The organism is Streptomyces argenteolus (assembly GCF_042902585.1).
Classification (GTDB): Bacteria; Actinomycetota; Actinomycetes; order Streptomycetales; family Streptomycetaceae; genus Streptomyces; species Streptomyces argenteolus.
Genome location: NZ_JBIBEG010000001.1, coordinates 836,095 through 891,057 on the forward strand (window position 1 = coordinate 836,095; position 54,963 = coordinate 891,057).

At 72.1% G+C, this 54,963-nt stretch carries 53 protein-coding genes (2 of these 53 cut by a window edge); 25 read left to right on the forward strand and 28 right to left on the reverse strand.

The window, feature by feature from the left end:
- A protein-coding gene (locus ACFY8O_RS03665) for a phosphoenolpyruvate carboxykinase (GTP) (RefSeq protein WP_387898463.1) crosses the window boundary here: on the reverse strand, positions 1-348 show its beginning. Its footprint begins 1,479 nt before the window's first position; 348 of the gene's 1,827 nt are visible here — the first part of the coding sequence; the start codon lies at positions 346-348; its stop codon lies beyond the left edge, outside the window.
- 207 nt (positions 349-555) lie between these two features.
- Between ACFY8O_RS03665 and trhA the strand changes: the two genes are divergently transcribed.
- The gene (gene trhA / locus ACFY8O_RS03670) at positions 556-1,236 is read left to right on the forward strand and encodes a PAQR family membrane homeostasis protein TrhA (protein ID WP_387898466.1); all 681 of its coding nucleotides are present in this window, start codon (positions 556-558) and stop codon (positions 1,234-1,236) included.
- Positions 1,237-1,295: 59 nt separating this feature from the next.
- On the opposite strand, the gene ACFY8O_RS03675 is transcribed toward trhA, so the two are convergent.
- Entirely contained in the window at positions 1,296-3,320 is a 2,025-nt protein-coding gene (locus tag ACFY8O_RS03675) for a thioredoxin domain-containing protein (protein WP_387898469.1), read from the reverse strand.
- 286 nt (positions 3,321-3,606) lie between these two features.
- On the opposite strand from ACFY8O_RS03675, the gene ACFY8O_RS03680 reads away from it, so the two are divergent.
- Positions 3,607-6,834 (forward strand): tetratricopeptide repeat protein, encoded by a 3,228-nt coding sequence (locus ACFY8O_RS03680; protein ID WP_387898472.1) that lies wholly within the window; start codon positions 3,607-3,609, stop codon positions 6,832-6,834.
- Positions 6,835-6,925: 91 nt separating this feature from the next.
- Here ACFY8O_RS03680 and ACFY8O_RS03685 read toward each other — a convergent pair whose 3' ends face one another.
- Entirely contained in the window at positions 6,926-7,192 is a 267-nt protein-coding gene (locus tag ACFY8O_RS03685) for a hypothetical protein (RefSeq protein WP_145803717.1), read from the reverse strand.
- A 1-nt stretch (position 7,193) separates the two neighbouring features.
- Positions 7,194-8,075: a mycothiol conjugate amidase Mca gene (gene mca, locus ACFY8O_RS03690; protein ID WP_145803719.1), complete on the reverse strand. Its 882-nt coding sequence runs from the start codon at positions 8,073-8,075 to the stop codon at positions 7,194-7,196.
- Between the two features lie 97 nt (positions 8,076-8,172).
- On the opposite strand from mca, the gene ACFY8O_RS03695 reads away from it, so the two are divergent.
- Together ACFY8O_RS03695 and greA are read left to right on the forward strand one after the other, a co-directional pair.
- Positions 8,173-8,577 carry a DUF4307 domain-containing protein gene (locus ACFY8O_RS03695; RefSeq protein ID WP_145803721.1) on the forward strand — a complete coding sequence of 135 codons (405 nt, stop codon included), beginning with the start codon at positions 8,173-8,175 and terminating at the stop codon, positions 8,575-8,577.
- A 190-nt stretch (positions 8,578-8,767) separates the two neighbouring features.
- Complete coding sequence (gene greA / locus ACFY8O_RS03700) at positions 8,768-9,265, forward strand: transcription elongation factor GreA (RefSeq protein ID WP_145803723.1); 498 nt, start codon at positions 8,768-8,770, stop codon at positions 9,263-9,265.
- A gap of 60 nt (positions 9,266-9,325) precedes the next feature.
- Here the strand turns inward: greA and ACFY8O_RS03705 are convergent, their stop codons facing one another.
- From ACFY8O_RS03705 to ilvA, 3 genes are all read right to left on the reverse strand, one after another.
- Positions 9,326-10,177 carry an ABC transporter permease gene (locus ACFY8O_RS03705; protein ID WP_145804805.1) on the reverse strand — a complete coding sequence of 284 codons (852 nt, stop codon included), beginning with the start codon at positions 10,175-10,177 and terminating at the stop codon, positions 9,326-9,328.
- Between the two features lie 5 nt (positions 10,178-10,182).
- Entirely contained in the window at positions 10,183-11,187 is a 1,005-nt protein-coding gene (locus ACFY8O_RS03710) for an ATP-binding cassette domain-containing protein (protein WP_145803725.1), read from the reverse strand.
- Between the two features lie 214 nt (positions 11,188-11,401).
- Entirely contained in the window at positions 11,402-12,631 is a 1,230-nt protein-coding gene (gene ilvA, locus ACFY8O_RS03715) for a threonine ammonia-lyase (RefSeq protein ID WP_145803727.1), read from the reverse strand.
- Positions 12,632-12,788: 157 nt separating this feature from the next.
- On the opposite strand from ilvA, the gene ACFY8O_RS03720 reads away from it, so the two are divergent.
- Both ACFY8O_RS03720 and ACFY8O_RS03725 read left to right on the forward strand, forming a co-directional pair.
- Complete coding sequence (locus tag ACFY8O_RS03720) at positions 12,789-13,319, forward strand: MarR family winged helix-turn-helix transcriptional regulator (protein ID WP_145803729.1); 531 nt, start codon at positions 12,789-12,791, stop codon at positions 13,317-13,319.
- A gap of 82 nt (positions 13,320-13,401) precedes the next feature.
- Complete coding sequence (locus ACFY8O_RS03725) at positions 13,402-13,593, forward strand: DUF1059 domain-containing protein (protein ID WP_145803731.1); 192 nt, start codon at positions 13,402-13,404, stop codon at positions 13,591-13,593.
- A 51-nt stretch (positions 13,594-13,644) separates the two neighbouring features.
- Here the strand turns inward: ACFY8O_RS03725 and ACFY8O_RS03730 are convergent, their stop codons facing one another.
- Positions 13,645-14,790 (reverse strand): cystathionine gamma-synthase, encoded by a 1,146-nt coding sequence (locus tag ACFY8O_RS03730; RefSeq protein ID WP_387898478.1) that lies wholly within the window; start codon positions 14,788-14,790, stop codon positions 13,645-13,647.
- A gap of 79 nt (positions 14,791-14,869) precedes the next feature.
- Between ACFY8O_RS03730 and ACFY8O_RS03735 the strand changes: the two genes are divergently transcribed.
- From ACFY8O_RS03735 to msrA, 3 genes are all read left to right on the forward strand, one after another.
- Positions 14,870-15,973, forward strand: a complete 1,104-nt coding sequence (locus tag ACFY8O_RS03735; protein ID WP_145803736.1) for a hypothetical protein — start codon at positions 14,870-14,872, stop codon at positions 15,971-15,973.
- Between the two features lie 41 nt (positions 15,974-16,014).
- Positions 16,015-16,197, forward strand: a complete 183-nt coding sequence (locus tag ACFY8O_RS03740; protein ID WP_387898480.1) for a hypothetical protein — start codon at positions 16,015-16,017, stop codon at positions 16,195-16,197.
- Positions 16,198-16,266: 69 nt separating this feature from the next.
- On the forward strand, positions 16,267-16,977 hold the full coding sequence (gene msrA, locus ACFY8O_RS03745; protein WP_387898483.1) for a peptide-methionine (S)-S-oxide reductase MsrA: 711 nt from the start codon (positions 16,267-16,269) through the stop codon (positions 16,975-16,977).
- 98 nt (positions 16,978-17,075) lie between these two features.
- Here msrA and ACFY8O_RS03750 read toward each other — a convergent pair whose 3' ends face one another.
- Together ACFY8O_RS03750 and ACFY8O_RS03755 are read right to left on the reverse strand one after the other, a co-directional pair.
- A complete protein-coding gene (locus tag ACFY8O_RS03750) occupies positions 17,076-17,441 on the reverse strand; it encodes a helix-turn-helix domain-containing protein (protein WP_145803742.1) in 366 nt (121 codons plus the stop codon).
- Positions 17,442-17,547: 106 nt separating this feature from the next.
- Positions 17,548-18,477, reverse strand: coding sequence for an NAD(P)-dependent oxidoreductase (locus ACFY8O_RS03755; RefSeq protein ID WP_145803744.1), 930 nt, complete (start codon positions 18,475-18,477; stop codon positions 17,548-17,550).
- Positions 18,478-18,559: 82 nt separating this feature from the next.
- On the opposite strand from ACFY8O_RS03755, the gene ACFY8O_RS03760 reads away from it, so the two are divergent.
- On the forward strand, positions 18,560-18,931 hold the full coding sequence (locus ACFY8O_RS03760) for a winged helix-turn-helix transcriptional regulator (protein WP_387898487.1): 372 nt from the start codon (positions 18,560-18,562) through the stop codon (positions 18,929-18,931).
- Between the two features lie 166 nt (positions 18,932-19,097).
- Here ACFY8O_RS03760 and ACFY8O_RS03765 read toward each other — a convergent pair whose 3' ends face one another.
- Both ACFY8O_RS03765 and ACFY8O_RS03770 read right to left on the reverse strand, forming a co-directional pair.
- Complete coding sequence (locus ACFY8O_RS03765; protein WP_387898489.1) at positions 19,098-20,555, reverse strand: RICIN domain-containing protein; 1,458 nt, start codon at positions 20,553-20,555, stop codon at positions 19,098-19,100.
- A gap of 46 nt (positions 20,556-20,601) precedes the next feature.
- Positions 20,602-22,035 (reverse strand): pectinesterase family protein, encoded by a 1,434-nt coding sequence (locus ACFY8O_RS03770; RefSeq protein WP_387898491.1) that lies wholly within the window; start codon positions 22,033-22,035, stop codon positions 20,602-20,604.
- A 290-nt stretch (positions 22,036-22,325) separates the two neighbouring features.
- Here ACFY8O_RS03770 and ACFY8O_RS03775 point away from each other — a divergent pair, with 290 nt between their 5' ends.
- Positions 22,326-24,482, forward strand: coding sequence for a sigma-70 family RNA polymerase sigma factor (locus tag ACFY8O_RS03775; RefSeq protein ID WP_387898494.1), 2,157 nt, complete (start codon positions 22,326-22,328; stop codon positions 24,480-24,482).
- Positions 24,483-24,524: 42 nt separating this feature from the next.
- Here the strand turns inward: ACFY8O_RS03775 and gdhA are convergent, their stop codons facing one another.
- From gdhA to ACFY8O_RS03800, 5 genes are all read right to left on the reverse strand, one after another.
- Entirely contained in the window at positions 24,525-25,910 is a 1,386-nt protein-coding gene (gene gdhA / locus ACFY8O_RS03780) for an NADP-specific glutamate dehydrogenase (RefSeq protein ID WP_145803752.1), read from the reverse strand.
- Between the two features lie 293 nt (positions 25,911-26,203).
- A complete protein-coding gene (locus tag ACFY8O_RS03785; protein WP_145803753.1) occupies positions 26,204-26,887 on the reverse strand; it encodes an ABC transporter ATP-binding protein in 684 nt (227 codons plus the stop codon).
- Positions 26,888-26,934: 47 nt separating this feature from the next.
- Positions 26,935-28,395 (reverse strand): ABC transporter permease, encoded by a 1,461-nt coding sequence (locus ACFY8O_RS03790; protein ID WP_387898498.1) that lies wholly within the window; start codon positions 28,393-28,395, stop codon positions 26,935-26,937.
- A gap of 138 nt (positions 28,396-28,533) precedes the next feature.
- Entirely contained in the window at positions 28,534-29,799 is a 1,266-nt protein-coding gene (locus tag ACFY8O_RS03795) for a L,D-transpeptidase (RefSeq protein ID WP_145803755.1), read from the reverse strand.
- Between the two features lie 181 nt (positions 29,800-29,980).
- Complete coding sequence (locus ACFY8O_RS03800) at positions 29,981-30,382, reverse strand: hypothetical protein (RefSeq protein WP_387898501.1); 402 nt, start codon at positions 30,380-30,382, stop codon at positions 29,981-29,983.
- 108 nt (positions 30,383-30,490) lie between these two features.
- On the opposite strand from ACFY8O_RS03800, the gene ACFY8O_RS03805 reads away from it, so the two are divergent.
- Positions 30,491-30,811, forward strand: a complete 321-nt coding sequence (locus ACFY8O_RS03805; protein ID WP_387898504.1) for a hypothetical protein — start codon at positions 30,491-30,493, stop codon at positions 30,809-30,811.
- Between the two features lie 56 nt (positions 30,812-30,867).
- Here the strand turns inward: ACFY8O_RS03805 and hutH are convergent, their stop codons facing one another.
- From hutH to ACFY8O_RS03830, 5 genes are all read right to left on the reverse strand, one after another.
- Complete coding sequence (hutH, locus tag ACFY8O_RS03810) at positions 30,868-32,442, reverse strand: histidine ammonia-lyase (protein WP_387899556.1); 1,575 nt, start codon at positions 32,440-32,442, stop codon at positions 30,868-30,870.
- A 64-nt stretch (positions 32,443-32,506) separates the two neighbouring features.
- Positions 32,507-33,673, reverse strand: coding sequence for a GGDEF domain-containing protein (locus ACFY8O_RS03815; RefSeq protein ID WP_387898507.1), 1,167 nt, complete (start codon positions 33,671-33,673; stop codon positions 32,507-32,509).
- Between the two features lie 64 nt (positions 33,674-33,737).
- Positions 33,738-34,550 carry an enoyl-CoA hydratase/isomerase family protein gene (locus tag ACFY8O_RS03820; protein WP_387898511.1) on the reverse strand — a complete coding sequence of 271 codons (813 nt, stop codon included), beginning with the start codon at positions 34,548-34,550 and terminating at the stop codon, positions 33,738-33,740.
- A gap of 209 nt (positions 34,551-34,759) precedes the next feature.
- Positions 34,760-35,959, reverse strand: a complete 1,200-nt coding sequence (locus ACFY8O_RS03825) for an adenylate/guanylate cyclase domain-containing protein (protein WP_145803761.1) — start codon at positions 35,957-35,959, stop codon at positions 34,760-34,762.
- Positions 35,960-36,114: 155 nt separating this feature from the next.
- Positions 36,115-36,984 carry a biotin--[acetyl-CoA-carboxylase] ligase gene (locus ACFY8O_RS03830; RefSeq protein ID WP_387898514.1) on the reverse strand — a complete coding sequence of 290 codons (870 nt, stop codon included), beginning with the start codon at positions 36,982-36,984 and terminating at the stop codon, positions 36,115-36,117.
- Between the two features lie 180 nt (positions 36,985-37,164).
- Between ACFY8O_RS03830 and ACFY8O_RS03835 the strand changes: the two genes are divergently transcribed.
- The 4 genes from ACFY8O_RS03835 (at position 37,165) to ACFY8O_RS03850 (ending at position 39,800) form a co-directional block, all read left to right on the forward strand.
- Positions 37,165-38,745 carry an acyl-CoA carboxylase subunit beta gene (locus ACFY8O_RS03835; RefSeq protein ID WP_387898517.1) on the forward strand — a complete coding sequence of 527 codons (1,581 nt, stop codon included), beginning with the start codon at positions 37,165-37,167 and terminating at the stop codon, positions 38,743-38,745.
- A 15-nt stretch (positions 38,746-38,760) separates the two neighbouring features.
- Entirely contained in the window at positions 38,761-38,967 is a 207-nt protein-coding gene (locus tag ACFY8O_RS03840) for an acyl-CoA carboxylase subunit epsilon (RefSeq protein WP_145803765.1), read from the forward strand.
- Positions 38,968-39,039: 72 nt separating this feature from the next.
- Complete coding sequence (mmpB, locus tag ACFY8O_RS03845) at positions 39,040-39,168, forward strand: morphogenic membrane protein MmpB (protein ID WP_387898520.1); 129 nt, start codon at positions 39,040-39,042, stop codon at positions 39,166-39,168.
- A 20-nt stretch (positions 39,169-39,188) separates the two neighbouring features.
- Entirely contained in the window at positions 39,189-39,800 is a 612-nt protein-coding gene (locus tag ACFY8O_RS03850) for a nucleoside triphosphate pyrophosphatase (protein ID WP_208765966.1), read from the forward strand.
- Between the two features lie 42 nt (positions 39,801-39,842).
- On the opposite strand, the gene ACFY8O_RS03855 is transcribed toward ACFY8O_RS03850, so the two are convergent.
- Positions 39,843-40,289: a hypothetical protein gene (locus ACFY8O_RS03855; RefSeq protein WP_387899559.1), complete on the reverse strand. Its 447-nt coding sequence runs from the start codon at positions 40,287-40,289 to the stop codon at positions 39,843-39,845.
- A 368-nt stretch (positions 40,290-40,657) separates the two neighbouring features.
- Here ACFY8O_RS03855 and ACFY8O_RS03860 point away from each other — a divergent pair, with 368 nt between their 5' ends.
- Positions 40,658-42,412, forward strand: coding sequence for an acetyl/propionyl/methylcrotonyl-CoA carboxylase subunit alpha (locus tag ACFY8O_RS03860; protein ID WP_387898524.1), 1,755 nt, complete (start codon positions 40,658-40,660; stop codon positions 42,410-42,412).
- Between the two features lie 89 nt (positions 42,413-42,501).
- Complete coding sequence (locus ACFY8O_RS03865; RefSeq protein WP_145803768.1) at positions 42,502-43,104, forward strand: TetR/AcrR family transcriptional regulator; 603 nt, start codon at positions 42,502-42,504, stop codon at positions 43,102-43,104.
- An 86-nt stretch (positions 43,105-43,190) separates the two neighbouring features.
- Here the strand turns inward: ACFY8O_RS03865 and ACFY8O_RS03870 are convergent, their stop codons facing one another.
- Positions 43,191-44,159: a DeoR/GlpR family DNA-binding transcription regulator gene (locus ACFY8O_RS03870; protein ID WP_145803769.1), complete on the reverse strand. Its 969-nt coding sequence runs from the start codon at positions 44,157-44,159 to the stop codon at positions 43,191-43,193.
- Between the two features lie 121 nt (positions 44,160-44,280).
- The gene (locus ACFY8O_RS03875; protein ID WP_145803771.1) at positions 44,281-45,720 is read right to left on the reverse strand and encodes an NAD(P)H-quinone dehydrogenase; all 1,440 of its coding nucleotides are present in this window, start codon (positions 45,718-45,720) and stop codon (positions 44,281-44,283) included.
- A gap of 254 nt (positions 45,721-45,974) precedes the next feature.
- On the opposite strand from ACFY8O_RS03875, the gene ACFY8O_RS03880 reads away from it, so the two are divergent.
- The 3 genes from ACFY8O_RS03880 to ACFY8O_RS03890 all read left to right on the forward strand — a co-directional run bounded on the left by ACFY8O_RS03880 (position 45,975) and on the right by ACFY8O_RS03890 (position 49,075).
- Positions 45,975-46,412, forward strand: coding sequence for a gamma-glutamylcyclotransferase (locus ACFY8O_RS03880; protein WP_073746014.1), 438 nt, complete (start codon positions 45,975-45,977; stop codon positions 46,410-46,412).
- A gap of 104 nt (positions 46,413-46,516) precedes the next feature.
- Positions 46,517-47,341, forward strand: coding sequence for a purine-nucleoside phosphorylase (locus ACFY8O_RS03885; RefSeq protein ID WP_145803772.1), 825 nt, complete (start codon positions 46,517-46,519; stop codon positions 47,339-47,341).
- 93 nt (positions 47,342-47,434) lie between these two features.
- The gene (locus ACFY8O_RS03890; protein WP_387898530.1) at positions 47,435-49,075 is read left to right on the forward strand and encodes a phospho-sugar mutase; all 1,641 of its coding nucleotides are present in this window, start codon (positions 47,435-47,437) and stop codon (positions 49,073-49,075) included.
- A 124-nt stretch (positions 49,076-49,199) separates the two neighbouring features.
- Here the strand turns inward: ACFY8O_RS03890 and ACFY8O_RS03895 are convergent, their stop codons facing one another.
- A complete protein-coding gene (locus ACFY8O_RS03895; RefSeq protein WP_145803774.1) occupies positions 49,200-49,838 on the reverse strand; it encodes a PH domain-containing protein in 639 nt (212 codons plus the stop codon).
- A gap of 124 nt (positions 49,839-49,962) precedes the next feature.
- Here ACFY8O_RS03895 and deoC point away from each other — a divergent pair, with 124 nt between their 5' ends.
- Genes deoC through ACFY8O_RS03910 form a run of 3 tightly spaced genes read left to right on the forward strand, consistent with a single transcriptional unit; the run spans position 49,963 to position 53,280 of the window.
- On the forward strand, positions 49,963-50,949 hold the full coding sequence (gene deoC / locus ACFY8O_RS03900; protein WP_387899562.1) for a deoxyribose-phosphate aldolase: 987 nt from the start codon (positions 49,963-49,965) through the stop codon (positions 50,947-50,949).
- Between the two features lie 5 nt (positions 50,950-50,954).
- On the forward strand, positions 50,955-52,391 hold the full coding sequence (locus ACFY8O_RS03905; protein WP_361582404.1) for an aldehyde dehydrogenase family protein: 1,437 nt from the start codon (positions 50,955-50,957) through the stop codon (positions 52,389-52,391).
- A complete protein-coding gene (locus tag ACFY8O_RS03910; protein WP_387898532.1) occupies positions 52,384-53,280 on the forward strand; it encodes an aldehyde dehydrogenase family protein in 897 nt (298 codons plus the stop codon). Before ACFY8O_RS03905 ends, ACFY8O_RS03910 begins: the two co-directional genes overlap by 8 nt.
- Positions 53,281-53,334: 54 nt before the next feature.
- Here the strand turns inward: ACFY8O_RS03910 and ACFY8O_RS03915 are convergent, their stop codons facing one another.
- Entirely contained in the window at positions 53,335-53,760 is a 426-nt protein-coding gene (locus ACFY8O_RS03915; protein WP_387898535.1) for a hypothetical protein, read from the reverse strand.
- Positions 53,761-53,823: 63 nt separating this feature from the next.
- On the opposite strand from ACFY8O_RS03915, the gene ACFY8O_RS03920 reads away from it, so the two are divergent.
- Entirely contained in the window at positions 53,824-54,528 is a 705-nt protein-coding gene (locus ACFY8O_RS03920) for a uridine kinase family protein (RefSeq protein ID WP_387898537.1), read from the forward strand.
- Between the two features lie 255 nt (positions 54,529-54,783).
- Here the strand turns inward: ACFY8O_RS03920 and ACFY8O_RS03925 are convergent, their stop codons facing one another.
- On the reverse strand, positions 54,784-54,963 hold the end of the coding sequence (locus tag ACFY8O_RS03925; protein ID WP_145803780.1) for a SigE family RNA polymerase sigma factor. It continues 567 nt past the right edge of the window; the window shows 180 of its 747 coding nt (coding positions 568-747); its start codon lies off the right edge, out of view — the gene reads right to left on this strand; its stop codon occupies positions 54,784-54,786.

Sequence of the window (54,963 nt, forward strand, 5' to 3'; positions counted from 1 at the left end):
GCCCTTCTCACCGGTGAAGATCTCCCGCATCTCGGCGGGGTCCTTCCAGTGGTTGGTCGGGCCCGCGTCCTGCTCCTTCTCGGAACAGATGTAGGTGCGGTCCTCGACGCGGGCGACATCGCTCGGGTCGGAGGCGGCGTAGTACGAGTGAGGGCGCTTGACCGGGTCGAGCTTCGTGAAGGTGCCCTTGGCGACGAGCTCCTCGCACAGGCGCTCGTACTCGGCCTCGGAACCGTCGCACCAGACCACGCGGTCCGGCTGGGTGAGAGCGGCGATCTCGTCCACCCAGGAGACGAGCTCCTGGTGCCGAGTGGGAACAGTGAGGGGAGCCGCGATGTCTCGCGCCACGATCGCTCCTTGTAGAGAGGGTGTGTTGTCAGGCCCCGTGGGGGCTGCGACCCGGATGCTTACCCCTTCAACTACCCCTGGCGCTCATCCGGTGCCGACCGCACTCATTTGATCATCCGACCATCGCGCCCATATGTCCAGAGGGCCGCACACGTGAGCATCGCCACTCGGACCGGGTACCTACGGAGGCGTAGGTACCATGCGGACATGACTTCTGCCGCCTCCGGACCCGTCGAACTCACCGACCCGGTCCCGGTCAAACCACGGATGCGCGGGTGGCTGCACGCCGGAATGTTCCCCGCGGTGGTCATAGCCGGCATCGTCCTGATCGTCCTGGCCGACAGCACGCGTGCGCGGGTCGCCTGCACCGTCTACGTACTCAGCGCCTGCCTGCTGTTCGGTGTGAGCGGCGTCTACCACCGGGGTACGTGGGGGCCGCGCGGCGAGGCGGTGCTCCGCAGACTCGACCACGCCAACATCTTCCTGATCATCGCGGGCACCTACACACCGCTCGCTCTCCTGCTGCTGCCCGAGTCCACCAGCCGCCCGCTCCTGTGGGCGATCTGGGGCGCCGCGGCGGCCGGTATCGCCTTCCGCGTCTTCTGGGTCGGCGCCCCCCGCTGGCTCTACACCCCCTGCTACATCGCCATGGGCTGGGCCGCGGTGTTCTTCCTGCCGGACTTCCTGCGCACCGGGGGCGTCGCGGTGCTGGTCCTCGTCGTCGTCGGTGGGCTCCTCTACAGCGCGGGGGGCGTCATCTACGGCCTGAAGCGCCCGAACCCGTCCCCGCAGTGGTTCGGCTTCCACGAGGTGTTCCACTCGCTGACGCTGGCGGCGTTCGTCGCGCACTACGTCGGCATCTCGCTGGTCGCCTACCAGCAGAACTGAACGGTCCCGTACGGCGAAGGGCCCGGCCGCCGGCCGGGCCCTTCGCCGTACGTCCCGCGTCAGCCGCCCAGCTTCACGGCGAGCTCCCCCGCGTCCGTCGTCGGCGCGTCGCACACGAAGTGGCGGCAGACGTACGCGGTCGGCGCACCGCCCACCAGCGGCCGGTCCACCAGCAGCGGGAACTCGGACCCCGCGTCCGGCCCCTCCCCCGCCGCGACCACGGCGCCGGGAGCCGGCCCCAGCAGCGCCGTGCGGTGCAGCTCCCCGGAGACCGGGCCCGCCACCGCCACCTCGCGCGGCCCGTCCAGCAGGGCTTCGGCGACCGCCAGCCCCCAGCCGATGAACCGTGGGGCCTTCGGGCCCAGCGCCGCGACGATCCCGAGCGCCCCCTCGGCCGCCGTGCGGTGCGCCTCGGAGCCTGTGTGGGCGGCGTACGAGAGCAGTGCGCCCGCCGCGGCGGTCCAGCCGGCCGGGGTGGCGCTGTCGGTGGGGTCCTGGGGGCGCCGGATCAGCTGTTCCGCGTCGTCGGCGGTGTCGAACAGCTCCCCCCGCTCGCCCCTGAAGTGCGCGAGGACGATGTCCAGCAGGAACCCCGCGAACTCCAGCCAGACCCCCTCGCCCGTGACCGAGGCGAGCGCGAGGAAGCCCTCGGCGACGTCGCCGTAGTCCTCCAGCACCCCGGCGTTGTCCCCGGCCCGGCCGTCCCTGGAGGTGCGGCAGAGCCGGGCGACGTCGCCCATGTGCACGCGCACCAGCAGGTCGGCGGCCTCGGTGGCCCGCTCCACGAGGTCCGGACGGTCGAAGTACGCCCCGGTCTCGGCCAGGGCCGCGATCGCCAGGCCGTTCCAGGCGGCCACGATCTTGTCGTCCCGCTCGGGCCGGGCGCGCAGCTCGCGCGCCGCCAGCAGACGGGCCCGCACATCGGCGACCCGCACCGGGTCGGCCTCCTCCTGCCCGTTCCGGGCGAGCCGCAGGACGGAGGACCCCTCCTCGAAGGTGCCCTCCTCGGTGACGCCGAAGTACGCGGCGGCGAAGGCCGCGTCCTCCTCTCCCAGCACCTCGCGCAGTTGCTCGGGGGTCCACACGTAGAACGCGCCCTCGACGTGCCGCCCCTGCGCGTCCTCGCTGTCGGCGTCCAGCGCGGAGGCGAAGCCGCCCTCGGCCGTCCGCAGCTCGCGCACCATGAAGTCGGCGGTCTCCAGGGCCACCCGGCGGGCGAGGTCCGATCCGGTGGCGCGCCACAGATGGGCGTAGACGCGGCACAGCAGGGCGTTGTCGTACAGCATCTTCTCGAAGTGCGGGACGACCCACTCGCGGTCCACCGAGTAGCGGGCGAAGCCGCCGCCGAGCTGGTCGTAGATCCCGCCGTGCGCCATGGCCGCACAGCTGTCGGCGGCCATCTGCAGGGCGCCCTCGGCCCCCGTACGGGCGTGGTGGCGCAGCAGGAACTCGATGACCATGGACGGGGGGAACTTGGGCGCGCCGCCGAAGCCGCCGTGCCTCTCGTCGTAGTCCCGGGTCAGCCGCAGCAGGGCCTGCGCCAGCTCCGGTTCGCCGGGCAGTTCCGTCCCTCCGGCGGTCAGGGAACGGCCGGCGAGATCCTGCACGATGCGCCCGGCCACCTCCGCGACCTCCTCGCGCCGGTCGGTCCAGGCGGCCACGACCCCCTCCAGCACCTGCTGGAAGGAGGGCATGCCGTGACGGGGCTCGGGCGGGAAGTAGGTGCCGAAGTAGAAGGGTTCGCCGTCGGCGGTCAGGAAGACGGTCATCGGCCAGCCGCCCTGACCGGTCGCGGCCTGCACGGCCTCCATGTACACGGCGTCGACGTCGGGCCGCTCCTCGCGGTCGACCTTGACCGGCACGAAGTGCGCGTTGAGGTAGTCGGCGACGGTGGCGTCCTCGAAGGACTCGTGGGCCATCACATGACACCAGTGGCAGCTGGCGTACCCGACGCTGAGCAGCACGGGCACGCCGCGTCGGCGGGCCTCCTCGAACGCCTCGGGCGACCACGGCCACCAGTCGACGGGATTGTCGGCGTGCTGGATGAGGTACGGGGAGGTGGTCTGCGCAAGTCGGTTGGCCATACCCCAATCCTTGCGCACCGAGGACGGCGGCGGGGGGACGGGCTCACCGTGGACGGAGGTCCGCCCTCCCCTCCCCGGCCCGGAACCGCGAAGGACCGGGGCCGGGACAGCAGGGGGAGGGCGCGCGCTGAGGGGTGACCGGGCGCTCGCGGTCCGGTGCCCCCGCACCCGCACACCCGTTCGGCGGGCAGTCTCGTGGGTTCCCTGTCGCCGGAGCCCCGGACCGGGGACACTGGACGGTCCACACAGGGTCCGGTCGAGGTCGGGCCGGGGACGAGGGGGACGCATGCGGGACAGCCATCGGGCGGATGCCGAACGGCTGTTGGTACGGGCCGTGGAGGAGGAAGCGCGGCGCACAGGTGGGCGGACGGACTCCGGCGCGCTGCTGGCGCGTGCGCGGGGCGCGCTCGACACGATGGCGGCGGGCGCGGCCGAGGAGTACGCCGCGTACACGCGGGCGCTGGACGCCGCCGGGGCCGGCCGGCAGCCGCTGGCGGAGCGGTTCAGCAGAGCGACCCTGGGAACACCCCTGCTGGTGACGGGAGTCGCGGCGGCTGCCGCCTTCGGCGCGGACCTGGCGCTCGGCACCGCGACGGGGCTGGCCCTGGGCGCGGGCGCCGTGGTCGCCGTGGCGGGGACCACGGCGACGGTGGCCCGGGTGACCGCCTCCCACTGGCCCGCGGCCCATCGCAGGGCGGGGGAGCTGAACCAGCCCGGCGGCCCCGAGCAGCTGCGGCTCCAGTGGCTGACGGCCCTGGAGGTACGGGGCATCCGCCCCTTCCTCGACCAGCAGCGCGTGCTGACCGCCGCGACCCGCACCCCCAAGAAGGCGAGCGCCTCCGTGGTGGCGCAGCTGCGCGGGGGCGACCGCAGCGCTGCTGCCCGCACCCGCTCGCTCCTGGAGCAGTCCTTCGGTCATCTGCCGTCGGCGGACGGCCCGTTCGCGGGCCGCAGGACCGAACTGGCACAGATCGCCCGGTGGGTGCACGCCGCCCGTGCCGCCACGGAGACCCTGCCGACCGTCGTCGTCCTGCACGGCGCCCCGGGCTCGGGGCGCACCGCGCTCGCCGTCCGGGCCGCGCACGCGCTCAAGGACCAGTTCCGGGGGGCGTGCGTGGTGGATCTGCGGGGCGACGTGGCGGGCGAGAGCCCGCTGCCGACCCGCGACGCGCTGCTGCACCTGCTGAACCGGCTGGGCGCACCGCGTGAGCAGCTCCTGTTCCGGGAGAGGTCCTCCGCGGAGCAGCAGGTGCGGCGGCTGAGCGAGCTCTACCACCAGCATCTGACGGGAACCCCCGTCACGATCGTCCTGGACGACGCGACCGACGCCGCGCAGGTCCGCACCCTGGTGCCCGAGCGTTCCGACAGTCTGGTGCTGGTCACGGCCCGCGAGCCGCTGGAGCTGCCCGAGGACGTCCCGGCGCGGGTGTACCACCTGCCCGTCGGCGGTCTCGACCCCGCGGGCGCCGAGGAGCTGCTGCGCGAGGCGGCGGAGGACGAGGAAGCCGGCCCGTACGACTACCCGTCGACCGAGGCGGTCGTCGAACTGTGCGGCGGGCTGCCGCTCGCCCTGCGGGTGGCGGGCTCCGCCCTCGGCGCGCGGACCCGCGCCGAACTGGCCACCGCCCTCGGCGCGTACGGTCCGGTGGGGCCCGTCGAGCGCGCCCTGTGGCTGCGCTACACCGACCAGCCCGAGCCGGCCAGGCGGCTGCTGAGGCGCCTCGCCCTGGCGGGGCGTGCGAGCCTGGGCGCCGCGGCGGCGGCGTCCTTGCTCTCCTCGGACGAGCAGGAGGCGGGCCGGCTCCTGGAGGCGCTGTCCCGGGCGGGGCTGCTGGTCCATGTGCGCGGTGCGCGCTACCGGCTGCACGATCTCGTACGGTCCTTCGCCCTGGCCAGGCTGGCCGACGAGGAGCCGGCGGCCGAGCGCACGGCCGCGCAGGAGCGCCTCGTCCAGAACTACGCGGAGCTCGCCGACGCGGTGATCCGCATGGTGGACGGCAAGATGTCCACCCGCGCGGGGCAGTTCGGCTCGCACGGCTTCAGCTCGCTGGACGCCGCACTGCGCTGGCTGGACGACGAGTCGAGTTTCATCACCTCGGCGCTCCGGCACGCCGAGGGCGTCGACCAGGCGGCGGTGCTCCACCTGCTGGGCGCCCTGTGCGACTACTGCCTGCTGCGCGGCGACCTCTACCGCCTGGGCGAGATCAGCGAGCTGACGCGCTCCGTCGACCAGGGGCTGCTGGAGCGGTCCGTCCAGTGGCGTACGGGTATCGCGGCCCGGCAGCTCGGCGAGCTCGACAAGGCCCGCACCACGCTCTCCTCCGTGGTCGGCCTGTACCGCGAGGCACAGAACGACGCGGGCGCCGCGCTGGCCCTCTGCTCGCTGGGCATCACCCTGCACCACCAGGGCAATCTGACCGAGGCGTCGGCGCGGCTGCGGGAGGCGATCGGCCTCCAGGCGTCACCGGAGCAGGCCGAGGACCGCGCCTGGTCGCTCCACGCCCTGGCCGCCGTCGAGCGTGACCGGGCCAATCTGGCCGAGGCGCTGACGCTGCTGGACACCGCGCTGGCCCTGCACCGCGAGGGCGAGTCGCTGCACGGCGAGGCGTGGACGCACTTCCAGCTGGGCCAGGTCTGCCTGCGGATGGGCGAGGTCGCCAGGGCCGAGGAGGAGCTGACCACCGCGCTGGAGCTGTACGGCCGCACCCGGGACGAGCGCGGGGAGGCCTGGGCCCTGACCCAGCTGGCCCGCGCACGGCTGGTGGACGGGAACGTCGGCGGCACCGCGCCCGCGGTGGAGCAGCTGCGCGGGGCCCTCGCCCGGCACCGGGCCAACGAGGACGCGCGGGGTGAGGCCTGGACGCGCTACTACCTGGGGCAGGCGCTGGAGGAGGACGGCGACACCGATCAGGCGGTACGGGAGCTGGAGCGGTCCCGCACGATGTTCTCCCGGATGCGGGACGTGTACGGGCTGGCGTGCGCCCGTCACCACTCGGGCCGGGTCACCCGCGACCAGCGCGCCACGCAGACCGGCAACCTGCGCAACTCAGGCTTCGCCCGTCAGCTCCTGGTGGACGCCCGGGCCGACTTCCGGCGGATCGGGGTGGCCCACGGGGAGGCGTGGACCTGCCTGGAACTGGCCCTGATCGACGGCGGCAACAACCGCGCCGCCCAGGCGCTGGAGCTGTGCGGCGAGGCGATCACCCTGTTCGCGTCGTACGGCGACGTCCGGGGCGGCGACTGGGCTGCGTTCCTGCGCTGCACCCTCCTGCCCTACGCCTCACCGGGCGGCAGCGAGGTGGGCACGGCGGTGGCCCAGCAGGAGCTCGCGGACCTGCTGGAGGCGGCCCACCCGCTCCGGGACCCCGCGCTGGAGGACTGCGCGGAGGCCTTCCGGGTCGTCCTGAACCGCGGTGTGGACCTGGACGAGGGCTGGCAGGCCTGGCGCCTCGGCCTGACCCCGTCCCGGCACGCCCGCGAGGTCATGGGGGTGCCCGTCGGCGTACGCCCCTGACGGGACCGGACCGGGGCCGTGGCGCGGCGGGCTGCCACGGGCCGCGCGGAGCGAGGCGGGCGGCCGGGGCGGCTCGCCCCGCCCCGCCGCGTCAGTCCTTGCCCGCCGGGCGCGCGGAGCTCGTGCCGGCCTGGCCGACGGAGGCCGCCGGTTCCTGGTCCGGCGTGGCCTCCGGGTCGGGGGCCTCCTCGAAGTTGACCTTGCCCATGTGGCGGTTCATCGACTTCATCAGCAGCCACACCCCGACGGCGAGCGCCGCGAAGACGAGGAAGCCGAGGACGCCGGGAGTCACCTTGTTCTTGTCGAGCTCATCGGCGGCGAGCGGGACGAGGTGCGTCAGTGCCTGGGTCGCGTACATATCAGGCATTGTCGCGGATGCCCGCGAAGAGGTCGCTCTCGGGGAGGGAGGTATCGACCAGGGACTTGGCGAGCTCGTACTCCTCGGTCGGCCAGACCTCCCGCTGGACGTCCATCGGGACGCGGAACCAGCCGCCGTCCGGATCGATCTGCGTGGCGTGCGCGATCAGCGCCTTGTCGCGGATCTCGAAGAAGTCGTCGCACGGGACGTGCGTGGTCAGCGTGCGTTCCGCGCGCTCGAACTCCTTCCAGCGCTCCAGCCACTCGCCGTACGGGGACTCCAGTCCGCGGGCGAGCAGCGCCTCGTGCAGGGCCACGGTGCGCGGCTTGTTGAAGCCCTGGTTGTAGTAGAGCTTCTGCGGCTGCCAGGCGGGACCGAACTCCGCCTCGGGGAACCTCTCGGTGTCCGCCGCCCCGTCGAAGGCGATCATCGAGATGGTGTGCGTCTTGATGTGGTCGGGGTGCGGGTAGCCGCCGTTCTCGTCGTAGGTGGTGATCACCTGCGGCCGGAAGGCACGCACCTTCGCGACGAGACGCCCCGCCGCCGTCTCGTCGTCCTCCAGGGCGAAGCAGCCCTCGGGCAGGGGCGGCAGCGGGTCGCCCTCGGGCAGACCCGAGTCGACGAAGCCGAGCCACTCCTGCTTGACGCCCAGGATCTCCCGGGCCTCGTCCATCTCCTTCTTGCGCACCTCGTGGATGTGCTCCTCGATGTACGCGTCCCCCTGGAGCTTCGGGTTGAGGATGGATCCCCGCTCGCCCCCTGTGCAGGTGACGACCAGGACGTCCACCCCCTCGGACACGTACTTGGCCATGGTGGCCGCGCCCTTGCTCGACTCGTCGTCGGGGTGGGCGTGCACGGCCATCAGTCTCAGCTGCTCGGTCAAGACTCGGTCCTCAGTCATCGGTCGCGTGGGTCGGCTTCTATAGTGACTGAACCGGGGGGTGGAAAATTCCACGATCCCCTGTACAGGAGGAACGATCATGGCGGCGGTGCGCGAGGCCTTGCCCGAGGAGCGCTACGGCCGGTCCCGGGACCTGCGCGCGGACCGCAAGCTGAAGATCATCGGTGCCGTGCTGGGCGTGGCCTTCCTCGGCATGATCGGCTGGTTCGGCTACTCCTACGTCACCGGCCAGGACATCAGCGCCGAGATCATCAAGTCCCGGATCGTCTCGGACACCAGGGCCGAGGCCCATCTGGAGGTCCGCAAGGACCGGGACGCCGACGGGCACTGCACCCTCCGCGCCCTGAGCGAGGACGGCGCCGAGGTGGGGCGCGCGGACTTCCGTTTCGAGGAGCCGTCCGGGCGGATCGACGAGCTCGTCTCCCTGCGCACCACCTCCCGGGCGACCGCGGTGGAGCTCGTCGCCTGCACCGCGGGCGCCTGACAGCACCGCGGGAGCGCGCCGTCACCGAGGCGCACGCTCCCGCCTCGAGCTGGTTAAACGCGCGTGTGACGTTTTACCTTCTCCCCCTTTTCGCGCGGAATTGTTAGGCTCGTTGTTTCGCCCACCCGTGGCAGCGCATGCTTGGGGTAGGGCGTTGCTTTGTATTCCCAGCACCGACGAGGAGCACCCTGTGACCCAGACCAGCGATAACGTCACCTGGCTCACGCCGGAGGCGTACAACCAGCTCAAGGCGGAGCTGGAGTACCTGTCTGGTCCCGCGCGCACGGAGATCTCCGTCAAGATCGCGGCGGCCCGTGAGGAGGGTGACCTCCGCGAGAACGGCGGGTACCACGCGGCCAAGGAGGAGCAGGGCAAGATGGAGCTCCGGGTCCGTCAGCTGACCCAGCTCCTGGAGCACGCGAAGGTCGGCGAGGCCCCCGCCGACGACGGCGTGGTCGAGCCCGGCATGGTCGTGACGATCGCCTTCGACGGCGACCCGGACGACACGGTCACCTTCCTGCTCGCCTCCCGCGAGTACGCGAGCACCGACATCGAGACGTACTCCCCCCAGTCCCCGCTCGGCACGGGCGTGAACGGCAAGCGGGTGGGCGACGACGCGGAGTACGAGCTGCCGAACGGCAAGAAGGCCACCGTGAAGATCATCTCCGCGAAGCCGTACCAGGGCTGATCCGCGGCGCACGACGGAGCCCCGGCCGCAGGTGCGGCCGGGGCTCCGTCGTGCGCGGGGTCAGGCGGTCGCCGAGCGGTACTTGCGGACCGCGAGCGTGCGGAAGACCACGAGGATGACCACGGACCAGATGACCGAGGCCAGGATCGGGTGCTGCATCGGCCAGGCGTCGGGGGTCACGAAGCCCGGCGGCAGGTTGCCGAACAGCTCACGGCAGGCCTGCACCGTGGCGCTGAAGGGGTTCCACTCCGCGATGACGCGCAGGAACGTAGGCATCTGGTTGGCGTCCACGAAGGCGTTCGAGATGAACGTCAGCGGGAAGAGCCAGATCAGTCCGCCGGAGGTGGCTGCCTCCGGGGTGCGGACGACGAGCCCGATCAGGGCGCCGATCCAGGAGAACGCGTAGCCGAGCAGGAGCAGCAGCAGGAAGCCGAGCAGGACCTTGCCCAGGTTCTCGTGGGTCCGCCAGCCGACGATGAGCGCGACGATCGCGAGCACGACGAGTGTGAGCGCGGTCTGCACGAGGTCGGCGATCGTGCGTCCCGTGAGGACGGCGCCCCGGGCCATCGGCAGCGACCTGAACCGGTCGATGAGTCCCTTGTGCATGTCGTCGGCGATGCCCGCGCCCGCACCGGCGGTGGCGAAGGTGACCGTCTGCGCGAAGATGCCCGCCATGAGGAACTCGCGGTAGGCCTGCGGCGAGGTGGAGTCACCCACCTTGATGGATCCGCCGAAGACGTAGGTGAACAGCACCACGAACATGATGGGCTGCACCAGGCCGAAGATCACCATCTCCGGGATCCTGGCCATCCGGATCAGATTGCGCTTGGCGACGACGAGGGAGTCGGCGACGGACTGGCTGATCGCCCCCCGGGACTTGAGCGGCGCCACGGCCGGCGTGTTCGGGACGATGGTGGTCACGCGCCGTCCTCCTTCCGGCCCTCAGCGGCCTCGGTCGATGGGTCCCCGCCGTTCCTCTCCAGCTCGGCGGCGTGGCCGGTGAGCGAGATGAAGACGTCGTCGAGGGTGGGGCGGCGCAGCCCGATGTCGTCGATCTCCACGCCGTGGGTGTCGAGGTCCCGGATGACCTCGGCGAGCAGTTTGGCCCCGCCGGTCACCGGGACGGTCAGCTTGCGGGTGTGCTCCGCCACGGAGATCTCGCCCTTGCCGTAGGTGGCGAGCACCGAGCGGGCGGGCTCGATCTGGTCGGGCTGGTGCACGACGACCTCGACGCGTTCGCCGCCGGTGCGGGCCTTGAGCGCGTCGGAGGTGCCGCGGGCGATCACCTTGCCGTGGTCGATGACGCAGATGTCGTGGGCGAGATGGTCGGCCTCCTCCAGGTACTGCGTGGTGAGCAGCAGCGTCGTACCGCCGGCGACGAGTTCCTGGATGACCTCCCACAGCTGCTGCCGGTTGCGCGGGTCGAGTCCGGTGGTGGGCTCGTCCATGAACATGACCGGCGGGGAGACGACGAGCGCCGCCGCCAGGTCGAGGCGGCGGCGCATGCCCCCGGAGTAGGTCTTCGCGGTGCGGTCGGCGGCGTCGGCGAGGTTGAACCTCTCCAGCAGCTCCCCCGCCCGCCTCTTCGCGTCGCGGGCGCCCATCTGGTAGAGCTGCCCGACCATCTGGAGGTTCTCGCGGCCGGTGAGGTATTCGTCGACGGCGGCGAACTGGCCGGAGAGGCCGATCGAGCGGCGCACCTCGTTGGGATTCTTCAGTACGTCGATGCCCGCCACCACGGCCCGGCCGCTGTCCGGCTGGAGCAGGGTGGTCAGGACACGCACGGCGGTCGTCTTGCCGGCGCCGTTGGGCCCCAGCAGGCCGAGGACGGTGCCTTCGGGTACGTCGAGATCGACGCCCCCCAGTGCTTGTACGTCGCCGAAGGTCTTCACCAGGCCTTCGGCGTAGATGGCGCCTGGCATACGGGATTCCCCCAGTTGGTTCTCGGGTGCGTCCTGAGCAGATCCTAGGATTCGCGGTGCCGTCGCGCCTGTCACGGACCACGGGGCGGCCCGGTCGTCGCGCCCCTCGCGACCCGCGCGGCTGCACGGACGTCGCGAACCGCACGGCGGTGCACGCTAGGGGGATACGGGGCGGCCCACAACCGGTTTTGCGCCCCGCCCGCCGTCCCTCCGCTCAGGCCCGCACCGTGTAACCGGCGTCCCGCAGCGCGGCGGCGACCTCCTCGCAGTGCTCCGGTCCCTTGGTCTCCAGGTGGAGTTCCACCTCCGCCTCGGTGAGCCCGAGCCGTGGGTCGGTCCGCACGTGCTGGATGTCGAGCACGTTGGCGTCGGCGACGGACAGGGTGGCGAGCATCGCGGCCAGCGCGCCCGGCCGGTCGGTGAGCCGGAGCCGCAGGCTGAGGTAGCGGCCCGCCGCGACCATGCCGTGCGTGAGGATGCGCTGTATCAGCAGGGGGTCCACGTTGCCGCCCGACAGCACGGCGACGACGGGCCCGCGGAACGCCCCCGGATCACTCAGCAGTGCCGCGACGGGGATCGCCCCGGCCGGCTCGACGACCATCTTGGCCCGCTCCAGGCACAGCAGCAGCGCGCTGGAGAGCTCGTCCTCGGAGACCGTGCGGACCTCGTCCACCAGCTCCTGGACCAGCGGGAACGTGAGATCGCCGGGCCGCCCCACCTTGATCCCGTCGGCCATGGTCTGCACCGAGTCCAGCGCCACGGGATGCCCGGCCGTCAGTGACGGGGGGAAGGCCGCCGCACCCGCCGCCTGGACGCCGACGATCCTGACGTCGGGTCGCAGCGCCTTCACCGCCACGGCGATGCCGGCGGCGAGCCCGCCCCCGCCGATGCCCACGACGATCGTGCGGACCTCGGGGCACTGTTCGAGGATCTCCAGGCCCACGGTGCCCTGGCCCGCGATGATGTCCGGGTGGTCGAAGGGGTGGATGAAGACGGCGCCGGTCTGCTCCGCGTACTCCTGGGCGGCGGCGAGCGTCTCGTCCACCACGTGCCCGTGCAGCCGCACCTCGGCCCCGTACTCGCGGGTGGCGGCGACCTTGGGCAAGGGCGCGCCGACCGGCATGAAGACCGTGGAACGTACGCCGAGCAGTGAGGAGGCCAGTGCTACACCCTGCGCATGGTTTCCGGCACTCGCGGCCACGACTCCGGCCGCCCGCTCGACGGGGCTGAGGCCCGAGATACGCACATATGCGCCACGCAGTTTGAAGGAGCCGGTGCGCTGGAGGTTCTCGCACTTGAGGTGGACCGGGGCCCCGACGAGTGAGCTCAGATGACGGCTGCCCTCCATCCCGGTCGTTCTGGCCACCCCGGACAACATCTTCTGTGCCCCCCGGACGTCGTCGAGGATGAGCGGAGGAAAGGGGCCTGACGTACGGAAGGTCATGACGGCAAGTCTTGCAGCTCGCAGGGGCCGGGACCGTCGCATCTCATGGCGGCCTGCGGTGGTGTCCATAGGTTTGTGCAGCGCTGGTACACGTTGCCCCGTGGCCGCGTACTCTGTCCCCCACCCATCCGACACCGCACGAAGAGAGCCCCCGGCCATGCCCCCTCAGGACATGACGACTGCCGCGTCTCCTTCCGGGGGCGCGACCCCCGGACATCCGGGAACGGACCACCTTCTCGACGCACTCCAGCACCAGGTGGCCGTCTTCGCCCGCCGTGCCGAGCAGACCCGCCTGGGCGGGGTCGGCCAGGTCCGCAACTCGATGGACCGCGCCGCCTACCTGCTGCTCAACCGGCTCGACGTGGAAGGGCCGATGGGCGTCAAGGCCCTGGCCGCCGGCATGGGGATCGACTCCTCCACGGTGACCCGCCAGGTGGCACCGCTCGTCGACACGGGACTGGTCAAGCGCACCTCCCACCCGGAGGACGGGCGTGCCGTGGTGCTCCAGCTGTCGCCGCGCGGTCAGGCCCGCCTGGAGGAGGTCCGCGCCTCACGCCGTGAGCTGATGTCCCAGGTGACGGGTGACTGGAGTGAGGAGGAGCGCGACACGTTCTGCGCCCTGCTCACCCGGTTCAACTCCTCCCTGGCCGCGCGGCAGGCCGCGCACCAGCCGGCGCAGGAGGGCTGAGACAGGTCCGTCCGGCCTGTCCGCCCGGCCGTTCGGATCTACCCTGGAAGGGCCTGCACTCGCCGATGCCGAGGAGGCCGCGATGACACGGAAGATCGCAGACTGCCGTAAGTATCCGAGCGTCTCCAACTGCTCACTCGCCATTTCGGGTGAGGAGGACGAGGTCGTCCGGGCCGCCGCGGAACACGCGGTCTCGGTCCACGAGCACACCGACAGCCCGGAACTGCGCGAGCAGATCCGGGGCATGCTGGAGGACGAGAAGGTCGCTGTCTGACCCACACGCCGTACGGCGGCCGGGACGGTCCGTCCCGGCCGCCGGGCCGTGTCAGCCGAGGGCCTGCGTGAGGTCGGCCAGCAGGTCGTCGGCGTTCTCGATGCCGACGGAGAGCCGGACGAGGTCGGCGGGCACCTCCAGCGGGGAACCCGCGGCGGAGGCGTGCGTCATGCGGCCCGGGTGCTCCAGGAGCGACTCGACGCCGCCCAGCGACTCCCCGAGGGTGAAGAGCTTCGCGCGGTTGCACACCTCGACCGCGGCCTCCTCGCCGCCCGCGACCCGGAACGACACCATGCCGCCGAACGCCTTCATCTGCTTGGCGGCGATCTCGTGGCCCGGGTGCTCCGGCAGCCCCGGGTAGAGGACCTGGGTCACCTTGGGGTGCCGGGTCAGCAGGTCGGCGACCTTCGTGGCGTTCTCGTCGTGCCGGTCCATGCGGACCGCGAGGGTCTTGATGCCGCGCAGCACCAGCCAGGCGTCGAACGGCCCGGCCACCGCGCCCATCGCGTTCTGGTGGTACGCCAGTTCCTCGGCGAGCTCCGGGTCGCTGACGACGAGCGCGCCGCCGACGACGTCCGAGTGGCCGCCCATGTACTTGGTGGTGGAGTGCACCACGACGTCGGCGCCGAGCGAGAGCGGCTGCTGGAGGTACGGGCTGGCGAAGGTGTTGTCGACGACCAGCCGGGCGCCCGCCTGCCGGGCCACGTCGGTGACGGCGGAGATGTCCGTGATGCCGAGCAGCGGGTTGGAGGGGGTCTCCACCCAGACCGCCTTGGTCCGGGGGGTGATGGCCGCCCGCACCGCGCTCACGTCGGAGGTGTCGGCGACCGAGAACTCGACGCCCCAGCGCGAGGCGACCTTCGCGAACAGCCGGAACGTGCCGCCGTAGGCGTCGTTCGGGATGACCACGTGGTCGCCGGGCGTCAGAAGCGTGCGCAGGAGGCAGTCCTCGGCCGCGAGGCCAGACGCGAAGGCGAGCCCGCGACGGCCGCCCTCCAGCGCCGCCAGGTTCTCCTCCAGGGCGGTACGGGTCGGGTTGGCGCTGCGGCTGTACTCGTAGCCGCCACGCAGTCCGCCGACGCCGTCCTGCTTGTACGTGGACACCTGGTAGATCGGCGGGACCACGGCGCCGGTGAGGGGATCCGCCGTGTTGCCGGCGTGGATCGCGAGGGTCTCGAAGCTGTGCTGGTCGCTCATGGGGCCCGAGCGTAGTTCGTCGGGAGGGGAGTTGAAGGCCACTCGCCGCCCGCCTGCCCGTCCGGGGACAATGGACCGCATGGAGATTCTGTGGTTCCTGCTCGCCCTGTGCATGCTCGCCGCTGTGGTCGGCCCGCTCATGCTGCGGCGCCGTGGCGGTATCCGCCAGGTCGCGCCCGGTTCGCCCGATGCCGCCGACCCGGACACCTACGGCTTCGCGCGCCAGGAGGAGCTGGACGTCCGGATGCCCGGCCCCGACCAGGACCTCCTGGACGTGCTGGACGTGGTCCAGGCCACCCAGAGCTGGAAGGCCGCCTCGCAGCTGCTCGCGGGGACGCCCGCGGAGAGCGAGGTCCGCTGGCAGCGGGTGCAGGCGTTCGCCGGTGCGGCGTCGCTGGAGCTGGCCCGGCAGCCCGGTACGGGCGGGGCGTGGCTGCGGGCGTGGCGGGCCGAGGCCCCGAAGGACGCCGGCGCGGCGGCGGTGCACGCGGAGTTCCTGGTGCAGCAGGCCTGGCGCACCGGCACCGTAGGCACCGACGACTTCCGGATCATCCTGGAGGAGGCCCGTACGGTCTGCGGCGAGGCCGCCCTGCTGGCCCCGGGCGACCCCGTCCCGTACCTCGTGGAGCTCGCCGTGGCCCGTGGGCTGGGGTACTCCCACGAGCAGTTCGACCAGCTCTGGGCGAAGATCATCGACCGTGCCCCGGCGCACATGGGCGCCCACATCGCCGCCCTGCACTTCTGGTGCGAGAAGTGGCACGGTTCGCGCGAGGAGGCCGAGCGCTTCGCGACCGCGGCCGCGGCCCGCGCCCCGCGGGGATCGCTGCTCGCCGCGCTGCCGCTGTTCGCCGTGTACGAGCACCTGCCCGAGGTCAATCTGGTGCAGGGCTTCTACCGCGGCGCCGTCGTGACGAAGGCGGTCGAGGGCGCCCTGTTCGCGGTGCACGCGGCCCGCGCGGACGATCCGATGCTCGCGCACGTGCGGCATCTGCTGGTGCTCTTCCTGGTCCGGATGGAGCGCTGGTCCGAAGCCATGCACCAGCTCGTCCACATCGACGGCCACGTGGGCGCGCTGCCCTGGACGCAGAACCCCGACCCGGCGGCCGAGTACACGGTCTACCGTGCGCTGGCCGTGGCGGGGTACGAGGCGAACGGTGGCAGTCCCGCGACGCTGCCCCACTGACCGGCACGTCCCGCACTCCTCCCGATTGGACCGGCCCACCCATGGCACGACTGATCCCGCTGATCCTGATAGCCCTCGCCGTCTTCTTCTGGCTGCGGGCACGCAGGAAGACCGCCGCCTACATGGCCTCCTACGAGAACCCGGCCGGCTCCCCCGGCACGCACCGCGAACCCCAGGCCGGTTCCCCCGGCGAGCGCCAGGATCCTCCCGCCCCCGCCGCCTGAGACCGTGGAATCCACGGCCCCCTCGCGGTGTTGTACCGAGCGAACCCCGACCTCCGGAGGAGCCACCGCATGTTCCTGACCAACCGCACCCCGCAGCTCCCCACCCCCGAGGAGGCCCTGCGAGGCCGCCCCACCCCCGAATTCACGGTGCCGTCCCGCCACACGGTCCTCGGCAACCCGCTGACCGGCCCGTATCCGCAGGGTCTGGAGGTCGCCGACTTCGCGCTGGGCTGTTTCTGGGGCGCCGAGCGCAAGTTCTGGCAGACCGAGGGCGTCTGGACGACGCTCGTGGGCTACCAGGGCGGCTACACGGAGAACCCCTCGTACGAGGAGACCTGCTCCGGCCTGACGGGCCACACGGAGGCGGTCCGCGTGGTGTTCGACCCGAAGACCGTGAGCTACGCGGAGCTGCTCAAGCTCTTCTGGGAGTCCCACAACCCGACCCAGGGCTTCCGGCAGGGCAACGACGTGGGCACGCAGTACCGCTCGGCGCTCTACACCCACTCCGCCGAGCAGGCCGAGGCGGCGCAGGCGTCCCGGGAGGCGTACCAGCAGGTGCTGACGGGCGCCGGCTACGGCACGATCACCACCGAGATCCTCCCGGCAGAAGGCCGCACGTTCTGGCCCGCGGAGGCGTACCACCAGCAGTATCTCGACAAGAACCCCGACGGCTACTGCGGCATCGGGGGCACGGGAGCCACCCTGGAGTCCCCCTCGGAGACGAACTGGGGCCGCGCCTGCCCGACGGGCATCGCCCCGGCTCCCGGCGTCTCCGAGTGACCTGCGGCCCGCGGCCTCCCGGGCCGCGGGCCGGCAAGAAGCGGGCCGGCCGCGAGATGCGGCCGGTGCCACCCCGCCCGTGGGGCCCGGACCGGGGCTCAGGCGGCCAGGCGCACCTCGCCCATCGAGGCACGGACCGGGGCGGCCTGGCTCCGGCGGGCGAGTTCGCCCTGCGCCAGGGACAGCACGTCCCCCAGCCCGAGCCCGAGTGAGCGGGCCGCCGCGGCGAGCACCTCGGACGAGGCCTCCTTGCGTCCGCGCTCGATCTCGGAGAGGTAGGGCACGGAGATCCGGGCGGCCTCGGACACGTCCTTGAGCGTCCGCTCCTGCGCGAGGCGCTCGCGGCGCAGGACGTCGCCGACGACGTCCCGCCAGAGGGGCTCCTTGGCGGGGGCGGGGCCCGGCGTCGCGGGGACGGGACGCAGAGGGATGACGCGTGCCCGGTTCGATGCGTGGCTGCTCATCACCCCAGCCTAGGAGCGGTGCGCCCGGCGTGGGTGGGGAAAGCGCTCCGCTCCGGGCGGATCTCCTGTCGGCAGAAAGGTCCTTCTCCTGGGTGCCGGGGGCGCGTCACGTGGCCCGGTCCGGTCGGCGCGGCGCTCGGATGCCGTCGATGATGCGCGTCCAGTTGTCGCCTCCGTGCCCGTCGTCGATCGCGCGCCGGTAGTGGGTCCGCACCGCCAGCGGGAGCGCGAGGTCCAGGCCGAGTGATCTGCTGGCCTCGACGATGTGGTCCGCCGTCGCACCCATCATGGTGACCGTGCTGAGGTCTCCGGGGTGCTCTCCCGCGTCCAGCGCGGCACCGGGGCTGTCCTCGCCGGCCCGCAGGATGTCGCCGGTCGAGTCGGCGGTGGAGAGCAACTCCGGCAGGACCTCCCGGGCCTTCATCCCTGCGGCCCCCAGCATGGCGGTCGCGTGCATCAGCCCGGACAGCGTGGTGAGGAACACGGTGAGCTGGGCCTGGTACATCAGCTGGGCGAGGCCCGGGTCCTCGCCCAGGTACCTGGGCGTGCCGAGCGCTGCCAGGGCCGCCTGATGGGTGCGCATCACCTCGCCGGGGCCGCTGTAGTAGACGTAGGCGGCTTCGGTCCCGACCATCGGTGCGGGGACCATGACGCCCCCGGTGAGGAAGGCGGCGCCGTGACCCGCCGCCCAGGCGGCGGCCTCGCGGGTGCGCTCGGGGGTGTCGGAGCTCAGGTTGACCAGGGTCCGGCCGGCGAGCGGTCCGGTGGCGCCGCCGAGGATGTCGTACATCGCCTGGTAGTCGGTGAGGCTGACGAGGACGAGGCCGCTCTCCGCGACCGCCTCGCCGGGTGTCGCCGCGAGCGTCGCGCCGTCCTCGACGACGCCGTCGGCCCGGGCGGCGGTGCGGTTCCAGACGGTGACCCGGTGTCCGGCGGCGAGAAGCGTGCGCGTCATCGCCCGGCCCATCGGGCCCAGTCCGATCACGGTGACGGCGTTGCCGTCCTGACTGGTGGTGAGGTTCTGTGGCTGGTTCACGCCTCCATGCTCGGCGAGCGTCACTAGGCTCGGAAGTACCCACTAAATACTGCGGTACTTACCTTTCGGTTAGGGGATCCCGATGGCCAAGGCGCCGAGACGCGGGCCTTACATCTGCGGCATCGACGCCGCGCTCGATGTGGTGAGCGGCAAGTGGAAGGGACTGATCCTCTGGGAACTCGACGCCCATCGCGTGCGCCGCTTCTCGGAGTTGCGCCGGGGCCTGCCGGGAGTGAGCGAGAAGATGCTCACGCAGCACCTGCGGGAGATGGAGGAGGACGGCCTCGTGCACCGCACGGTGTACGCCGAGGTGCCGCCGAGGGTCGAGTACTCCCTGACCGAGCACGGGCACACACTCAACCAGGCCCTCCGGCCCCTCGGGGTGTGGGGGACCGAGCGGACGCGTCGCGAACAGCTCGAAGCCGTCGATGTCGCCGTGACCTCACACGCCTGAGCCCGCCCGGCCGGCGTTCCCCCGGGGCACGCCGGAGGCCTCAGGACAGCCGGCGGCCAGGGCTCCGGCCGGGAGGACCCCCGGTGACCCGGCCACGGGCCCGGTACGGGACACGCTCTGTTCCGTACCGGGCCGGCCCGGCGGCGAGGCACCTGCCGCCGGTGGCTCAGTTCCCGATGGTGCCTTGCGGGCCGGCGTACTGCTTGAGCAGGGCGGGGACATCGGCGGCCGGGTCCAGGGTGTAGCCGTAGTGGTCACCCGGCTTGAACGTGGTCCCGTTGGTCTGCTGCTTGCCGGTGCAGGAGACGCAGATGCTGCCGGTCTGGGTGAGCGACGCGGCCGTGGTGTCGACGTAGTACGGGTTGGCGACGCTCTGGTAGTAGCTGTTCTCGATGACGGTCCTGGACGCGCCGCGCGAGAGGTTTCCGTACGAGGTCACGTTCTGCATGTAGTTGTTGTAGAGGTGGGCGTACGCGACGTTGTCGATGCTGGGGTTGCGCTGGTTGGTGTCGTGGATCCAGTTGTGGTGGATCGTCATCCGGGCGGTGACGTTCTCCGTCCAGCCGATGCCGAAGGCCTTGTTCTGCTCGCCCAGGACGTTCCAGGAGACGGTCAGGTAGCTGGTGTCCTTGCGGCTGTCGATGAGCCCGTCGTTCATCCGCTCGATCCGGTTGTGGTCGATCCAGATGTGGTCGGCGGTGTCCATCTGGATGCCGTCGTAGTCGTAGTCCTTGTCGTCGGGATCGTCCTCGGTCATCCGGGTGTCGCGGATGGTGAGGTTGCGGATGATGACGTTGTGGATGCCGGTGCCGAGGAAGAAGCCGCCACCGACGATCTGCCCGGAGGTGCCGACACCGATGATCGTCTTGTCGGACTTGACCGGTATCTCGTGGCCGTACGGGCTGACCGTGATCGCGGCGCCCACCTTGATCACGTAGGGCGCCGCGGCGGTGGCGTACTTCACCAGGTCCGCGTAGTTCGTGACGGTGACGGTCGAGCCGGCGGCGCCGCCCGTGGTGCCGCCCCCGGTGGAGGCGAAGCCGTCGGCCTTGTCGGACCAGGTGCGTCCGGAGACGGGCTTGAAGGCCCACTGCTTGTTGCTGTTGGCGGTGCACGTCTCCTGGATGATCGCCGCACCACTGGCCGTGGAGGCGTCCTTGAGACTCATGCACAGACCGCTGTTCACGTTGACGACCTGGAACGTGTCCGTACCACTCGCCGTCAGCGTCCACTGCTGGTTCGCCTGCGCCGCACACCCCCACTGCTGGAGCTGCACCCCACTGACCTTCGAACCGGAGGGCACATCCACGCACTTACCGCTGCTGCGGTTGGCCAGCCGGTACTTCCCCGAACCATCGGCCGTCAACGTGAACTGCTGCCACGCCGCACCCTCCGTACAACCCCACTGCTGCAACAGCGCGCCGTTCGCCGACGACGCCCCCGGAACGTCGACGCACTTGCCGCTCTTCTTCACCGCCAGCTGGTACACACCCCCCGCCACCGGCAACGACGCCGCCCCCGCCGGAGCCGCCAGCCCGCCGGCCAGGACTCCGCCGACGGCGAGGAGCAGTGCCGTCAGCATGGCTCCGAGCCGGACTTTCCGCCTGTTCCTGTGTTCGCTCATGTGTGTTCGTTCCTCTCTCGTACGGGTGCGGGTCGTGTGCGCCGGGTCAGCGCACGGGGTTCCAGCCGTCCGATCCGGCCAGGTACTTCTGCGGGGTGTAGTTCGCGGCCTGCGCGTCCGTCAGCTGCGGGCGGTTGCCGTTGACGGTGGCTCCGGCACCGGTGTTGCGGTACTCGGAGAACCTGGCGTTCTTCCAGGAGTTGGTGGACATGTCCGTCCACGGCTGAGCGGTGGCCAGCGCCGAGGAGAGCGAGGACTCCCGGTACAGCACCTGGGCGTCCGCCCGCCACGGGCGCCCGAGCTGGGTCGTGTTCGAAGCCGCTCCCGTGACCGTCGACCGGTAGAAGAGGAAGCCGTACGTCTTCTCGGCGGGGGTGCTGGCCGCGGTGATCGGGCCACCGGTGCTGCGCTTCTCGTGGATCGTGCAGGCGTGGAAGACGGCGGTCCCGCCGCCGTAGACGAAGTCCACGGTGCCTTCGACGTACGAGTCGACGATGTAGGCTCGCGCCTTGTTGTTGACCAGGAAGGTGTCCTGGTCACCGAGGAGCCGTACGTCGTCGAGGACCGCCCTGTCCGCGTCGAGGTAGAGGGCGAGGGCCTGGTCCCCGGTGTCGGAGCTGTTCTCGTCGAAGTCGTTGGACAGCGTGAGGTTGGTGGCGTCGAAGTCGTGGCCCAGGGCGACGAGGGTGGCGGATCCCGCCGTGCCGTAATCACCCGCGTTGCGGTTGTTGACGATCACGACGTCGTCCGGTGAGTCGCCGAGGCCCTTCAGGCTGATGAAGGGTTTGTCGGCGGGGACGGTGACCTGCTCACGGTAGGTGCCGGGCTTGACGGTGATGGTGACGCGGCTCGCGTTCCCGCTGCCGACGGCGTTCACCGCTGCCTGCACGGTCCGGTAGGTGCCGGTGCCGTCGGCGGCGACCGTGGCGGGTCCGGTGGTGCCGACGGGCTTGAAGGCCCACTGCTTGTTGCTGTTGGCGGTGCACGTCTCCTGGATGATCGCCGCACCACTCGCCGTGGAGGCGTCCTTGAGACTCATGCACAGACCACTGTTCACGTTGACGACCTGGAACGTGTCCGTCCCGCTCGCCACCAGCGTCCACTGCTGGTTCGTCTGACTCGCGCACCCCCACTGCTGGAGCCGCACCCCGCTCACCTTCGAACCGGAGGGCACATCCACGCACTTACCGCTGCTGCGGTTGGCCAGCCGGTACTTCCCCGAACCGTCGGCCGTCAACGTGAACTGCTGCCACGCCGCACCCTCCGTACAACCCCACTGCTGCAACAGCGCGCCGTTCGCCGACGACGCCCCCGGAACGTCGAGGCACTTGCCGCTCTTCTTCACCGCCAGCTGGTACACACCCCCCGCCACCGGCAACGACGCCGCCCCCGCCGGAGCCGCCAGCCCGCCGGCCAGGACACCCCCCAGCACGATCGCGACAGCCGGCGCACGCCGCCCTCTGTTCGGTTTCTCGGTCATCGTTCGCTCCTTCGGATGGGCCGGTGGGTGCGGTGCTGTGAGCCGCAGTGCCCAGGTAGATGCGTGGGGCGGGTGGGGATGACAGAAATCCCGAAGAAACTTTTCCGCGACGAGGATCCGGGGCCGGCGGGGCAGGTGGGGCGCAGGTGGCGGCGGTGGTGGAAGGGACAACTTCTTTACGGCTCCCGGCGCTTGTGCCACGATGCCTGCCTCTGGGCCCCGGGTCGGCAGGTCCACGTCAGCAGCGAACCCGGTGACCGGCCCCGAAGCGAGTGAGGAGCCGTGGCGGGATGAGGGACAGCGGGACCGGCCGAGCGGTGCGCGACATGCCGGGGCTGGTCGGTGCCGCCCGTGGGGGCGACACCCGCGCCCTGGAGGAGCTCCTCGCCGCGCACCTGCCGTTGGTATACGGAATCGTCGGGCGGGCGCTGAACGGTCACGCGGATGTGGACGATCTCGTGCAGGAGGTCATGCTGCGGATCGTCCGTGCACTGCCCTCCCTGCGCGAGCCGGAGCGGTTCCGTTCGTGGGCGGTGGCCATCGCCTACCGGGAGGTCCAGCAGTACCAGCGGCGTACGGCCCGCGACCGCTTCCACGGACACGAGGTGGAGAACGTCGCCGACCCGCTCACCGACTTCGCCGAGCGCACGGTGGCCGAGCTCGAACTCTCGGGCCAGCGGCGGGATCTGGCTCTCGCGGCCCGCTGGCTGGACGAGGACGACCGGCGGCTGCTCGCCCTGTGGTGGGAGGAGGAGGCGGGCCGCATCGCCCGTGCCGACGTCGCCCACGCCATCGGCCTGAACGCCCGGCACACCGCCGTGCGGGTACGGCGCATGAAGCTGCGGCTGGAGGAGGCCCGCACGGTGGTCCGGGCCCTGGCCGTCGCCCCCCGCTGTCCCGGGCTGGCCGATGCGACGCACGGCTGGGACGGCGGCACGGGCGCGCTCTGGCGCAAGCGGCTCACCCGCCATGTCCGCACATGCCCGAGGTGCGGGGCGCTGGGGACCGGCCTGGTCGCCCCGGAGAAGCTGCTGCCGGGGCTCGGCCTGCTGCCGGTTCCCGGCGGGCTGGCCGACGGCGTACGCCACACCGCGGAGACGGCCTCCCTGCTCGGGCAGACGGCCACGGGGCGGGTGCACGACCTGCTGCACCACCTCACGGCCAAGTCGCTCGCGGCGTCGGCCGCGGCGCTCGCCGTGGTCGCCGGGGCCCTGACCTATCCGGTGTGGCACTCCCCCGCCCCCGCACCGCGGGCGGCGCCGCCGGCGGTGAGCCGCCCCGCGCAGCCGGCGGCCACGCTCCCCGCGGAGCCCTCCCCGGCGCCCACCACCTCGGCCTCGCCGTCCGCCTCCCCGGTGGCGCGCGCGGAGCGCCGGACGGGCACCGCGCTTGGGGTGACCAGCGCCGACATCTATCTCGCGCCCGACGGTTCGGACGACGGGGACGGCAGCCGGGCCCGCCCCTTCGCCACGCTCTCCAAGGCGGCGTCCGTCGTTCGCCCCGGTCAGACGATCGCGTTGCGCGGCGGGACCTACCGGCCCACGCAGGCGACGTCCCTCACGACGGACGGCACACCGGAGCGGCGCATCACCCTCAGCAACTACCGGGGCGAGCGGCCCGTCATCGACGCCTCGGGGCTGCCGGCCTCCTCCTGGGCGATCACGCAGGAGGCGGACGACTGGACCGTGCAGGGCCTGGAGATCAAGGGGTCGGGGAGCCACGCGTACGTGTGCCGAAGCTGCCGGAACACCGTCTTCCGAGGTCTGTCCCTGCACCACAACGCGGAGTCCGGGCTCACCCTGCGCGACGCGGGTACCGAGAACAACACCGTGCTGGACAGCGACTTCCACGCCAACGGGCCCGGCCGGGCGGGCGGGGTCGGCCTCGCGGTCAAGTTCGGCTCGGGCGGCGGGAACACGGTGAGCGGCTGCCGGGCGTACGGCAACGGGGCCGACGGGATCGACCTGGGCGGATTCACGACCCCGGTGACGGTGCGCGGCAGCTGGTCCTACCGCAACGGCAACGGCTTCACCCTCGGCGGCGGCCACACCTCCGCCTCCGTCGCGCACGTGCTCGTCGACGACGCGGCCTGGGACAACTCCGGGCTGGGCTTCAACGACGAGGGGAACCCGGGCGCGCTCCGCCTCACCCGCACCACCGCTTTCCGCAACGGCACGAACTTCTACCTGCCGACCGCCGCCGCCGTGCTGAGCGCCAACGCGGCGGTGGACAGCGGCGAGGGGCCGGACACCGTGCTCGCGGATTCCGCCCGGTCGCAGGGCAACACCTGGGACGGGGACGGCGGGGGCGCGTCGATGTTCGCCACCACCGACCCGTCCACCGCCGAGGCCGCGCGTCCGGCCGACGCGTCCCTTCCCCGTACCGACTTCCTCACCCCGTCCGGCTCCGCGCCGGGTGCCCGGATGGAGCCCGTCGACGGCGCCTGAGCCGCGTCGGCGGGCGGGCGCCGGGCGCCGGTGGGGCGGGGCTCAGATCAGGCCCTGCGCCAGCATCGCGTCGGCGACGAGCTCGAAGCCCGCGATGTTCGCGCCCACCACGTAGTTGCCGGGGCTGCCGTACTTCTCGGCCGTCGTGTGGCAGGAGTCGTGGATGTGGCGCATGATCTCCGCCAGCCGCTCCTCGGTGTGGGCGAAGGTCCAGGAGTCACGAGAGGCGTTCTGCTGCATCTCCAGGGCGCTGGTGGCCACACCGCCCGCGTTGGCCGCCTTGCCGGGCGCGAAGGCGACGCCGGCCTTCTGGAGGACGTGGACGGCCTCGGGGGTGGTGGGCATGTTGGCCCCCTCGGCGACGGCCTTGACCCCGTTGCGTACGAGGGTGAGCGCGTCGGCCTCGTGGAGCTCGTTCTGCGTGGCGCAGGGCAGGGCGACGTCCACCGGGACGTTCCAGACGCCGGCGCCGGGGACGTAGCGCACGTGGTCGCCGCGGCGTTCGGCGTACTCGGAGATCCGGCCGCGGCCGGTCTCCTTGACCTCCTTGAGCAGGGCGAGGTCGATGCCCTTCTCGTCCACGACGTAACCGCCCGAGTCGGAGCAGGTCACGACGGTCGCGCCGAGCTGCTGGGCCTTCTCGATCGCGTAGATGGCCACGTTGCCGGAGCCCGAGACGGCGATGCGCTGGCCGTCGAGCGACTCGCCGCGCACGCGCAGCATCTCGGCGGTGAACAGCACACAGCCGTATCCGGTCGCCTCGGTGCGTGCCTGGGCGCCGCCCCAGCCGAGGCCCTTGCCGGTGAGCACGCCGGACTCGTAGCGGTTGGTGATCCGCTTGTACTGGCCGAAGAGGTAGCCGATCTCCCGGCCGCCGACGCCGATGTCACCGGCGGGCACATCCGTGTACTCGCCCAGGTGGCGGTGGAGTTCGGTCATGAACGACTGGCAGAAGCGCATGACCTCGGCGTCGGAGCGGCCCTTGGGGTCGAAGTCCGCGCCGCCCTTGCCGCCGCCGATCGGCATGCCGGTGAGGGCGTTCTTGAAGATCTGCTCGAAACCGAGGAACTTCACGATGCCGAGGTTGACGGAGGGGTGGAAGCGCAGCCCGCCCTTGTAGGGGCCGAGGGAGCTGGAGAACTCGACACGGAAGCCCCGGTTGACGTGGATGTCGCCGGCGTCGTCCGACCACGGCACCCGGAAGATGAGCTGGCGCTCGGGCTCGCAGATCCGCTCGATGATCCGGGCGTCCACGAACTCCGGCCGCTGCGCCAGCACGGGGCCGAGGGTCTCGAGGACCTCGCGCACCGCCTGGTGGAACTCGCCCTCGCCCTGGTTGCGCCGCAGGATCTCGGCGTAGAGCGGCTCGATGACGCGGCTCGCGGCGGTGTTCGGGGTGAGGGAGAGGGAGTCGGAACTGGCCGGCATGTGATCAAGACCTTCCGTGGGTGGGATGGTGCCGTTCGGCGCTCCCTGTCCCCGGAGGCGCCACCCGGTCCGCGCGGACCGTCGCACCCGGCAAGTCTCCCAGGACGGCCCGGCACGGTGCGGGCGACATCCGCGCAGTGGACGCGCGTGTTCCCGGCGTCCCGGCGTGTTTCCGCGCCGTTCGCCCTCTCCCGCCGGGGCGGACGGCCGCACCGAGCCCGTGCGGGCGGGCCGGCCGGGTGGCGAACCTCACAGCCGGGGATGGAGGGCCGTGAGGTCCGCGCCGTCCTCGTTCAGGCCGCCGCGTTCTCCGTGACGGTGACCTTCCCCTTGCGGATGGTCGCCACCCTCGGGGCCTTGCGGGCGAGTGAGCTGTCGTGGGTGACCATCACGAAGGTGAGGCCGTGCTCCTTCCACAGCCCGTCGAGGAGTTCCATGATCTCGTCGCGCATGGACTCGTCGAGGTTGCCGGTCGGCTCGTCGGCGAGCAGCACCTTCGGCCGCTTCACCAGGGCCCTGGCGATCGCGACGCGCTGCTGCTGGCCGCCGGACATCTCGCTCGGCAGGTGGGTGGGGCGGTCACCGAGGCCGACCGACTCCAGGGCCTCGGCGGCACGTTCCCTGCGGGCCTTCGCCCCGATGCCGAGCGGGACGAGCGCGGTCTCGACGTTCTCCTGCGCGGTGAGCGTCGGGATCAGGTTGAAGCTCTGGAAGACGAAGCCGATGGACTCGGCCCGGACCTTGGTGAGCCGGGACTCGGGCAGCCTGGCCAGGTCGACGCCGTCGAGCTCGATGGTGCCGGAGGTGGGCCGGTCCAGTCCGCCGAGCATCTGCAGGAGCGTGGACTTGCCCCCGCCGGTGGGGCCCTGGATGACGAGCCGTCCGCCGTCCTCGATGGTCAGGTCGACGCCGGCGAGCGCGTCGACGGGGGTCTTGCCGCGCAGGTAGCGCTTGGTGACGCCCTTGAGCTGGTACACGTGTGGACTCCTGCTGTACGTACGGAGGGGGAGGGGCGGGGCGGGTGTCACGCGACGCGGCGCAGCGCGTCGGCCGGCCGCAGCCGGGAGGCCCGCCAGCCGCCGAAGGCTCCCGCGATCAGTCCGCCCGCGACGGCCAGGCCGACGGCGACGAGGATCGTGCCGAGGGAGACCGGCGCGGTCAGGGCGATGTCGAGGGTCTTGGCCGCGGTCTGGCGGCCGGGGCCGCCGCCCATCGGGCCGCCGCCGCCCATGCCGCCGCCCGCGCCGGTGGAGCCGAGCTGTGCGGTGAGGGTGGGGCTGATGGCGGTCACGGCGTAGGCGCCCGCGAGGCCGACGGCGATGCCGAGGACGCCGCCCATCAGTCCGTTGACGAGGGCCTCGCCGACGACCTGGCGGGTGACGCGTCCGCTCTTCCAGCCGAGGGCCTTGAGGGTGCCGAACTCGCGGACCCGGCGGCTGACCGCGGAGGAGGTCAGCAGGCCGGCGACGAGGAACGCGGCGACCAGGACGGCGACGGAGAGCCACCTGCCGACACTGGAGGCCAGGCCGGAGGCAGTGGAGAGCGAGCCGGAGACCGTGTCGGCCAGGTCGGCCGAGGTGGTGACCGTCGTGCCGGAGATGTTCTTCTGGATGGCGGCCTTGACGGTGTCGATCTGCTGCGAGTCGGCGGCCTGGACGTAGACCGTGGTGACCTTGTCCTTCGAGTCCGCGACGGTCTGCGCCTGCTTCAGCGGGATGTAGACGTCGGCCGCCGCGTCACCGCTGTCCGCGGTGGAGACGCCGACGATCTCGTACGTGGTGCCGGAGACGGTGACGGTCTTGCCGACCGCGAGTTCCTTCTCCGCGGCGTAGGCCGAGTCGACGACCGCCACCTTCGCGTCGGTCTCGGAGGCCTTGAACGTCCGGCCCTTGGTGATCTTGGAGGAGGTCAGCGGGCCGAGGCCCTGCTGGGTGACGTCGGTGCCGTACACGGTGAACGAGTTGACGTCGAAGGACGCGCCGCCGCCCCGGACCTCACCCTGCGGCTGGCCCCCGCCCTGGCCGCCGCCGGGTCCGCCGCCCTGCCCCGCGCTCCCGTCCTGCTCGAACTGGCCTCGGGTGAACTGCCCGTCGACCTTCATGACGGTCAGACTGAGCCCGCCGACCGCGTCGGCGACGCCGGACTGCTCGCCCACCTTGTCGACGGTGCTGGAGGCCAGCGTCTGGAAGCCCTGGACCATGACCCGGTCGGTGCTCTGGGTCTCGTCCTCGTCGTCCTGGGCGTCGAACTCGAAGCGGGGCCGCTCGGTGCCGACGGCGCCCGGGGCGGCTGCGGCCTTGGTCACCGTCATGTCCGTGCCCAGGCCGTACAGCGACTGGAGGACCTTGTCCTGGGCCGTGCTCATGCCCGAGGAGACGGAGCTGACGATGATGACCAGCGCGATGCCGAGGGCGAGCCCCGAGGCGACGACGAGCGACGCCTTTCTGCGGCGGCGCAGCTCGCGCCTGAGGTAGGTGAAGAACATGGCGCGAAGATATGGACCGGGCGTGATGAGGAGATAAGTGCCTGATGAGAGCCGTATGAGAAGGCGAACGCCGAAGGCGGCGGCACCCTTTCGTGAGGGCACCGCCGCCTTCGGGCGGGGAGGGGACTGGCTACGGGATCAGGAGCCGGCCGTCCACTCCGCCCAGCTCATGTTCCAGCCGTTGAGGCCGTTGTCCGGGGCGATGGTCTTGTCCGGGGAGTTCTTGACGATGACCACGTCGCCGATCATGGAGTTGTCGTACAGCCAGGCGGCGGGCGTGTTGGGGTCGTCCGCGCCCTGGGTGTCGGAGAGACCGACACAGCCGTGGCTGGTGTTCGCGCTGCCGAAGATCGACTTGGCGCCCCAGTAGTTGCCGTGGATGAAGGTGCCCGACGTGGACAGCCGCATGGCGTGCGGCACGTCCTTGATGTCGTACTCGCCCTTGCCGTCGTCGTCCGTGAAGCCGACGGTCGCACCGTCCATACGGGTCTCCTTGAACTTCTCGGAGATCACCATCTGGCCGTTGTACGTCGGGTTCTCGGAGGATCCGGCGGAGATCGGAATGGTCTTGACCGTCTTGCCGTCCCGGGTGACGGTCATGGTCTTCGCCTTGGCGTCCACGGTCGAGACCTGGTTGCGGCCGATCTTGAAGGTGACCGTCTTCTGCTGCACGCCCACGACGCCGTCGGCACCCTCGACGCCGTCCAGCGCGAGCTTCAGCGTGACGGTGGAGCCGCCCTGCCAGTAGTCCTCGGGGCGCAGGTCGAGACGCTGGTTGTTGAACCAGTGGCCGACGACCTCCTGGCCGCTGCTCGACGTCACGGTGATGCCGTCCTGGACGGCCTTCTTGTTCGTGATCGCCTTGTTGAAGTTGATCGAGACGGGCATGCCCACGCCGACGGTGGAGCCGTCCTCGGGGGTGAAGTTCCCGATGAAGCTGTTCTCGGGCGAGACCGTGGTGAAGGAGCTGTTGGCGTGCGCCTCACGGCCGTCCGAGTCGGCGGCGGTGGCGCTGATCTTGTACGTCGTCGAGCGCTCCAGCTGGCCGCTGGGCTTCCAGCTGGAACCGTCGGCCGCGAGGGTGCCCTCGACGGTGTCGCCGGCCGACGTGGTCATGGTGACCTCGGTCAGCTTGCCCTTGGCGACGGTGACGATCGCGGCGTTGTTGATGCTCGCGTTGGTCGCACCGTTCTTCGGCGCGATCGTTATCTGCGCCTCGGAGGCGTCCTTGGCCGCGGCCTCGTCCACCTGCGCCTGTGACGTCTTCGAGCTGTCGGCACTGGCGCCCGGGTTCGTACCGCCGTCGTCGCTGCAGGCCGAAAGCACCAGCACGCCGCCGAGCAGTGCGGACGCGGCCATCAGGCCCCTGCGCCGCTTGCTGTCCGTCATCACACGCTTCTCCATCGTTGCCGATTCCCCAAGATCCCCGGACAGGGTCGCCCGACGGCGACTCCCCGTCAATGTTCCAAGAACACCCTGACCGGGTGTTCCGTTCCACATCCGGCGTGGATGTGGGGAACACCACTGATCGACGCGCCTGCGGGCGCGCTGGTTCCCGTCACCCGTGAGGAGGGCCCCGCGGGCGTCAGCGTTCCGTTTTTCCGCCGCCTTCTTCGTCGTCGGTCTCATTGTCCTCGATCCCGTAGTACGCCTCGTCGCCGTCCTCTCCGGCTGCCCAGTCCTCGGCGTCGGGGTCGTAGTCGATGGTCTCGCTGCTCCAGGAGGCCTGGGCGAGCTCGACGCCGGGCACCTGGCTGATCAGGTCGAACGGGTCGATCAGCGAGGCGAGGGCCTCCGCTCCGTCTGCCCTGACCGTCTCCTCGGCATGCGTGCGTTCCTCGGCCGACTCCTCGGCGGAGGCCCCGCCGGCGGTGAAGTCGGCGGCGATGCTCTCCAGTGCGGTTCCGGTCAGGGCGTCCGCGTCGCTGATCTCCAGGACCATCTCCACGCGAAGCCGAACAAATGAGGGTGTCTTCGAAGTGCTCATACGCCGGAGCGTAAGGCCCCCGGGACCTGTGGGTTTCCTCCGACCCGCTGCTTTGCTTAGCATCGGCGCGGGGGGCTAACTGACGGCTGTCGCAAGGGGATCGATTCTGTGTCCATCGCTCGTCGCACGCTGCTGACCACCACAGCGGCAGGCACCCTGCTCTGCGCTCTCTGGTTCGTCCCCTCCGCGAAGGCGACCGGCGGGACGGCACCGCAGAGCGGTTCCACCGACGTGTCCGCCGGTCTCACCGGCCAGGCCCGACAGGCCTCCGCCGCAGGGGAGTTCACCTCCGGCGAGAGGCTCGCCGACACCGGGGCGGGCGTCGACACGACTCCGTACCTCATCGGTGGCACGGCCTCACTGTGCGTCGGTGCGGGGTTCGTCGTGTATGCGATACGCCGGGGCTCCGTACCGGGCCCCGGACTCTGAACGGCGGGAGGGTCGCCGCGTCCCCGGACGCGGCGGCCCTCCCGTGCGTGCGGCCTTCAGTCCAGCGGGCCGGTCACCGCCTCCACGGCCGCGACGAGCTTCCCCTCCCGTACGAAGGCGTCGCAGGCGGCCAGGTCCGGGGAGAGGAAACGGTCCGGGCCGGGCCCCTGGACCCCCGCCGCCCGCAACGCCTCGATGGCGGCGAGCGAGGCGGGCCCGGGCGTCAGTCCCTCGGCGGCGCGCAGTTCGACGGCGCGAGTGGCGGCGTAGAGCTCGACGGCCACGATCCGCGCGAGGGCGGTGACGGAGGTGCGGAGCTTGCGCGCCGCCGACCAGCCCATGGAGACGTGGTCCTCCTGCATCGCGGAGGAGGGGATCGAGTCGACGGAGGCCGGGGCCGCGAGCCGCTTCATCTCGCTCACCAGCGCGGCCTGGGTGTACTGGGCGATCATCAGTCCCGAGTCCACCCCTGCGTCCTCGGCGAGGAACGGCGGCAGCCCGTGCGAGCGGTTCTTGTCCAGCAGCCGGTCGGTGCGGCGCTCGGTGATCGATCCGAGGTCCGCGGCGGCGATCGCCAGGAAGTCGAGGACGTACGCCACCGGCGCCCCGTGGAAGTTGCCGTTGGACTCCACGCGCCCTTCCCCGCTCCCGGCTCCGGTCGAGGTGCCCGCGTGCAGGACGACCGGGTTGTCCACCGCCGAGGCGAGTTCGCGGTCCGCGACGAGGCGGCCGTGCGCGAGGGTGTCGCGCCCGGCGCCGTTGACCTGGGGGGCGCAGCGCACGGAGTAGGCGTCCTGGACCCGGGGGGCGGCGTCCTGGTGATGGCCGGTCAGGCCGGACCCGGCGAGCACCCGCAGCATGTTGGCGGCGGAGACGCCCTGGCCGGGGTGCGGGCGGATGGCGTGCAGTTCCGGGGCGAGGACCCGGTCCGTGCCCAGCAGCGCTTCCAGGGAGAGCGCGGCGGTGATGTCGGCGCTGGTGTAGAGGGCCTCGAGGTCCGCGAGGGCCATCACGAGCATGCCGAGCATGCCGTCGGTGCCGTTGAGGAGGGCGAGCCCTTCCTTCTCCCGCAGTTCGACGGGCGCGATGCCGTGCGCGGCAAGGAGCTCGGCGGCGGGGCGCACGACGCCGTCGGGCCCCTCCGCGTCCCCCTCGCCCATGAGGGTCAGCGCGCAGTGCGAGAGGGGGGCGAGGTCTCCGGAGCAGCCGAGCGAGCCGTATTCGTGGACGACGGGCGTGATGCCCGCGTTGAGCACGTCGGCCATGGTCTGCGCGACCTCGGGGCGTACGCCGGTGTGGCCGGAGGCGAGCGTCTTCAGCCGGAGGAACATCAGCGCGCGGACGACCTCGCGCTCGACGTGCGGCCCCATGCCGGCGGCGTGGGAGCGGACGATGTTGCGCTGGAGCTGGGCCCGCAGCCCGGGACTGATGTGCCGGCTGGCCAGGGCGCCGAACCCGGTGGAGACGCCGTAGACCGGCTCGGGCTTGGCGGCGAGGGCGTCGACGATCTCCCGGGCGGCGGAGAGCGCCTGGACGGCGGCCTCGGAGAGCTCGACCCGGGCACCCTGGCGGGCCACGGCGATGACGTCCTCGGCAGTGGTACCGGACGTCCCCACCACGACTGTATGCATATCCATATTCAGAAGCCTACGGACTGAAACCCGCCATGTCACCAGTGGTCGGCGGCTTGACCCCTTACCGATCGCCACCAGGCGGGTTGCCGCGCAGCCGCCGGCGGTCGTGGGCGGGGCGCGGCGGGGAGTCGGCGAGCCGGATCACGTCGCCGTCGCGCCCCGCGACCACCGGTTTGCGGGAGTGTGCCGCCTTCGCCTGGTACTGAGCGGCGTCCGCCAGCCGGAAGAGCCTGCGCGCGGACTGGACCGGGCCGATCTCGTCACCGGTGGACGCGACCCCGCAGGCGACCCCGTCACCGAGCTCCAGGGCCACGGCCCGCGCACAGAGCTCCTCGGCCACCCGCACGACGTCGTCCGCGGAGGGCCCCACGGTCAGCAGGCAGAACTCGTCTCCGCCCAGACGCGCGGACAGGGCGCCGGGGAGCATCGCACCGCAGAGCGAGAGCACGGAGCCGAAACGTTCCAGCAGCCGGTCGCCGACGGCGTGCCCGTGCGTGTCGTTGACCGACTTCAGGCCGTTGAGATCGCAGACCGCCAGGCTGACCACGGCCCCCTCGGAGCGGTGCAGCTCGAGTGCCTCGTCCAGCCGGATGTCGACGGCCCTGCGGTTCGCGAGGCCGGTCAGCGGATCGGTGAAGGCCAGCTTGCGCACCTCCTCCAGCCGCTCGGTCTGCGCGATGCCCGCCGCCACGACGGCGGCCAGCACGGTCGCGAAGTCCGCGTCGTCCCGGTCGAACACCGGGACGCCCGCGGGCCGGGCCACGTACAGCTCGCCCCAGGCCCTGCCGTGCAGCACGATCGGCGCCACCACGCAACAGCCCCGCCCGCGCCTGCGGAGCGCCGCCACGCGCTGATGGCAGAAGGGGCGGGCGCCCCGGGCGGGGGCCCCGGGGGCGTGACTGCCGTCGGCGGTCTCCACCCAGGCGTCGGGCTCACCCCCGCCCGCCCAGCGCTCGTGCAGGAACTCGGTGATCTCGGGGAACTGATGGACGGGGTAGGCCTCGCTCTCGGGGAACTCCTCCTCCCCCTCGGCCCGCTCCCCCGCGTTCACCAGCACGCGCAGCCTGCCCTGCTCCCGCTCCCACACGGACAGGGCGGCGAAGCTGCCGCCCAGCGCCTCGCACGCCCCTACCGCCGCGGCGTACCAGGACTCACGCGGGGTGTAGGCCGCCGCCATCGCCTGCGCCAGCGCCACCACGGCGCGCAACCGTGCATCATCACCGCCCATTGCCCCAGCTTAGGGAGGTTTGCAGCGAAGTGATCAGTCGGCGGCGCTGATGATCTTCCGTACGTCACTCGCCGGGCCAGTCGGGCTTCCGCTTCTCGTTGAACGCGGCCACGCCCTCGGCCCGGTCCCCGGAGAAGGCCACCGACCTCCAGGCCGCGTCCTCCACCTCCAGACCGGCCCGCAGGTCCAGTCCCTGCCCCAGCCGCAGGGCACGCTTGGCGGCCCGGAGTCCCACCGGGGAATTCGCCGCGATCCGGCCCGCCAGGGCCAGAGCGGCCTCCCGGTCCTCCCCGGCCTCGACCAGCTCGTCGACCAGGCCCAGCTCGCGCGCCTCGGCCGCCTCCACACGGCGGGCGCTGAAGACCAGCTCGGCCGCACGCGCCGCGCCGACCCTGCGGGGCAGCAGCTGCGTACCGCCGCCGCCCGGGATGACCCCGACCGACACCTCGGGCAGGCCGACCACAGCCGTGCGGTCGGCCACGATCACGTCGCAGGCCAGCGCGAGCTCGAAGCCACCGCCGAGGGCGAAGCCGTGCACCGCGGCGACGACCGGCATCGGCAGCTCCAGCACGCCCGTGTAGGCGGCCCGTGCGGTGGGCCGCTGGCGGACGAGTTCCGCGTCGCTGAAGGAGTTCCGCTCCTTGAGGTCCGCGCCGACGCAGAAGGCGCGCTCGTGACTGGAGGTGAGCACCGTCGCCCGCACCCCCCGGTCGGCCCCGAGCGCGTCACACGCCTCGGCGAGGGCGCGCGCCATGGCCGTACTCACGGCGTTCATCGCCTTCGGCCGGTCGAGCACCAGCTCGGCCACGTGCTCCTGGCCCTCGTGACGCCGCACGACGACGAACTCCCCGAACCTCTGCTCGGACGTGACACCCATGACTGCACCCCTCCGGTTAACGAGCGTTACCCGGGATCCTAGGCGCGAGCGGCCCGCCGGGGCAGTGCCCGGGCCCACGCCGACGGGCCGGACGGGCGGGGCAAGGGCGCGGGCGGGGAGGGGAAGGGAAGGCAATGGACAGCCGGGCCCGGGCCGGGCCCACCGAGCAGCGCGGCGTCGCGAGGCGCCAAGGCCCACCACCGGCCGGGTCAGGTGGCGGGCTTGCCCCGGCGGGCCAGGAGCCACGGCTCCACGACGCCCAGCCCTCGCACCGGCCGCTGCCACATCGGCTGCAGCCCGAAGCGGTACGTCGGCAGCGGCGGCTCCTCGACCGGCGCCCTGCCCTCCTTCTCGGCCAGCCGCGCCCGCTCCGCGGCGGCTGCGGCCTCCTCGGCCGCCTGCGCCTCGGAGGCGGGGGCGTCGCCGTGCCTGATCAGCTCCTCGGCGAAGGCGCCGTCCACCAGCACCGCGTCCTTGGGCGCTATCGACGTGAGCCGGCTGGCCAGGTTCACCGTCGTGCCGAACACGTCGCCCATGCGCGTGGTGACCGTGCCGAAGGCGATGCCCACCCGCAGCGCGGGCATCGTGGTGTCCTGGGCCATCGCCTCGACCAGCCGGAGCGCTATCTCACCGGCCGTGCCCGCGTCGTCCGCCGCGAAGAGGACCTCGTCGCCCAGGGTCTTGATGAGCCGCCCGCCGTGGGCGGCGACCAGGTCGGCGGAGGTCGTCTCGAAGGACTCGACCAGCTCGCCGAGCTCCTCCTCCTCCAGCCGGCGCGTCAGCCGGGTGAAGCCGACGAGGTCCGCGAAGCCCACCGCGAGCCGCCGGTCGACCATCTCCTCGTCGTCCGCGGCCTGCACGACCCGCCCCGTGGCCGCGGCCAGCTGCCGCCGCCACACGTAGACCAGGAACTCCTGGAGCTCCGGCAGGAGCAGCTCGATCAGGGGGTACGTGACCTCGGTGCGGGTCATGCCGGGCTCGGGGGGCTCGGTCAGCCCCTCCAGGAAGGAGTCGATCTGCCACTCCGCCAGCCGGGCGGTCGTCTGCCCGGTGGACCGGGCCACCTGGATCGCCATCGGCTCACTGAGCAGGCCGGCCTCCACGAGACCGGCGAGGCGGCGCAGCGCCAGCACGTCGGCCTCGGTGAGCGCCTTGGCCTGCCCGATGTCGGCGAATCCCATGGCCCGCCAGAACCGCGAGGCCAGGTCCATGGAGACCCCGGCGGCCCGGGCCGACTGGAACGGTGTGTAGCGGCGGTCGGCCCCCAGGATCAGGGCTTCCAGCCGGATCGCGAGAGGGTCGTCGGTCGGTTCGGCCGTGTGGTCGACCTCGTGGTGCGGGGTCGAGTGGACCGACGGCCCCGACGAGGGCTCCGCGCCGTCGTCGGAGTTGGTGTCGTCGACGGTCACCGGCCGCCTCCTGCCCGTTCCCTGCGCACTGCCCTGCCGATCTGTCGCTGGATCGCCTCAACGATACGGCAGGTGTGCCCTGGCTCACGTCCCTGGTGGCGCGGTTCCCGGTCCGTCATACGTGACATCACCCGTATGTGGGGGAGGGTGCCGGATCAGGTCAGTCCGCCCCCCTCGCCGCGCAGGTGCACGATGTCACCGGCCGACACCGGTTCCTGGAGTCCCTCGGCCGTGGCCAGCACGAGCCGTCCGTCGCCGTCGATGGCGACGGCCTCGCCGACGACGGACCGGTCGCCGGGCAGCTCCGCCCGCACCGTCCGGTCGAGCGTGGCGCAGCCCGCCGCGTAGGCCGCCTGGAGGCCGCTCTCGGCGGCGTCGCCGCCCGCTGCTCGCCACTGCCCGTACCACTGTTCGAGTGAACGCAGGACGGCCCGCAGCAGGGTCTCGCGGTCGGTGGACACCGCCCCGGCGAGTGCCAGCGAACCGGCGTGCGGCGCGGGGAGCTCGGCCGCGCGCAACGAGACGTTGAGGCCGATGCCGATGACGACGCCCTCCCCCGCCCGCTCGGCGAGGATGCCGCCGGTCTTGCGTTCCTCGCCGGCGATGGTGACCAGGAGGTCGTTGGGCCATTTCAGTGCCATGTCGACCCCGGCGGACTGCGCGAGGCCCGTGGCCGCGGCGACGCCGGTGAGCAGCGGCAGCCAGCCCCACCGCTCGACGGGCACGTCGCCCGGGGTCAGATGGACGGAGAGGAAGAGACCCGACCGGGGCGGCGCCGACCAGGTCCGGTCGAGGCGCCCGCGCCCCGCGGTCTGCTCCTCCGCGACCAGCACCGCCCCCTCCGCCAGCCCTCCGCCGGCGGCCCGTGCCGCCAGGTCGGAGTTGGTGGAGCCGGTCGTCTCGACGACGTCGAGGGAGCTCCACAGCCCGTCCGGCCTCAGCAGCCCGCGGCGGAGGGCCGCGAGGTTGAGGGGCGGCCTGTCGAGGTCCGACCAGCGGTTGTGCGGCGTATCGGGAGGTGTCATGCAACCCACATTAGGTGTGGCCAACGACGCACTGCCGAACCGTATGCGCGCCGATACGCTACGGATCAGTAGCAAGAAGCCGACGAGCAGGTAGCCGTCGAGCACATACCGGTCCAGCGCGTCACTCGACGTACCGGATGTACCAGCCGTCCCCGTGACCAGGCAGGGAGCCGCCACCCGATGTCCGAGCCGCAGAGCGACATCCACACGACCGCGGGAAAGATCGCGGACCTGCAGCGCCGTATCGACGAGGCCACACACGCAGGTTCCGCCCGGGCCGTGGAAAAGCAGCACGCAAAGGGCAAGTTGACCGCCCGTGAGCGCGTCGAGCTCCTGCTCGACGAGGGTTCCTTCGTGGAGCTCGACGAGTTCGCGCGGCATCGGTCCACCAATTTCGGCATCGAGAAGAACCGCCCGTACGGGGACGGTGTCGTCACCGGCTACGGCACGGTCGACGGCCGTCCCGTGTGCGTGTACTCGCAGGACTTCACGATCTTCGGGGGCTCGCTCGGCGAGGTCTACGGCGAGAAGATCGTCAAGGTCATGGACTTCGCGATGAAGACCGGCTGCCCGGTCATCGGCATCAACGACGGCGGCGGCGCCCGCATCCAGGAGGGTGTGGCCGCGCTCGGCCTGTTCGCCGAGATCTTCCGCCGCAACGTGCACGCCTCGGGTGTCGTCCCGCAGATCTCCCTGATCGTCGGGCCGTGCGCGGGCGGTGCCGTCTACTCCCCCGCGATCACCGACTTCACGGTGATGGTCGACCAGACCTCGCACATGTTCATCACCGGGCCCGACGTCATCAAGACGGTCACCGGTGAGGACGTCGGCTTCGAGGAGCTGGGCGGCGCCCGCACGCACAACACCACGTCCGGCGTGGCCCATCACATGGCGGGCGACGAGAAGGACGCCATCGAGTACGTCAAGTCCCTGCTGTCCTACCTCCCGTCGAACAACCTCTCCGAGGCCCCGGCCTTCCCCGAGGAGGCCGACCTGGGGACCACGGACGAGGACCGCGAGCTCGACACCCTCATCCCGGACTCGGCGAACCAGCCGTACGACATGCACACCACGATCGAGCACGTGCTCGACGACGGGGAGTTCCTGGAGACCCAGGCCCTGTTCGCGCCGAACATCATCACCGGATTCGGGCGCGTCGAGGGCTATCCGGTCGGCATCGTCGCCAACCAGCCGATGCAGTTCGCCGGCTGTCTCGACATCGACGCGAGCGAGAAGGCCGCCCGCTTCGTCCGCACGTGCGACGCGTTCAACGTGCCGGTGCTCACCTTCGTCGACGTGCCCGGCTTCCTGCCCGGCGTCGACCAGGAGTACGGCGGCATCATCCGCCGCGGCGCCAAGCTGATCTACGCGTACGCCGAGGCGACCGTCCCGCTGATCACCGTGATCACCCGCAAGGCCTTCGGCGGCGCGTACGACGTCATGGGGTCCAAGCACCTGGGTGCCGACCTGAACCTCGCCTGGCCGACCGCGCAGATCGCGGTCATGGGCGCGCAGGGCGCGGTGAACATCCTGCACCGGCGGACGATCGCCGCCGCCGAGGACCCCGACGCCACCCGCGCCGAGCTGATGGCCGACTACGAGGACGCGCTGCTCAACCCCTACGTCGCGGCCGAGCGCGGATACGTCGACGCGGTGATCATGCCGTCCGACACCCGGGCACACCTGGTGAAGGGCCTGCGCCAGCTCCGTACGAAGCGCGAGTCGCTGCCGCCCAAGAAGCACGGCAACATCCCCCTCTAGCCACCGGGAGTCACCATGATCAAGGTCGTACGGGGCAATCCGACCCCGGAGGAGCTCGCCGCCGCGCTCGCGGTGGTCCGGGCGCGCGCCGCCGCGGTGGCCGTCGTCCCGTCGGGGGCGCCGCTGCCGCCCGAGCAGTGGTCGGACCCGGGGCGGATCGCCCGCCGGGGCGCGCTGCGGCCGGGGCCCCGCTCGTGGGCACGAACGTACTGGCCGTCCTGAGGCGGAGCGGTGAACGGCGCTTGAGTACGCGTACTCAGGCGCCGCAGCCGTGCCGGGAGCACCATCGGAAGCATGCTGTGGTCCGACCCCGAGAACAAGCCGCCCGAGGAACTGCGCGACGCCCAGGCCATGCTGCGCCGCGCGGGGCTGCTGCTCGCGCTCGCCATGGTCGTGGCGATGTTCGTCCTGGGCATCCGCTGAGGCGCCCGGCCCCGCCTACGATGGCCGGTATGACTGATCAGCGCCGCCTCGTGCTCGCCTCCGCGTCCCCCGCCCGCCTCGGCCTCCTGCGCCAGGCCGGTTTCGCCCCCGAGGTGATCGTCAGCGGTGTGGACGAGGACGCGATCGGCGCGCCGACCCCGGCCGCGCTGGCGCTCGTCCTGGCCGAGGCCAAGGCCGCCGCCGTCGCGGCCCGCCCCGAGGCCGCGGGCGCGCTCGTCATCGGTTGCGACTCGGTGCTGGAGCTGGACGGCGAGGCGTTCGGCAAGCCGGCCGACGCCGAGGAGGCCACCGCCCGCTGGAAGTCCATGCGCGGCAGGTCGGGGATCCTGCGGACGGGGCACAGCGTCGTCGACACGGCGACCGGCCGTACGGCGTCCGAGACCGCGTCCACCGTCGTCAGGTTCGGGGAGCCCACCGACGCCGAGGTGGCGGCCTACGTCGCCTCGGGCGAGCCCCTCCACGTCGCCGGGGCGTTCACCCTGGACGGCCGCTCGGCGCCGTTCGTCGAGGCGATCGAGGGCAGCCACGGGAACGTCATCGGTCTCTCGCTGCCGCTGCTGCGCCGGCTCCTGGGGGAACTGGGCTTCTCCGTCACCGACTTGTGGGTCTGACCGCCCTTCTGCAGGAACCTGCGGCCCGGCCGCGGCGCCGGCTCACACCGCCGCCGGCGCCCCTTCGGCGCCGGCCGTGGCGGGCCCGTCCCCGGCCGGCCCCGCGCGCTCGTACATCACCAGGGTCAGCACGATCAGCGCCAGGACGGCCATCAGGAAGGCGAAGGCCGCCCAGCCGAACAGCCCCACCGCGAGGGCGCCCAGCACGCCGTGCACGACCGCGCAGGCGATGAGGGCGATCCGCGCGACGCGGCCCGGGGAGCGGTCCCGTATCCCCGCCACCAGCGGTATCACCCCGCAGAGCACGAGCAGGACCCCGGACACCCCGCCCATCACCCAGGTCCCGGTGACCATGGCGTCGGGGTCCATCCCGGCCAGCGACATGCTCTGGTTGCCGGCCACCGTCGCGAGGACGCCGTTGACGAGCACGATGCCCACGGCCTCCACGAACAGCACGACCGCGGTCACGAACGCCACCGGTCTGCGCAGCACGGCGCCACCCCCTGTTACCTGTAGTACGTGCGATAGCGCGGACCCTACTAACCGGTAATGCTTCGGACAAGAGGGGGCGCACGGACGGCGCCGCCCCCGGGCGTGCGGCAAAGATTCTCTCGGCCGTTCGTAGGGAGTCCACAAAGAAACGCCGCGCGGCGTTGACCGTCCGGACAGAGACTTGGGCCACACTTCGTGGCTACTGTGCGGTTCAGGATCCCGGCGTACCGTGGTGCGACAAGGGATTTCGCGACTCGAGGAATCCTCGAATCACACTCCGTGTGGGCAAGTTCACTATTGGGGACGGGTCGTACGGCCGTGTCGGTAGTCCCTAAACTCAGCTTGTTCTCAAGGAGGGAGTCATCGTGCGCAAGGTGCTCATCGCCAACCGTGGCGAAATCGCTGTCCGCGTTGCTCGGGCTTGCCGGGATGCCGGAATCGCGAGCGTAGCCGTCTACGCCGATCCGGACCGGGATGCTCTGCATGTGCGCGCGGCCGACGAGGCGTTCGCTCTGGGCGGTGACACCCCGGCCGCCAGCTACCTGGACATGGCCAAGGTGCTCCAGGCCGCCAAGGATTCAGGGGCGGACGCGATCCACCCCGGTTACGGCTTCCTCTCGGAGAACGCCGAGTTCGCGCAGGCCGTGCTGGACGCCGGCCTGACGTGGATCGGCCCGCCCCCGCAGGCGATCCGGGACCTCGGCGACAAGGTGGCCGCCCGTCACATCGCGCAGCGCGCGGGCGCGCCGCTGGTGGCCGGCACGCCGGACCCGGTGAGCGGCTCGGCCGAGGTCGTGGAGTTCGCCGAGAAGAACGGCCTGCCGATCGCGATCAAGGCCGCGTTCGGCGGTGGCGGCCGTGGCCTGAAGGTGGCCCGCACGCTGGAGGAGATCCCGGAGCTGTACGACTCCGCGGTCCGCGAGGCCGTCGCGGCGTTCGGCCGGGGCGAGTGCTTCGTCGAGCGCTACCTCGACAAGCCGCGCCACGTGGAGACCCAGTGCCTGGCCGACTCCCACGGCAACGTGGTCGTCGTGTCCACCCGTGACTGCTCGCTCCAGCGCCGCCACCAGAAGCTGGTCGAGGAGGCGCCCGCGCCCTTCCTGACCGACGAGCAGAACGCGGAGCTGTACTCCGCGTCGAAGGCGATCCTCAAGGAAGCCGGCTACGTCGGCGCCGGCACGGTCGAGTTCCTGGTCGGCCTGGACGGCACGATCTCGTTCCTGGAGGTCAACACCCGCCTCCAGGTCGAGCACCCGGTCACGGAGGAGGTCTCCGGCCTGGACCTCGTGCGCGAGATGTTCCGCATCGCCGACGGCGAGGAGCTCGGCTACGGCGACCCGGCCGTGCGCGGCCACTCGTTCGAGTTCCGGATCAACGGCGAGGACCCGGGCCGCGGCTTCCTGCCGGCTCCGGGCACCGTCACCTCCTTCGCCCCGCCGAGCGGTCCGGGTGTCCGGCTGGACGCGGGTGTCGAGACGGGTTCGGTCATCGGCCCGGCGTGGGACTCCCTGCTGGCCAAGCTGATCGTGACCGGCGCGACCCGTGAGCAGGCCCTGCAGCGCGCGGCCCGTGCGCTGGCCGAGTTCCAGGTCGAGGGCATGGCCACGGCCATCCCGTTCCACCGCGCGGTCGTGGTCGACCCGGCGTTCACCTCGGACCCCTTCCGGGTGCACACTCGCTGGATCGAGACGGAGTTCGTCAACGAGATCAAGCCGTTCGCGGTGCCCGCGGACCTCGAGGCGGACGAGGAGTCCGGCCGCGAGACCGTCGTGGTCGAGGTCGGCGGCAAGCGCCTGGAGGTCTCGCTGCCCTCGTCGCTCGGCATGAGCCTGGCGCGTACGGGCCTGGCGGCCGGTGCGAAGCCGAAGCGCCGCGCGGCGAAGAAGGCCGGCAGCGCCGCCTCGGGCGACACCCTCGCCTCCCCGATGCAGGGCACGATCGTGAAGATCGCGGTCGAGGAGGGCCAGGAGGTCAAGGAGGGCGACCTCGTCGTCGTACTCGAAGCGATGAAGATGGAGCAGCCCCTCAACGCCCACCGCTCCGGCACGGTGAAGGGACTGTCGGCCGAGGTCGGCACGTCGGTCTCCTCCGGCGCGGTGATCTGCGAGATCAAGGACTGAGCGCACGTTCTTCTGCACTGGGGGCCCGGCACCTGCCGGGCCCCCAGTGGCATCCTGGGACCCGAAGCGGACTCCGGAAGGACACGGCGATGGCGATGAGCACGGCAGCGACACCGGCCCGGCCCATGCGCGCCGACGCGCGCCGCAACTACGACCGGCTGCTGGCCGAGGCCCGGGCGTCCTTCGCGGCGCACGGCACGGACGCCTCCCTGGAGGACGTGGCCCGGCGGGCGGGCGTGGGCATCGGCACGCTCTACCGGCACTTCCCGAACCGCGAAGCCCTGATGAACGCGGTGTTCCAGGAGGCCCTGACCGCGCTGCTCGCGCGCTCCGGAGAACTGGAGCAGGCCGAGCAGCCCTGCACGGCCCTGGTGGAGTGGCTGGGCGCGATCGTGACCCACGCGGGCGAGTACCGGGGCCTGGCGCAGGCGCTCATGTCCGCGTCGGGCAACGAGACCTCCGCCCTGACGCCGTGCCACGTGCCCTTGCGTCAGGCGGGGGCGCGGCTGCTGGCCCGGGCACAGGTGAACGGCTCGGTGCGGGCCGACGTGTCGATCGACGACCTGCTGCAACTGACGAATGCGATCGCCCTGGCCGCCGAGCAGACACCGACGGACCCGGCGCTGGCCGGTCGCCTGCTGCGCCTGACCCTGCGCGGCCTGAAGGCCGATCCGGCCGCACCGGGCGGCTGAGGCCCTGCGCGCGTGCGCTCCTCGCGTCCGGGGCTCACGCGCCCCGGACCCGGTCTCCGGTCCGGCCTGATCCGGACGGGAGACCCCTACCGCCGCCGCAGGTCCGCGACCCGTCCCACCGGCCCCTCCGCGAGCGCCGCCGCGCTCCGCAGCTGAGGGCCGAGCCCCGCGGGCCCTCCGTGACCGCCCTGCGTACGCCGCTGGCCCGGCAGCGGCATGTCCTGCCGGGGCTGGCGCCCCGGCGGCAGGGACTCGTTGGCCGGGGACTCCGTGTCGGGTCCCGCCACCGTGATCTCCACGCCCTGGTCGGCCAGGGCCTGTAGCTCCGTGGCCGCACGCTCGTCGTGGGCCGGCGGCTCGTCCGTCACCAGACGGGTGATCAGTTCCGTGGGCACGGTCTGGAACATGGTGTCGGAGCCGAGCTTCGTGTGGTCCGCGAGGACCACCACCTCCGCCGCGGCCTGCACCAGCGCCCGGTCAACGCTCGCCGAGAGCATGTTGGACGTGGAGAGCCCGCGCTCGGCGGTCAGCCCGCTCCCGGAGAGGAACGCCCGGGAGACCCGCAGCCCTTGGAGGGACTGCTCGGCCCCGCTGCCGACCAGCGCGTAGTTGCTCCCGCGCAGGGTGCCTCCGGTCATCACCACCTCCACCCGGTTGGCATGGGCCAACGCCTGGGCGACCAGCAGCGAGTTGGTGACCACGGTCAGGCCGGGCACCCGCGCGAGCCGGCGGGCCAGCTCCTGCGTGGTCGTCCCGGCGCCGACCACCACGGCCTCGCCCTCACCGACCAGCCCCGCCGCCAGGTCGGCGATGGCCGTCTTCTCCGCGGTGGAGAGATGGGATTTCTGCGGAAAGCCGGACTCCCGCGTAAAACCGCCCGGCAAGACCGCACCGCCGTGCCGGCGGTCGAGGAGTCCTTCTGCCTCCAGTGCCCGCACGTCCCGCCGTACGGTCACTTCGGAGGTCTGGACGACGCGGGCGAGCTCACGGAGCGATACCGCCCCGTTGGCGCGCACCATTTCGAGGATCAATTGACGACGTTCTGCAGCGAACACGAAACTGACAGTAACCTGGTCGTAGGTTGCTTTTCAGCAGTTTGCGCCGAATAACAGAAGTTGTACATGGACAGGGCCCCCTGGTGGTATAGGGGGCCCTGTCGTGGTCGGAACGTCCTCGCTACGCCTCGCCCGTGCTCTTACGGGTGTGCAACTGCCGGGCCACCTCGGCGATCGAGCCGGACAGCGACGGATACACGGTGAAGGCGTTGGCGATCTGCTCGACCGTCAGGTTGTTGTCGACGGCGAGCGAGATGGGGTGGATCAGTTCACTGGCGCGCGGCGCCACGACGCAGCCGCCGACCACGATGCCGGTGCCGGGCCGGCAGAAGATCTTGACGAAACCGTCCCGGATGCCCTGCATCTTGGCGCGCGGGTTGCGCAGGAGCGGCAGCTTCACGACACGGGCGTCGATCTTGCCGGAGTCGACGTCGGCCTGGCTGTACCCGACGGTGGCGATCTCCGGGTCGGTGAAGACGTTCGCGGACACGGTCTTCAGGTTCAGCGGCGCCACGGCGTCCCCGAGGAAGTGGTACATCGCGATCCGGCCCTGCATCGCGGCGACGGAGGCCAGCGCGAAGATCCCGGTGACGTCACCGGCGGCGTAGACCCCCGGGGCGCTGGTGCGCGAGACCCGGTCGGTGCGGATGTGGCCGGACTCCTTGAGCAGGACGCCGGCCTCCTCCAGGCCCATGCCCGCGGTGTTCGGGATCGCGCCGACGGCCATCAGGCAGTGGGTGCCGGAGATGACGCGGCCGTCCGCCAGCGTGACCTCGACACGGTCGCCGACACGCTTGGCCGACTGGGCGCGGGAGCGGGCCATGACGTTCATGCCGCGGCGCCGGAAGACGTCCTCCAGGACGGCGGCGGCGTCCGGGTCCTCGCCCGGCAGCACGCGGTCACGGGAGGAGACGAGGGTCACGCGCGAGCCGAGCGCCTGGTAGGCACCGGCGAACTCGGCTCCGGTCACACCGGAGCCGACGACGATGAGCTCCTCGGGGAGCTCGTCCAGGTCGTAGACCTGGGTCCAGTTCAGGATGCGCTCGCCGTCGGGCTGCGCGTCCGGGATCTCCCGGGGGTGGCCGCCGGTCGCTATCAGCACGGCGTCGGCGGTCAGCCGCTCCTCGGTGCCGTCGGCCGCGGTCACCACGACCTGCCGGGACCCGTCGGCGGCCTGGAGCCCGTCGAGCCTGCCGCGACCGCGCACGACCCTGGCGCCGGCGCGGGTGACGGAGGCGGTGATGTCGTGGGACTGGGCGAGCGCGAGGCGCTTGACGCGCCGGTTGACCTTGCCGAGGTCGACGCCGACGACCCGCGCGGCCTGCTCCAGGTGCGGGGTGTCGTCCGCGACGATGATGCCGAGCTCCTCGTACGAGGAGTCGAAGGTGGTCATCACCTCTGCCGTCGCGATCAGGGTCTTGGAGGGCACGCAGTCGGTGAGTACCGACGCGCCGCCGAGGCCGTCGCAGTCGACGACGGTCACCTCCGCGCCGAGCTGGGCGCCGACCAGTGCCGCCTCGTAGCCGCCGGGGCCGCCGCCGATGATCACGATCCGGGTCACGAAAAGTCCGCCTCGCGTGGTGTCATCCCACGGCCGTCTGCCGCCCCGGCCGGGGGTCCGGGGGGTCGCCCCGGCGTATGCAGTACGTAGTTCATTGTCCCGCACGCGCCAAGGTGCTTCGCCCCGGGGCCCTCCATACGGGAACGTGCCTGGCCGGGACACGGCCTCCCGCCGCCCCGGCGTGCGCTCACGACCGGGGGGTCTTCCCCATCGGAACCGGCACACCCCTCGTCACCTCCCGTACCCTCGACCCCATGTCGCTCTACGCCGCGTACGCCGGCAACCTCGACGCGCGGCTGATGACCCGCCGCGCTCCGCACTCCCCGCTGCGCGGCACGGGCTGGCTCAACGGCTGGCGGCTGACCTTCGGCGGGGAGCAGATGGGCTGGGAGGGCGCGCTGGCCACGGTGGTGGAGGCACCCCGTTCCCAGGTGTTCGTCGCGTTGTACGACCTGGCTCCCATGGACGAGGACTCCATGGACCGCTGGGAGGGCGTGGGCCTCGACATCTACCGCCGCATGCGGGTGCGCGTGCACACGCTGGACGGTGAGGAACCGGCCTGGATGTACGTCCTCAACGGCTACGAGGGCGGGCTGCCCTCCGCGCGCTATCTGGGCGAGGTGGCGGACGCCGCCGAGTCCGCGGGCGCGCCGCACGACTATGTGATGAACCTGCGCAAGCACCCTTGCTGAGCACGGCCTCCGGGCCCCTTCCGTAGGAACGTACGAGTACGACCGGCCAGACTCTGCGCAGACGCATCTACGCGCGTAGGGAATCACCGGTTACCCTCATCCGCGTGAACGCATCTGTTATTCCGGACCACATCCAGGGCGACCCCCACGCCGCCGCTGCCGACGCCGCCGCCCGCCTGCGCGAGCTGACCGGCGCCGAGACCCACGACGTCGCTCTGGTGATGGGCTCCGGGTGGGCCCCCGCAGGCGATGCGCTCGGCGTCCCGGAGGCCGAGTTCCCGGTCACCGCGCTGCCCGGCTTCCCCGCTCCCGCGGTGGAGGGGCACGGCGGCACGATCCGCTCGTACCGCATCGGGGAGAAGCGCGTCCTGGTCTTCCTGGGCCGCACCCACTACTACGAGGGCCGCGGGGTCGCCGCCGTCGCCCACGGCGTCCGCACGGCCGCCGCGGCGGGCTGCGGGACCGTCATCCTGACGAACGGCTGCGGGGGGCTGCGCGAGGGCATGCGCCCCGGCCAGCCGGTCCTCATCAGCGACCACATCAACCTCACTGCGGCCTCGCCGATCGTGGGCGCGAACTTCATCGACCTGACCGACCTGTACTCGCCGCGGCTGCGCGCCCTGTGCAAGGAGATCGACGAGACGCTCGAAGAGGGCGTGTACGTGCAGTTCCCCGGCCCCCACTACGAGACCCCGGCCGAGATCAACATGGTCCGGGTCATGGGCGGCGACCTCGTCGGCATGTCCACGGTGCTCGAGGCCATCGCCGCGCGTGAGGCGGGCGCCGAGGTGCTGGGCATCTCGCTGGTCACCAACCTGGCCGCGGGTCTGAGCGGAGAACCCCTGAACCACGAGGAGGTCCTCCAGGCCGGCCGTGACTCGGCCACCCGGATGGGTGCGCTGCTGGCGCGGGTACTGGACCGTATCTGAGCACCACCGGCCGCGCCTGATCCCGAGGCGCCGGTGCCGGGGGCGCAGCCCCGGCCGGCCCCCATCCCCCGTACCCGCAGAAAGGCGGACACCGTGCAGCAGGACCTCATCACGCGGGCCAGGACCTGGCTCGCCGAGGACCCGGACCCCGAGACCCGGGCGGAGCTCGCCGGGCTCCTGGACGCCGGGGACCTCACGGCGCTCGCCGACCGCTTCGCGGGCACGCTCCAGTTCGGCACGGCCGGACTGCGCGGGGAGATCGGCGCGGGGCCGATGCGCATGAACCGCTCCGTCGTCATCCGTGCCGCCGCGGGGCTCGCCGCCCATCTGAAGGCGCGGGGGGAGACCGGCGGACTCGTCGTCATCGGCTACGACGCCCGCTACAAATCCGCCGACTTCGCCCGGGACACCGCGGCCGTGATGACCGGGGCGGGTCTGCGCGCGGCCGTGCTCCCCCGCCCGCTGCCCACCCCCGTCCTGGCCTTCGCCATACGGCATCTGGGGGCGGTCGCGGGCGTGGAGGTCACGGCCAGCCACAATCCGCCGCGCGACAACGGCTACAAGGTCTACCTCGGTGACGGGTCGCAGATCGTGCCCCCGGCCGACGCGGAGATCGCCGCGGCGATCGCGGCGGTCGGTCCGCTCGACGGCGTACCCCGCCCGGAGTCCGGCTGGGAGACCCTCGGCGACGAGGTCCTGGCCGCCTATCTCGCCCGTACGGACGCCGTCCTGAGCCCCGGCTCCCCCCGGTCCGCCCGCACCGTGTACACCGCGATGCACGGCGTCGGCACGGCGGTCCTGACCGCCGCCTTCGCCCGGGCGGGGTTCCCCGAGCCCGTGCTGGTGACCGAACAGGCCGACCCCGACCCGGCGTTCCCGACCGTCGCCTTCCCCAACCCGGAGGAGCCCGGCGCCATGGATCTGGCGTTCGCGACCGCGCGCCGGGCCGAGCCGGACCTCGTCATCGCCAACGACCCGGACGCCGACCGCTGCGCGGTGGCCGTCCCGGACGCCTCGGCCGAGGGCGGCTGGCGGATGCTGCGGGGCGACGAGGTCGGCGCGCTGCTCGCCGCGCACCTGGTGGGCCGGGGCGCGACGGGGGTCTTCGCCGAGTCGATCGTGTCCTCGTCGCTGCTGGGCCGCATCGCGGAGAAGGCCGGCCTCGGGTACGAGGAGACGCTGACGGGCTTCAAGTGGATCGCCCGCGTCGACGGCCTGCGGTACGGCTACGAGGAAGCACTCGGCTACTGCGTGGACCCCGAGGGCGTCCGCGACAAGGACGGCATCACGGCAGCCCTGCTGATCGCCGAACTGGCCTCGGTGCTGAAGGAGGAGGGCCGCACCCTCCTGGACCTGCTCGACGGCCTCGCGCTCGAACACGGCCTGCACGCCACGGACCAGCTGTCGGTACGGGTGGAGGACCTGACGGTCATCGCGGACGCCATGCGGCGCCTGCGCGAGAGCCCCCCGGCCTCCCTGGCGGGCCTCCCCGTCACCTCGGCCGAGGACCTCTCGCTGGGCACGGACGCCCTGCCGCCGACGGACGGGCTGCGCTACCACCTGACGGGCGCGCGGGTCATCGTCCGGCCGAGCGGCACCGAGCCGAAGCTCAAGTGCTACCTGGAGGTCGTGGTCCCCGTCCCCGACGCGGAGGGCCTTCCGGCCGCCCGGGAGCGGGCCACGGAGCTGCTGGGCGCCATCAAGCGGGACCTGGCCGAGGCCGCGGGGATCTGACCGGGCGGGGCGCGGCGTGATCCGTGGTGCCCCGACGCCGTCCACGGCGCCGGCGCACGCCGCCCCGCGCCGCTCCGCCGGGGCAGGCGCCGGCCGCTCGCCGGCGCCCGCCCCGGGGCGGGCGTCAGCCGATCGCCAGCAGCACCGCGAGCAGGACCGCGCCGACCACGGCGGGGGCGATCACCTCGTAGGCCCAGCGCACCGACGCGGTGGTCGTGGGCACGGCCTTGCGTGCGGCGGCCCGCTCGGCCAGCTCCCGCAGGTCGCTCACCGTCCGGTCCGCGGCGGCGGCGCGGGCCTGCGCGTCCCGGACGTCGGCGTGCACGGAGGTCCTGCCGTACGGGTCGTCGTGCGCCTGCTGGGAGGCCTTCCTCGCCGCCCTCTTGCGCTCGCGCAGCGAGACCGGGACCGCCCACAGCTGGTACCTGCCGCCGGCGTGGGTGAAGATCTCGCTGGAGTAGGCGGCGCGCACCGTGGAGACGTCGGTCCAGGGCAGCACGATCGTGCGGAACGGGTTGCGGATGCGGATCCGTTCCTCGTCGGCGAAGACCGCGGGGCGCAGCGTGAAGGCGACGATCAGCGGGACCACCGCCAGCAGCGCGGCCAGCGCCAGCCACGGCACGTGCCCCTCGCCCCGGAACACCGCGTCGCCGCCGATCCAGCCGGCCAGCAGGATCAGCAGCGCGCCGCTGACCAGCCCGGCGCCGGAGCGGTACGTCCGGTCGGCGTGGGCGGGCTCGGTGGGGGGTGTGGGGCTCGTCATGGTCCCGATTCTGCCTGAAGCGGGCCGGCGGGCGGGGCGCGGCCCGGCGCGGTCCGCGCAAGGCCCGGATCGGGGAGGGCCCTGTACAGGTCGCTACGCGCGTAGATATGCTCATGTGGTGACCATGCCCACCACTGCCCCGTCCCCCAAGCTCTCAGCTCCGTCCGAGCAGGGAGGTGCCCTCCTCGCCGACGCGACGGCGTCCGACAGTGCGCTGCGCCGCTTCCTGCACGGGCTGCCCGGCGTCGACCCGGTCGGTCTCGAAGCCCGCGCCGCCTCGCTCGGGACCCGATCGATCAAGACGACCGCCAAGGCGTACGCCATCGATCTCGCCATCTCGATGATCGACCTCACGACGCTGGAAGGCGCCGACACCCCGGGCAAGGTCCGGGCGCTCGCCGCCAAGGCCGTCAACCCCGACCCGACCGACCGCACGACCCCGCGCACCGCCGCGGTCTGCGTCTACCCCGACATGGCCGAGACCGCCGCCGCGGCGCTGGCCGGCTCTGGCGTGAAGGTGGCGTCCGTCGCGACGGCCTTCCCCGCCGGGCGGGCGGCGCTGGACGTCAAGCTCGCGGACGTACGCGACGCGGTGGCGGCCGGGGCCGACGAGATCGACATGGTGATCGACCGCGGCGCCTTCCTCTCGGGCCGCTACCTGAAGGTCTACGAGGAGATCCTCGCCGTGAAGGCCGAGTGCGGCTCGGCACGGCTCAAGGTCATCTTCGAGACCGGCGAGCTCTCCACGTACGACAACATCCGCCGGGCCTCCTGGCTCGGGATGCTGGCCGGCGCCGACTTCATCAAGACGTCGACCGGCAAGGTCGGGACGAACGCGACGCCCGCGAACACCCTGCTGATGCTGGAGGCCGTGCGCGACTTCCGTGAGCAGACGGGCGTGCAGATCGGCGTGAAGCCCGCGGGCGGCATCCGGACCTCGAAGGACGCGATCAAGTTCCTCGTCCTGGTGAACGAGACCGCGGGCGAGGACTGGCTGGACAACCACTGGTTCCGCTTCGGCGCCTCCAGCCTGCTGAACGACCTGCTGATGCAGCGCCAGAAGCTCAGCACCGGCCGCTACTCCGGCCCCGATTACGTGACGGTGGACTGATCCCCATGGCATCTGCTTTCGATTACGCACCCGCGCCGGAGTCCCGCTCCGTCGTCGACATCGCCCCCTCGTACGGCCTGTTCATCGACGGTGAGTTCACCGAGGCGGCGGACGGCAAGGTCTTCAAGACGGTCAGCCCCTCGTCCGAGGAGGTGCTCTCCGAGGTCGCCCGGGCCGGCGCCGAGGACGTGGACCGGGCCGTGAAGGCGGCCCGCAGGGCGTTCGAGAAGTGGTCGGCGCTGCCCGGCTCCGAGCGCGCCAAGTACCTCTTCAGGATCGCCCGGATCATCCAGGAGCGCTCCAGGGAGCTCGCCGTCCTGGAGACCCTGGACAACGGCAAGCCGATCAGGGAGACCCGCGACGCGGACCTCCCCCTCGTCGCCGCGCACTTCTTCTACTACGCGGGCTGGGCCGACAAGCTGGACCACGCGGGCTACGGCGCGAACCCCCGCCCGCTCGGCGTGGCCGGCCAGATCATCCCGTGGAACTTCCCGCTCCTGATGCTGGCCTGGAAGATCGCCCCGGCGCTCGCCACCGGCAACACGGTGGTCCTGAAGCCGGCGGAGACGACGCCGCTGTCCGCCCTGTTCTTCGCCGACATCTGCCGCCAGGCAGGGCTGCCGAAGGGCGTCGTCAACATCCTGACGGGGTACGGCGACGCGGGCTCGGCCCTGGTCGAGCACCCCGACGTGAACAAGGTCGCCTTCACCGGCTCCACCGCCGTCGGCAAGGCCATCGCCCGCCAGATCGCGGGCACGGACAAGAAGGCCACGCTCGAACTGGGCGGCAAGGGCGCCAACATCGTCTTCGACGACGCCCCGGTCGACCAGGCCGTCGAGGGCATCGTCACCGGCATCTTCTTCAACCAGGGCCAGGTCTGCTGCGCGGGTTCACGGCTGCTCGTGCAGGAGTCGGTGCGCGACGAGGTGCTGCACTCCCTCAAGCGCCGGCTGTCCACGCTCCGCCTCGGCGACCCGCTGGACAAGAACACCGACATCGGCGCCATCAACTCCGCGGAGCAGCTCTCCCGGATCACCGCGCTCGTCGAGACCGGTGAGGCGGAGGGCGCCGAGCGCTGGACGGCGCCGTGCGAACTGCCGTCATCGGGCTACTGGTTCGCGCCGACCCTGTTCACCGACGTCACCCAGGCGCACACCGTCGCCCGGGACGAGATCTTCGGCCCGGTGCTGTCGGTGCTCACCTTCCGGACCCCGGACGAGGCCGTCGCCAAGGCCAACAACAGCCAGTACGGCCTCTCCGCGGGCATCTGGACGGAGAAGGGCTCCCGCATCCTCGCGGTGGCGAACAAACTCCGGGCGGGCGTCGTCTGGGCCAACACGTTCAACAAGTTCGACCCGACCTCGCCGTTCGGCGGTTACAAGGAGTCGGGCTTCGGCCGCGAGGGCGGCCGTCACGGTCTGGAGGCCTACCTCGATGTCTGACGGGCGACTGAGCGTCTTCAAGACCTACAAGCTGTACGTCGGGGGCAAGTTCCCCCGCTCCGAGAGCGGCCGGGTGTACGAGGTGACGGACTCGAAGGGCAAGTGGCTGGCGAACGTCCCGCAGTCCTCCCGCAAGGACGCCCGTGACGCGGTCGTGGCCGCGCGCAAGGCGTTCGGCGGCTGGTCCGGCGCGACGGCGTACAACCGCGGCCAGATCCTCTACCGCGTCGCCGAGATGCTGGAGGGCCGTCGCGAGCAGTTCGTCCGCGAGGTGGCGGACGCCGAGGGACTGTCGAAGTCCAAGGCGGCCGGCGTCGTGGACGCGGCGGTCGACCGCTGGGTCTGGTACGCGGGCTGGACCGACAAGATCGGCCAGATCGTGGGCGGGGCGAACCCGGTCGCGGGCCCGTTCTTCAACCTCTCGACCCCCGAGCCCACCGGTGTGGTCACCGTGCTGGCGCCCCAGGAGTCGTCGTTCCTCGGGCTGGTCTCGGTGATCGCCCCGGTGATCGCCACGGGCAACACGGCGGTCGTCGTCGCCTCCGCGGACGCGCCGCTGCCCGCGCTCTCGCTGGGCGAGGTCCTCGCGACCTCGGACCTGCCGGGCGGCGTGGTGAACATCCTGTCGGGCGCCACGGCGGAGCTCGCGGCTCCCCTGGCGTCCCACCAGGACGTCAACGCCATCGACCTCACGGGCGCCGACGCCGCTCTGGCGAAGGAGCTGGAGATCGCGGCGGCGGACAACCTCAAGCGCGTCCTGCGTCCACAGGCTGTGGACACGGGTGACTGGGCCGCCGATCCCGGCACCCTGCGCCTGACGGCCTTCCTGGAGACCAAGACGGTCTGGCACCCGACGGGCGCCCTGGGAGCCTCAGGCTCCTCGTACTGACCCCCGCGGGTGGGGCCGCCCGTTCCGGCGGCCCCACCCGCACGCGTACGCCGGTCAGCCGGTCACCAGGCCGGTGACCTGGCCGATCACCGGCAGGTCACCGAGCGCGGCGCCGCTGGTGATCGGGTCGGTCACGAGCGCCGTGGTCACCGGCTTGAAGTCGGCGACCTGGGCGCCCACCGCGTTGTCCAGCGGGTCCACACCGGTGCCGGCCAGCGGGTCCAGCTGGAGATCGGTGACGGGCTTGACGGCCCCCGCGAGGCCGTAGCCGAGCGCGCTCGTCAGCGCGGGCGCCGTCGCGTCGCCGACCGCCCCCAGGGTGCTGTCCGCGGTGTCCGCGCCGGTGGCGGGCGTGGCGGGCAGCGACGCGGCCTGGGCCGCGGCGCCTCCCGCACCGAGCGCCGCACCGAGCGCGGTGAGGGTCAGACCGGCGCGCAGCAGAGCGCGGTGCCGGGGCTTGGACAGTGCATGACGTGCCATGTTTTCCCACCTGATCGGGGTGTGACGGGTAATCGTTCGTGCACGCAGAGTAGTTGAGATGTGATGCTCGATACCAACAGGACCTCCCGGGGATCCCCTGCGCGGGTCGATGCCTCACACTTCTGTTCTGTGAGTTCCCAACCGATCCCCACTCGCGTCGTGCTGCTCGCCGGTCCCTCCGGCTCCGGCAAGTCGTCCCTCGCGGCCCGCAGCGGTCTCCCGGTGCTGCGCCTGGACGACTTCTACAAGGAGGCGAACGATCCGACACTGCCCCGGGTCACCGGCAGCGCGGACATCGACTGGGACTCGGCGCTGTCCTGGGACGAGGACGCGGCCGTCGCGGCCATCGCCGAGCTGTGCCGCACCGGGCGTACGCACGTGCCGCTGTACGACATCGCCACGAGTTCCCGGACCGGCCACGAGACGCTCGACATAGAGCGCACGCCACTGTTCGTCGCCGAGGGCATCTTCGCCGCGGACATCGTGGAGCGCTGCCGGGAGCTGGGCCTGCTGGCGGACGCCCTGTGCCTGCGCGGCCGGCCGTCCACGACGTTCCGCCGCCGCCTCGTGCGGGATCTGCGGGAGGGCCGGAAGTCGGTGCCCTTCCTGCTGCGGCGCGGGTGGCGCCTGATGCGGGCCGAGCGGGCCATCGTGGCCCGGCAGGCCGCGCTGGGCGCTTACCCCTGTGCCCGCCAGGAGGCCCTGGGGCGGCTGGCCGACGCAGCGGCGGGCCGCTGCCGGGCCCAGCGCAGCCGCGTGGCCGGCTGACCCGTACGGCCCGCCGCAGCCGGTCGCGTCCCGGCCGCCGCTCCACGGGAGCGCGGTGACCGTACGCCCGCGGGGACGACCCCCCGGCCACCGCCGGCCCCCGGGCCGCGCGGTCCCGCCGGGAGCACGGCGAGCGGGGGCGGACAGGACCCCCCGGCCTGTCCGCCCCCGCTGCGTGTCACCCCGTACCGCGGTCTCCCCCGAAGCCGTGGCCTTCCCCCGTGTTCCCCCGTGTCCCCGTGTCCCCCGTAGGCCTCAGGCCACCAGCTCGCCGAAGGACTCCTGCTCGTCACGGCCGAAGCTGAGGACCTCGTCCTCGCGCAGCCGGCGCAGGGACCGCCAGATGCTCGACTTCACCGTGCCGACACTGATGTCGAGGATGGACGCGATCTCCGGGTCCGTGCGGCCCTCGTAGTAGCGCAGGACCAGCATCGT

Excerpts from the sequence above, each read along its gene's own strand:
- gdhA (WP_145803752.1), bottom strand. The coding sequence starts at position 25,910 with ATGCCGGCCAGTTCCGACTCCCTCTCCCTCACCCCGAACACCGCCGCG.
- ACFY8O_RS03710 (WP_145803725.1), bottom strand. The coding sequence starts at position 11,187 with ATGCCAGGCGCCATCTACGCCGAAGGCCTGGTGAAGACCTTCGGCGAC.
- ACFY8O_RS03730 (WP_387898478.1), bottom strand. The coding sequence starts at position 14,790 with ATGAGCGACCAGCACAGCTTCGAGACCCTCGCGATCCACGCCGGCAAC.
- ACFY8O_RS03680 (WP_387898472.1), top strand. The coding sequence starts at position 3,607 with ATGCGGGACAGCCATCGGGCGGATGCCGAACGGCTGTTGGTACGGGCC.
- ACFY8O_RS03685 (WP_145803717.1), bottom strand. The coding sequence starts at position 7,192 with ATGTACGCGACCCAGGCACTGACGCACCTCGTCCCGCTCGCCGCCGAT.
- ACFY8O_RS03695 (WP_145803721.1), top strand. The coding sequence starts at position 8,173 with ATGGCGGCGGTGCGCGAGGCCTTGCCCGAGGAGCGCTACGGCCGGTCC.
- msrA (WP_387898483.1), top strand. The coding sequence starts at position 16,267 with ATGTTCCTGACCAACCGCACCCCGCAGCTCCCCACCCCCGAGGAGGCC.
- ACFY8O_RS03915 (WP_387898535.1), bottom strand. The coding sequence starts at position 53,760 with ATGGCACGTCATGCACTGTCCAAGCCCCGGCACCGCGCTCTGCTGCGC.
- ACFY8O_RS03720 (WP_145803729.1), top strand. The coding sequence starts at position 12,789 with ATGCCCCCTCAGGACATGACGACTGCCGCGTCTCCTTCCGGGGGCGCG.
- ACFY8O_RS03840 (WP_145803765.1), top strand. The coding sequence starts at position 38,761 with ATGATCAAGGTCGTACGGGGCAATCCGACCCCGGAGGAGCTCGCCGCC.
- ACFY8O_RS03750 (WP_145803742.1), bottom strand. The coding sequence starts at position 17,441 with ATGAGCAGCCACGCATCGAACCGGGCACGCGTCATCCCTCTGCGTCCC.
- ACFY8O_RS03795 (WP_145803755.1), bottom strand. The coding sequence starts at position 29,799 with ATGGAGAAGCGTGTGATGACGGACAGCAAGCGGCGCAGGGGCCTGATG.
- ACFY8O_RS03820 (WP_387898511.1), bottom strand. The coding sequence starts at position 34,550 with ATGGGTGTCACGTCCGAGCAGAGGTTCGGGGAGTTCGTCGTCGTGCGG.
- ACFY8O_RS03725 (WP_145803731.1), top strand. The coding sequence starts at position 13,402 with ATGACACGGAAGATCGCAGACTGCCGTAAGTATCCGAGCGTCTCCAAC.
- ACFY8O_RS03830 (WP_387898514.1), bottom strand. The coding sequence starts at position 36,984 with ATGACACCTCCCGATACGCCGCACAACCGCTGGTCGGACCTCGACAGG.
- ACFY8O_RS03850 (WP_208765966.1), top strand. The coding sequence starts at position 39,189 with ATGGCCGGTATGACTGATCAGCGCCGCCTCGTGCTCGCCTCCGCGTCC.
- ACFY8O_RS03905 (WP_361582404.1), top strand. The coding sequence starts at position 50,955 with ATGGCATCTGCTTTCGATTACGCACCCGCGCCGGAGTCCCGCTCCGTC.
- ACFY8O_RS03880 (WP_073746014.1), top strand. The coding sequence starts at position 45,975 with ATGTCGCTCTACGCCGCGTACGCCGGCAACCTCGACGCGCGGCTGATG.
- deoC (WP_387899562.1), top strand. The coding sequence starts at position 49,963 with ATGCCCACCACTGCCCCGTCCCCCAAGCTCTCAGCTCCGTCCGAGCAG.
- ACFY8O_RS03920 (WP_387898537.1), top strand. The coding sequence starts at position 53,824 with ATGCTCGATACCAACAGGACCTCCCGGGGATCCCCTGCGCGGGTCGAT.
- ACFY8O_RS03770 (WP_387898491.1), bottom strand. The coding sequence starts at position 22,035 with ATGACCGAGAAACCGAACAGAGGGCGGCGTGCGCCGGCTGTCGCGATC.
- ACFY8O_RS03740 (WP_387898480.1), top strand. The coding sequence starts at position 16,015 with ATGGCACGACTGATCCCGCTGATCCTGATAGCCCTCGCCGTCTTCTTC.
- ACFY8O_RS03895 (WP_145803774.1), bottom strand. The coding sequence starts at position 49,838 with ATGACGAGCCCCACACCCCCCACCGAGCCCGCCCACGCCGACCGGACG.
- ACFY8O_RS03760 (WP_387898487.1), top strand. The coding sequence starts at position 18,560 with ATGGCCAAGGCGCCGAGACGCGGGCCTTACATCTGCGGCATCGACGCC.
- trhA (WP_387898466.1), top strand. The coding sequence starts at position 556 with ATGACTTCTGCCGCCTCCGGACCCGTCGAACTCACCGACCCGGTCCCG.
- ACFY8O_RS03835 (WP_387898517.1), top strand. The coding sequence starts at position 37,165 with ATGTCCGAGCCGCAGAGCGACATCCACACGACCGCGGGAAAGATCGCG.
- mmpB (WP_387898520.1), top strand. The coding sequence starts at position 39,040 with ATGCTGTGGTCCGACCCCGAGAACAAGCCGCCCGAGGAACTGCGCGAC.
- ACFY8O_RS03800 (WP_387898501.1), bottom strand. The coding sequence starts at position 30,382 with ATGAGCACTTCGAAGACACCCTCATTTGTTCGGCTTCGCGTGGAGATG.
- ACFY8O_RS03790 (WP_387898498.1), bottom strand. The coding sequence starts at position 28,395 with ATGTTCTTCACCTACCTCAGGCGCGAGCTGCGCCGCCGCAGAAAGGCG.
- ACFY8O_RS03910 (WP_387898532.1), top strand. The coding sequence starts at position 52,384 with ATGTCTGACGGGCGACTGAGCGTCTTCAAGACCTACAAGCTGTACGTC.
- ACFY8O_RS03815 (WP_387898507.1), bottom strand. The coding sequence starts at position 33,673 with ATGGGCGGTGATGATGCACGGTTGCGCGCCGTGGTGGCGCTGGCGCAG.
- ACFY8O_RS03735 (WP_145803736.1), top strand. The coding sequence starts at position 14,870 with ATGGAGATTCTGTGGTTCCTGCTCGCCCTGTGCATGCTCGCCGCTGTG.
- ACFY8O_RS03765 (WP_387898489.1), bottom strand. The coding sequence starts at position 20,555 with ATGAGCGAACACAGGAACAGGCGGAAAGTCCGGCTCGGAGCCATGCTG.
- ACFY8O_RS03865 (WP_145803768.1), top strand. The coding sequence starts at position 42,502 with ATGGCGATGAGCACGGCAGCGACACCGGCCCGGCCCATGCGCGCCGAC.
- ACFY8O_RS03775 (WP_387898494.1), top strand. The coding sequence starts at position 22,326 with ATGAGGGACAGCGGGACCGGCCGAGCGGTGCGCGACATGCCGGGGCTG.
- ilvA (WP_145803727.1), bottom strand. The coding sequence starts at position 12,631 with ATGACCTTCCGTACGTCAGGCCCCTTTCCTCCGCTCATCCTCGACGAC.
- hutH (WP_387899556.1), bottom strand. The coding sequence starts at position 32,442 with ATGCATACAGTCGTGGTGGGGACGTCCGGTACCACTGCCGAGGACGTC.
- ACFY8O_RS03675 (WP_387898469.1), bottom strand. The coding sequence starts at position 3,320 with ATGGCCAACCGACTTGCGCAGACCACCTCCCCGTACCTCATCCAGCAC.